The sequence below is a fragment of the Halomonas sp. NPDC076908 genome, from assembly GCF_050269715.1.
GTDB lineage: Bacteria > Pseudomonadota > Gammaproteobacteria > Pseudomonadales > Halomonadaceae > Vreelandella.
The window spans coordinates 1-57,671 of record NZ_JBNNIW010000017.1 but is presented as its reverse complement, the minus strand read 5'-3'; the positions used below and the strand labels follow the sequence as shown (position 1 = coordinate 57,671).

At 52.6% G+C, this 57,671-nt stretch carries 50 protein-coding genes and 1 riboswitch (1 of these 51 running past the window's edge); of the genes, 24 read left to right on the top strand and 26 right to left on the bottom strand.

Going from position 1 to position 57,671, the window contains the following annotated elements; genetic code table 11:
* The 4 genes from ACQKE4_RS11635 to lnt form a co-directional block, all read left to right on the top strand.
* Nucleotides 1-1,026 carry the 3' portion of a PhoH family protein gene (locus ACQKE4_RS11635; RefSeq protein ID WP_427388520.1) on the top strand. The gene continues 54 nt to the left of window position 1, outside the view, so the window shows 1,026 of its 1,080 coding nt (coding positions 55-1,080); its start codon lies off the left edge, out of view; its stop codon occupies nt 1,024-1,026.
* Nucleotides 1,023-1,514: an rRNA maturation RNase YbeY gene (gene ybeY, locus ACQKE4_RS11630; RefSeq protein ID WP_427388519.1), complete on the top strand. Its 492-nt coding sequence runs from the start codon at nt 1,023-1,025 to the stop codon at nt 1,512-1,514. Before ACQKE4_RS11635 ends, ybeY begins: the two co-directional genes overlap by 4 nt.
* Before the next feature lie 167 nt (nt 1,515-1,681).
* Nucleotides 1,682-2,581, top strand: coding sequence for an HlyC/CorC family transporter (locus ACQKE4_RS11625; RefSeq protein ID WP_427388518.1), 900 nt, complete (start codon nt 1,682-1,684; stop codon nt 2,579-2,581).
* Nucleotides 2,582-2,670: 89 nt separating this feature from the next.
* Nucleotides 2,671-4,155 carry an apolipoprotein N-acyltransferase gene (gene lnt / locus ACQKE4_RS11620; protein ID WP_427388517.1) on the top strand — a complete coding sequence of 495 codons (1,485 nt, stop codon included), beginning with the start codon at nt 2,671-2,673 and terminating at the stop codon, nt 4,153-4,155.
* 140 nt (nt 4,156-4,295) lie between these two features.
* Here lnt and ACQKE4_RS11615 read toward each other — a convergent pair whose 3' ends face one another.
* Nucleotides 4,296-5,357: an NAD(P)-dependent alcohol dehydrogenase gene (locus ACQKE4_RS11615; protein WP_427388516.1), complete on the bottom strand. Its 1,062-nt coding sequence runs from the start codon at nt 5,355-5,357 to the stop codon at nt 4,296-4,298.
* Between the two features lie 218 nt (nt 5,358-5,575).
* Here ACQKE4_RS11615 and ACQKE4_RS11610 point away from each other — a divergent pair, with 218 nt between their 5' ends.
* Nucleotides 5,576-6,469, top strand: coding sequence for an AraC family transcriptional regulator N-terminal domain-containing protein (locus ACQKE4_RS11610; RefSeq protein WP_427388542.1), 894 nt, complete (start codon nt 5,576-5,578; stop codon nt 6,467-6,469).
* 69 nt (nt 6,470-6,538) lie between these two features.
* Here the strand turns inward: ACQKE4_RS11610 and ACQKE4_RS11605 are convergent, their stop codons facing one another.
* Nucleotides 6,539-6,964 carry a VOC family protein gene (locus ACQKE4_RS11605; protein ID WP_427388515.1) on the bottom strand — a complete coding sequence of 142 codons (426 nt, stop codon included), beginning with the start codon at nt 6,962-6,964 and terminating at the stop codon, nt 6,539-6,541.
* 129 nt (nt 6,965-7,093) lie between these two features.
* Here ACQKE4_RS11605 and ACQKE4_RS11600 point away from each other — a divergent pair, with 129 nt between their 5' ends.
* Nucleotides 7,094-7,978, top strand: a complete 885-nt coding sequence (locus ACQKE4_RS11600) for a LysR family transcriptional regulator (RefSeq protein WP_427388514.1) — start codon at nt 7,094-7,096, stop codon at nt 7,976-7,978.
* A 99-nt stretch (nt 7,979-8,077) separates the two neighbouring features.
* Here ACQKE4_RS11600 and mqo read toward each other — a convergent pair whose 3' ends face one another.
* The gene (gene mqo, locus ACQKE4_RS11595) at nt 8,078-9,784 is read right to left on the bottom strand and encodes a malate dehydrogenase (quinone) (RefSeq protein WP_427388513.1); all 1,707 of its coding nucleotides are present in this window, start codon (nt 9,782-9,784) and stop codon (nt 8,078-8,080) included.
* A gap of 150 nt (nt 9,785-9,934) precedes the next feature.
* Between mqo and ACQKE4_RS11590 the strand changes: the two genes are divergently transcribed.
* The gene (locus tag ACQKE4_RS11590; RefSeq protein ID WP_427388512.1) at nt 9,935-10,168 is read left to right on the top strand and encodes a DUF3820 family protein; all 234 of its coding nucleotides are present in this window, start codon (nt 9,935-9,937) and stop codon (nt 10,166-10,168) included.
* On the opposite strand, the gene ACQKE4_RS11585 is transcribed toward ACQKE4_RS11590, so the two are convergent.
* Nucleotides 10,165-10,512 carry a hypothetical protein gene (locus ACQKE4_RS11585; protein WP_427388511.1) on the bottom strand — a complete coding sequence of 116 codons (348 nt, stop codon included), beginning with the start codon at nt 10,510-10,512 and terminating at the stop codon, nt 10,165-10,167. The two genes, ACQKE4_RS11590 and ACQKE4_RS11585, sit on opposite strands and share 4 nt — an antisense overlap.
* A gap of 112 nt (nt 10,513-10,624) precedes the next feature.
* Between ACQKE4_RS11585 and ACQKE4_RS11580 the strand changes: the two genes are divergently transcribed.
* Nucleotides 10,625-11,392, top strand: coding sequence for a DUF1499 domain-containing protein (locus tag ACQKE4_RS11580; RefSeq protein WP_427388510.1), 768 nt, complete (start codon nt 10,625-10,627; stop codon nt 11,390-11,392).
* Nucleotides 11,393-11,413: 21 nt separating this feature from the next.
* Here the strand turns inward: ACQKE4_RS11580 and ACQKE4_RS11575 are convergent, their stop codons facing one another.
* The 7 genes from ACQKE4_RS11575 to ACQKE4_RS11545 all read right to left on the bottom strand — a co-directional run bounded on the left by ACQKE4_RS11575 (nt 11,414) and on the right by ACQKE4_RS11545 (nt 19,565).
* Nucleotides 11,414-11,776 carry a ribbon-helix-helix domain-containing protein gene (locus ACQKE4_RS11575; protein WP_427388509.1) on the bottom strand — a complete coding sequence of 121 codons (363 nt, stop codon included), beginning with the start codon at nt 11,774-11,776 and terminating at the stop codon, nt 11,414-11,416.
* A 129-nt stretch (nt 11,777-11,905) separates the two neighbouring features.
* On the bottom strand, nt 11,906-12,475 hold the full coding sequence (locus ACQKE4_RS11570; RefSeq protein ID WP_427388508.1) for a DJ-1/PfpI family protein: 570 nt from the start codon (nt 12,473-12,475) through the stop codon (nt 11,906-11,908).
* Nucleotides 12,476-12,568: 93 nt separating this feature from the next.
* Nucleotides 12,569-14,668, bottom strand: a complete 2,100-nt coding sequence (locus ACQKE4_RS11565) for a methyl-accepting chemotaxis protein (RefSeq protein WP_427388507.1) — start codon at nt 14,666-14,668, stop codon at nt 12,569-12,571.
* A gap of 47 nt (nt 14,669-14,715) precedes the next feature.
* A complete protein-coding gene (locus tag ACQKE4_RS11560; protein WP_427388506.1) occupies nt 14,716-15,897 on the bottom strand; it encodes an ABC transporter substrate-binding protein in 1,182 nt (393 codons plus the stop codon).
* A gap of 254 nt (nt 15,898-16,151) precedes the next feature.
* Nucleotides 16,152-16,766 (bottom strand): flavin reductase family protein, encoded by a 615-nt coding sequence (locus tag ACQKE4_RS11555; protein WP_427388504.1) that lies wholly within the window; start codon nt 16,764-16,766, stop codon nt 16,152-16,154.
* Nucleotides 16,767-16,837: 71 nt separating this feature from the next.
* Nucleotides 16,838-18,817 carry an aconitate hydratase gene (locus tag ACQKE4_RS11550; protein WP_427388503.1) on the bottom strand — a complete coding sequence of 660 codons (1,980 nt, stop codon included), beginning with the start codon at nt 18,815-18,817 and terminating at the stop codon, nt 16,838-16,840.
* Nucleotides 18,818-18,872: 55 nt separating this feature from the next.
* Nucleotides 18,873-19,565, bottom strand: a complete 693-nt coding sequence (locus tag ACQKE4_RS11545) for a GntR family transcriptional regulator (protein ID WP_427388502.1) — start codon at nt 19,563-19,565, stop codon at nt 18,873-18,875.
* 217 nt (nt 19,566-19,782) lie between these two features.
* On the opposite strand from ACQKE4_RS11545, the gene ACQKE4_RS11540 reads away from it, so the two are divergent.
* The 6 genes from ACQKE4_RS11540 to ACQKE4_RS11515 all read left to right on the top strand — a co-directional run bounded on the left by ACQKE4_RS11540 (nt 19,783) and on the right by ACQKE4_RS11515 (nt 25,696).
* Entirely contained in the window at nt 19,783-20,733 is a 951-nt protein-coding gene (locus ACQKE4_RS11540) for a LysR family transcriptional regulator (protein ID WP_427388500.1), read from the top strand.
* A gap of 187 nt (nt 20,734-20,920) precedes the next feature.
* Nucleotides 20,921-21,907 (top strand): TAXI family TRAP transporter solute-binding subunit, encoded by a 987-nt coding sequence (locus ACQKE4_RS11535; RefSeq protein WP_427388499.1) that lies wholly within the window; start codon nt 20,921-20,923, stop codon nt 21,905-21,907.
* Nucleotides 21,908-22,032: 125 nt separating this feature from the next.
* A complete protein-coding gene (locus tag ACQKE4_RS11530) occupies nt 22,033-23,970 on the top strand; it encodes a TRAP transporter permease (protein WP_427388498.1) in 1,938 nt (645 codons plus the stop codon).
* Between the two features lie 10 nt (nt 23,971-23,980).
* Complete coding sequence (locus ACQKE4_RS11525; protein ID WP_427388497.1) at nt 23,981-24,928, top strand: D-2-hydroxyacid dehydrogenase family protein; 948 nt, start codon at nt 23,981-23,983, stop codon at nt 24,926-24,928.
* Nucleotides 24,929-25,039: 111 nt separating this feature from the next.
* The gene (gene arfB / locus ACQKE4_RS11520) at nt 25,040-25,456 is read left to right on the top strand and encodes an alternative ribosome rescue aminoacyl-tRNA hydrolase ArfB (RefSeq protein WP_427388496.1); all 417 of its coding nucleotides are present in this window, start codon (nt 25,040-25,042) and stop codon (nt 25,454-25,456) included.
* 30 nt (nt 25,457-25,486) lie between these two features.
* Nucleotides 25,487-25,696 (top strand): DUF1289 domain-containing protein, encoded by a 210-nt coding sequence (locus ACQKE4_RS11515; protein WP_427388495.1) that lies wholly within the window; start codon nt 25,487-25,489, stop codon nt 25,694-25,696.
* Here ACQKE4_RS11515 and ACQKE4_RS11510 read toward each other — a convergent pair.
* From ACQKE4_RS11510 to ACQKE4_RS11475, 8 genes are all read right to left on the bottom strand, one after another.
* On the bottom strand, nt 25,669-26,730 hold the full coding sequence (locus ACQKE4_RS11510; RefSeq protein WP_427388494.1) for a proline racemase family protein: 1,062 nt from the start codon (nt 26,728-26,730) through the stop codon (nt 25,669-25,671). The two genes, ACQKE4_RS11515 and ACQKE4_RS11510, sit on opposite strands and share 28 nt — an antisense overlap.
* A complete protein-coding gene (locus ACQKE4_RS11505; RefSeq protein ID WP_427388493.1) occupies nt 26,730-27,923 on the bottom strand; it encodes an alcohol dehydrogenase catalytic domain-containing protein in 1,194 nt (397 codons plus the stop codon). The genes ACQKE4_RS11510 and ACQKE4_RS11505 overlap by 1 nt, the downstream gene beginning before the upstream one ends.
* A gap of 162 nt (nt 27,924-28,085) precedes the next feature.
* Nucleotides 28,086-28,664 (bottom strand): NnrU family protein, encoded by a 579-nt coding sequence (locus tag ACQKE4_RS11500; RefSeq protein WP_427388492.1) that lies wholly within the window; start codon nt 28,662-28,664, stop codon nt 28,086-28,088.
* A gap of 126 nt (nt 28,665-28,790) precedes the next feature.
* Entirely contained in the window at nt 28,791-29,759 is a 969-nt protein-coding gene (gene corA / locus ACQKE4_RS11495) for a magnesium/cobalt transporter CorA (protein WP_427388491.1), read from the bottom strand.
* Entirely contained in the window at nt 29,725-30,531 is an 807-nt protein-coding gene (locus ACQKE4_RS11490) for a diguanylate cyclase domain-containing protein (RefSeq protein WP_427388490.1), read from the bottom strand. The genes corA and ACQKE4_RS11490 overlap by 35 nt, the downstream gene beginning before the upstream one ends.
* An 18-nt stretch (nt 30,532-30,549) precedes the next feature.
* Nucleotides 30,550-31,203 carry a GAF domain-containing protein gene (locus ACQKE4_RS11485; protein ID WP_427388489.1) on the bottom strand — a complete coding sequence of 218 codons (654 nt, stop codon included), beginning with the start codon at nt 31,201-31,203 and terminating at the stop codon, nt 30,550-30,552.
* A gap of 63 nt (nt 31,204-31,266) precedes the next feature.
* Nucleotides 31,267-32,646 (bottom strand): sodium:solute symporter, encoded by a 1,380-nt coding sequence (locus ACQKE4_RS11480; RefSeq protein WP_427388488.1) that lies wholly within the window; start codon nt 32,644-32,646, stop codon nt 31,267-31,269.
* Nucleotides 32,636-32,744, bottom strand: a riboswitch (TPP riboswitch). It overlaps the preceding gene by 11 nt.
* 79 nt (nt 32,745-32,823) lie before the next feature.
* Nucleotides 32,824-33,414, bottom strand: coding sequence for a peroxidase-related enzyme (locus tag ACQKE4_RS11475; protein ID WP_427388487.1), 591 nt, complete (start codon nt 33,412-33,414; stop codon nt 32,824-32,826).
* Between the two features lie 197 nt (nt 33,415-33,611).
* Between ACQKE4_RS11475 and ACQKE4_RS11470 the strand changes: the two genes are divergently transcribed.
* Nucleotides 33,612-34,304 carry a hypothetical protein gene (locus ACQKE4_RS11470; protein WP_427388486.1) on the top strand — a complete coding sequence of 231 codons (693 nt, stop codon included), beginning with the start codon at nt 33,612-33,614 and terminating at the stop codon, nt 34,302-34,304.
* Between the two features lie 85 nt (nt 34,305-34,389).
* On the opposite strand, the gene ACQKE4_RS11465 is transcribed toward ACQKE4_RS11470, so the two are convergent.
* Nucleotides 34,390-35,889 carry a CoA-acylating methylmalonate-semialdehyde dehydrogenase gene (locus ACQKE4_RS11465; protein ID WP_427388485.1) on the bottom strand — a complete coding sequence of 500 codons (1,500 nt, stop codon included), beginning with the start codon at nt 35,887-35,889 and terminating at the stop codon, nt 34,390-34,392.
* Between the two features lie 280 nt (nt 35,890-36,169).
* Between ACQKE4_RS11465 and ACQKE4_RS11460 the strand changes: the two genes are divergently transcribed.
* Nucleotides 36,170-37,225, top strand: coding sequence for a zinc-binding metallopeptidase family protein (locus tag ACQKE4_RS11460; RefSeq protein ID WP_427388484.1), 1,056 nt, complete (start codon nt 36,170-36,172; stop codon nt 37,223-37,225).
* Nucleotides 37,226-37,236: 11 nt separating this feature from the next.
* On the opposite strand, the gene ACQKE4_RS11455 is transcribed toward ACQKE4_RS11460, so the two are convergent.
* A complete protein-coding gene (locus tag ACQKE4_RS11455) occupies nt 37,237-38,247 on the bottom strand; it encodes an alpha-E domain-containing protein (RefSeq protein WP_427388483.1) in 1,011 nt (336 codons plus the stop codon).
* Between the two features lie 4 nt (nt 38,248-38,251).
* Nucleotides 38,252-39,733, bottom strand: coding sequence for a circularly permuted type 2 ATP-grasp protein (locus ACQKE4_RS11450; RefSeq protein ID WP_427388481.1), 1,482 nt, complete (start codon nt 39,731-39,733; stop codon nt 38,252-38,254).
* 364 nt (nt 39,734-40,097) lie between these two features.
* On the opposite strand from ACQKE4_RS11450, the gene ACQKE4_RS11445 reads away from it, so the two are divergent.
* The 4 genes from ACQKE4_RS11445 (at nt 40,098) to ACQKE4_RS11430 (ending at nt 49,086) form a co-directional block, all read left to right on the top strand.
* Nucleotides 40,098-43,448: a DUF2126 domain-containing protein gene (locus ACQKE4_RS11445; RefSeq protein ID WP_427388480.1), complete on the top strand. Its 3,351-nt coding sequence runs from the start codon at nt 40,098-40,100 to the stop codon at nt 43,446-43,448.
* 82 nt (nt 43,449-43,530) lie between these two features.
* Nucleotides 43,531-45,942, top strand: coding sequence for a circularly permuted type 2 ATP-grasp protein (locus ACQKE4_RS11440; RefSeq protein ID WP_427388478.1), 2,412 nt, complete (start codon nt 43,531-43,533; stop codon nt 45,940-45,942).
* Complete coding sequence (locus ACQKE4_RS11435) at nt 45,939-46,805, top strand: transglutaminase family protein (protein ID WP_427388477.1); 867 nt, start codon at nt 45,939-45,941, stop codon at nt 46,803-46,805. The genes ACQKE4_RS11440 and ACQKE4_RS11435 overlap by 4 nt, the downstream gene beginning before the upstream one ends.
* 568 nt (nt 46,806-47,373) lie before the next feature.
* Nucleotides 47,374-49,086 carry a potassium/proton antiporter gene (locus tag ACQKE4_RS11430; protein ID WP_427388476.1) on the top strand — a complete coding sequence of 571 codons (1,713 nt, stop codon included), beginning with the start codon at nt 47,374-47,376 and terminating at the stop codon, nt 49,084-49,086.
* Nucleotides 49,087-49,151: 65 nt separating this feature from the next.
* On the opposite strand, the gene ACQKE4_RS11425 is transcribed toward ACQKE4_RS11430, so the two are convergent.
* Nucleotides 49,152-49,865, bottom strand: coding sequence for a DUF3581 family protein (locus ACQKE4_RS11425; protein WP_427388475.1), 714 nt, complete (start codon nt 49,863-49,865; stop codon nt 49,152-49,154).
* A 109-nt stretch (nt 49,866-49,974) separates the two neighbouring features.
* On the opposite strand from ACQKE4_RS11425, the gene ACQKE4_RS11420 reads away from it, so the two are divergent.
* Nucleotides 49,975-52,917 (top strand): hypothetical protein, encoded by a 2,943-nt coding sequence (locus ACQKE4_RS11420; protein ID WP_427388473.1) that lies wholly within the window; start codon nt 49,975-49,977, stop codon nt 52,915-52,917.
* Nucleotides 52,918-52,924: 7 nt separating this feature from the next.
* On the opposite strand, the gene ACQKE4_RS11415 is transcribed toward ACQKE4_RS11420, so the two are convergent.
* Both ACQKE4_RS11415 and copM read right to left on the bottom strand, forming a co-directional pair.
* The gene (locus ACQKE4_RS11415; RefSeq protein WP_427388472.1) at nt 52,925-53,641 is read right to left on the bottom strand and encodes a trimeric intracellular cation channel family protein; all 717 of its coding nucleotides are present in this window, start codon (nt 53,639-53,641) and stop codon (nt 52,925-52,927) included.
* Between the two features lie 89 nt (nt 53,642-53,730).
* Nucleotides 53,731-54,177: a CopM family metallochaperone gene (copM, locus tag ACQKE4_RS11410; protein WP_290833943.1), complete on the bottom strand. Its 447-nt coding sequence runs from the start codon at nt 54,175-54,177 to the stop codon at nt 53,731-53,733.
* Nucleotides 54,178-54,299: 122 nt separating this feature from the next.
* On the opposite strand from copM, the gene ACQKE4_RS11405 reads away from it, so the two are divergent.
* From ACQKE4_RS11405 to ACQKE4_RS11395, 3 genes are all read left to right on the top strand, one after another.
* Complete coding sequence (locus ACQKE4_RS11405) at nt 54,300-54,794, top strand: nodulation efficiency, NfeD-like protein (RefSeq protein WP_427388471.1); 495 nt, start codon at nt 54,300-54,302, stop codon at nt 54,792-54,794.
* Between the two features lie 2 nt (nt 54,795-54,796).
* Nucleotides 54,797-55,846: an SPFH domain-containing protein gene (locus ACQKE4_RS11400; protein ID WP_427388469.1), complete on the top strand. Its 1,050-nt coding sequence runs from the start codon at nt 54,797-54,799 to the stop codon at nt 55,844-55,846.
* A 238-nt stretch (nt 55,847-56,084) separates the two neighbouring features.
* Nucleotides 56,085-56,990 carry a hypothetical protein gene (locus ACQKE4_RS11395; RefSeq protein WP_427388467.1) on the top strand — a complete coding sequence of 302 codons (906 nt, stop codon included), beginning with the start codon at nt 56,085-56,087 and terminating at the stop codon, nt 56,988-56,990.
* Nucleotides 56,991-57,095: 105 nt separating this feature from the next.
* On the opposite strand, the gene ACQKE4_RS11390 is transcribed toward ACQKE4_RS11395, so the two are convergent.
* Nucleotides 57,096-57,671 (bottom strand): transposase (locus tag ACQKE4_RS11390; RefSeq protein WP_427388466.1); only part of this gene is annotated, 576 nt, incomplete at its 5' end.

Sequence of the window (57,671 nt, the reverse complement as noted above, 5' to 3'; positions counted from 1 at the left end):
AATGAACCGCAGCGACTTGCCAGCCTTTGCGGCCAGCAGGACGAGCATTTGAAGCTGATTGAAAGCCGTCTGGATGTGACGCTGCGCAACCGGGGCAATGTGTTTCAACTGGCAGGCCCCGCTAATCGCATTAAGGCGGCAGCAAACGTGCTGGAACACCTTTATCGGGAAACCGCGTCTAGTGAGCTGGACGCAGACACCGTGCATCTCTTCCTACAGGAATCAGGACTTGAAGCAATAGAAGACGACGAGGATGGCGCGGAAAGCAGCGGTGAAGTGATCATGCGCACACCGCGCACCATGATCAAACCGCGCGGGCTTAATCAACAGCGCTATGTTTCCAGCATCCGTGAGCACGATATCAATTTCGGTGTTGGTCCTGCGGGTACTGGTAAAACCTACCTTGCTGTCGCCGCTGCGGTAGAAGCGCTTAATCAGCAGGAAGTACGCCGGATACTGCTGGTGCGCCCCGCCGTTGAAGCCGGTGAAAAGCTTGGCTTTCTACCGGGGGATCTAGCTCAGAAAATCGACCCCTACCTGCGCCCGCTTTACGACGCTCTCTATGAAATGATCGGTTTTGAGCAGGTCGCGAAGCTAATTGAGCGTCAGGTGATTGAAATTGCGCCGCTGGCGTATATGCGTGGCCGCACGCTTAACAACTCCTACATCATTCTTGATGAGAGCCAGAACACCACCCCGGAACAGATGAAAATGTTCCTGACCCGGATTGGCTTTGGCTCTACGGCGGTGATTACCGGCGACGTCACCCAGGTCGACCTGCCTAAAGGCCAACGTTCGGGGCTGATACAGGTGCTTGACGTGCTAAAAGACACCCCAGGGATTGGCGTTACTCACTTTGCTGCCAAGGACGTCGTACGCCATCCGTTGGTTCAACGCATTATCGAAGCCTACGATATGTTTGAATCTCAACAGGAAGTGGAAGAGCGTGCTCGTCGTGAGGTTCGCCAACAAGAGCGCGATGCGCGTATGCACGCACGTGAGGGCTCTTGGGATGCCTCACGATGAATGAACTCATCGTTGATCGGCAAGCGGCAATCAACGAACCCTTGCTTCCCACTCTTGCACAGCTCACCTACTGGGTGGGCTGTGTTTTTGCGCATCATCCCGATGACCCGCGCCGTGAAGTGACCATCCGATTTGTCGATGAAGCCGAAAGCCAGACCCTTAACCGTGATTACCGCGGCAAAGATAAAACGACGAACGTGCTGTCATTTCCTTTTGAGAGCCCGCCGGGGATTGACCTGCCCCTATTAGGCGATTTAGTTATTTGTCATGCCGTGGTAGCTCACGAAGCTCAGCAGCAAGGCAAATCGCTTGAGCACCACTACGCGCATATGGTTGTGCATGGCACCTTGCATTTAATGGGCTACGATCATATTGATGATCAGGAAGCTGAAGAGATGGAGCAGTTTGAGCGCGAATTGCTAGCCGAACTGAATATCCCCGACCCCTATTCAGTGGATATACATACCCCTGATGACGATAATCACTAAATGCTTAGCGTCTTTATCGTCTAATATCAGATGCGTTAAATCACCTAACAACTAATCTGGTACTATCCCCCGTTTCAGTGATAAAACAGCTATCTGGCGACGCAATTTACCTAACGACATCGCTAATGAGATAGCAACTGTCTGCCCGCAAACGAGAGAATTGACGCATGAGCGAAGACCGATCGAGCAACCCCAATCAAAAATCCTGGCTCGAAAAAATCTTTGGCGCCCTTTCCGGAGACAATGACGAACCCAGTTCACGCGATGAGCTGATGACGTTTTTACGCCATACCGCAGGTAAGTTAAAGCTGGATCAAGACGCCATCATGATTATTGAAGGTGCGCTTGAGATCAGCGATCAGCAGGTGCGCGAAGTACTGATTCCCCGCTCGCAGGTTTCCGCGATAGCGCTGGATCAGACCAGCGATGGCTACCTGCCGCTAATTCAGGAAACTGGCCACTCCCGCTACCCGGTGATTGGCGAAAATCTGGATGACGTAAAAGGCATCCTGTTGGTAAAAGACCTGTTACCGCTGCTCTCCCAGACTCAGGCTCAGCGTGATGCCTTCAAGCTAGAAGACATCCTGCGCCCGGCCATGTTTATCCCTGAATCAAAACGCCTTAACAGCCTGCTTAAGGAGTTCCGTGATACCCACAATCATATGGCAGTGGTGGTCGACGAGTATGGCGGCACCGCGGGTATTATTACTATCGAAGATATTCTTGAGCAGATCGTCGGTGATATCGAAGATGAACACGATACCGATGAAGAGGACGATATTCGCGAGATAGAGAATGGCCACTTTGCTATTCGTGCGCTGACGCCCATCGAAGACTTTAACGAACGCTTTAACGCCGAGTTCTCTGACGATGAGTTTGATACCGTTGGCGGCTTGGTGATGCAGCAGTTCGGTCATTTACCCCGTCGCGGTGAACACACCATTCTCGGCGGCTGGCGATTTGTCATTCTCAATGCCGACACTCGGCGCATTCGCCTACTCGAAGCCTACCGCGACAGCCGACGTGACGACGATGTAGACGAAGAAAAAGAGGACAAACTAGCCTAGCCAGGGCTGTTGTTTGTCGCTCCGCATTATCTTCGAACCTTATCCTTCGAACCTTTTCCTTCAAACCTTACCGACAAAAGGTTATCGCTATGGGCTTACCCCCCGCGTTTTTGTTACAGCTGCTTGCTGCCCTGGTAGCGGGCGGTTTTACCACGTTAACCGCTTCCCCCTTTGAGTTTTGGTGGTTAGGCCCCGTAGCGATTGGTTTGCTCTATGTTGGTCTACACAGCTTAACGCCTGCCCAGGCAGCGCTAAAAGGCTGGTTATATGGCGTGGCGCTATTTGCCAGCGGTACTTCCTGGGTATATGTCTCTATTCATGACTATGGCTATACCGGCGTACCGTTGGCAGTCTTCTTAACGGCGCTGTTCGTCACCATTTTGGCGCTATTTTTTGCCGGTACTTTTTGGCTATACCGGCGTTTTACCACTGCGCGACTGGCGTTTATCAGTTTTGCAGGCGCCTGGGTATTAGGCGAAGTACTGCGTACCTACCTGTTTACCGGCTTTCCCTGGCTGCTGCTTGGCTCTGGCTATGTAGACTCGCCATTGGCCGCCTGGGCGCCCGTTGGTGGGGTATATCTGCTTTCGCTACTGGTCGCACTTAGCGGCGCATTCGCCGCTGAGCTCCTGCTACGCCGCCAGTGGTGGACGCTCGCCCCCCTGGCGGCCATTTGGTTAATCCCACTGGTCTTGCCCCAGCAGTGGACCACGCCGGTAAGCGAGCCCACCCGCGTGGCACTCTTGCAAGGCAACCTACCGCAGCTATTAAAGTGGACGCCAGAAGGCCAGCGCGTGGCGGCCAACACCTACAGCGAGCTGACACGCCAAGTTGCCGATGAGGTCGACCTGATCATATGGCCTGAAACCGCTCTTCCCATGATGGAAACTCAGGCTCGGCCCGTGTTGGAACGAGTACAGGCTAACTTACCGCCTGACGTCGCTCTTCTCACCGGTATCGTTCAACGCGACGCACAGGAACGCTATTTCAATAGCGTGATTGGCGTGGGCAATGTAGAGGGCAGCTACCAAAAAGAGCACCTGGTGCCGTTTGGTGAATACCTACCGCTGGAAAGCGTGCTACGTGGTGCGATTAATTTTTTCGATTTGCCCATGTCGGCGTTTACCAAGGGCGCTGCCCAGCAAACACCAATGCAGGCCGCCGGGATTAATATTGGCAATGCGATCTGCTATGAAATTATTTACCCGCAGTTAGTCGCTCGCCGCGCCCAAGACAGCGGTGTAATCATGACGGTTTCAAATGACACCTGGTTTGGCGCTTCTATTGGCCCCCATCAGCATCTGCAGATGGCACGCCTACGAGCGCTTGAGAATGGCCGCTATGTGATTCGCGCCACCAGCAACGGCATTACCGCCATTATCGATGCCAATGGGCAAATTGTTGAGCGTGCACCGCAGTTCCAAACGGCATCGCTCACCGGTGAATTTTATGCCATGGAGGGCTTAACGCCGTTTACACGCACCGGCAGTTGGCCTGCTTGGCTACTGGCAGGACTACTGCTGTTACCCGGAGTGCTGGCTGCACGAAGCGGCCGCCAAACGCACCGCGGATAAAGCCACTTAGTCCAGAGTGGCTAACTGAAAAATGGCCCGGGTCCGTTAAAGGACGCGGGCCATTTCATTTAATTAAACGCGTATTACCAACAAAGCCATCTCCACCGAACGGGCAGCAAGCTTGGTAGGTGCGCTGTTATTTAGGCGGCGCTGTTTTTCAGCGTCGCCATATCAATCACAAAACGATAGCGTACGTCGCCTTTCTCCATCCGCTCAAAGCCTTCATTAATATTGTTGATATCGAGCATTTCGATATCACAAGTAATGCCTTTTTCAGCGCACAGTTTGAGTAACTCTTCGGTTTCGGCAATGCCACCTATCAGCGAACCGGCAACCACGCGACGCTTAAACACCAGGTTGAACGCTTCAATAGCTGGTTCAATGGGCTCCAACAGCCCAACGATAATGTGCGTGCCATCATACTTCAGCGACTTAAGGTACGGGTTGAGATCGTGCTGCACGGGCACGGTGTCTAGCATGAAGTCGAAGGTTTCAGCGACTGCGTCCATCTGCGCTTGATCGCTGGAAACGACGACGTGGTCAGCGCCATTACGCTTGGCTTCTTCAACTTTCGCGTCAGTACGCGTGAATACCGTCACTTCAGCACCCAGCGCTTTGGCCAGTTTAACGCCCATGTGGCCTAAACCACCCATACCGATCACGCCCACTTTGTGGCCTTTAGCGACGCCGTGATGCTTCAGGGGTGAATAGGTAGTAATCCCCGCGCAGAGAATCGGCGCTGCAGAAGCTAGATCAATACCATCAGGCATTTGCAGCACGAAGTGCTCGCTGACCACGATGGAGTCGGAGTAGCCGCCCTGAGTAATGGTGCCATCCTGGCGGTCTTCGCTACCGTAGGTCATGGTAAAGCCTTCCAGGCAGTACTGCTCGACGCCATCTTTGCAGGCAGAGCAAGATCGGCATGAATCGACCATGCAACCCACACCGACTAAGTCTCCGGCTTTGAAACGCGCGACTTTATCGCCCACAGACGTAACGCGGCCGACAATTTCATGGCCCGGCACAACAGGGTACTGGCTCATGCCCCAGTCGTTGCGCGCAAAGTGCAAATCACTATGGCAGACGCCACAGTAGAGAATTTCAATGGCGACATCATCGGCGCGCGGCTGGCGGCGATCAAAATTAAACGGTGCTAAGGGCTTATCAGCAGCAAATGCCGCATAGGATTTGGCTTGACTCATCAGTAAAACTCCATCGTGTCTTCATAACACTGCTTATCAATCAGCAGTAACGCTCGCGTGCGAGGCATGTAGACAGTATTCGCCTAATGAGCAGGGATAGCGATGATTGAAACTACGAGATTTTTACCAATTACTCCGACACAGCGTAATAAAATAACAAAAATAGTGGAAAAATAGCTATGATCATACAAAAGCCACTAAAAACGAGTGATGTAGTTATGGTCACCACTGCTCAGGCTGGCAATACGCTAGCCAACGTTATCTCCCCACTTGTTAAAAGCGATGGCATGACGGTGACTCCTCTGCCCGGCGTGTCGCTGCTTTACCTAAGCCGCCATCAAGTGCGCACGCCGCTCCTCTATGAGCCCAGCCTAACCATCATTGCCCAAGGGCGTAAAATAGGTTATCTGGGGGATCGCGAGATCCTCTACGACCCCGGTCAATACTTAGTGCAAACATTGCCTCTGCCGTTTGAGTGCGAAACCTATGGCTCTCCAAAAGCCCCTCTGCTGGGTATTTCAGTACGTTTGGACCCGGCGCTATTAAGTGAAATGGTAACCGCGATGGGTGATACGAGCGGTCATGTCCTGGCACCGCTGCCGATGGCCTCCGTGGCCATGACAGAGGGCATGCAAGACGCCGTGTTGCGCTTAACCCGCACGCTGCATGTGGAAATAGAGTGCCGCACCATGGGCACAGCGCGCATTCGCGACGTGGTTTTTGAAGCGCTGAAGGGGGAGCAAGGCGAAGCGCTAAGGGCGCTGGTATTAGGGCATGGTAACTACTCACGCATCGTGCAGGTGCTATCTAAGCTTCACAGCCATTTTGCTGATGACTTTAGCGTGGAGCAGTTGGCTTCTCAGGCCAACATGAGTACTTCGACGTTCCACCAGCACTTTAAGCAGATTACTCGCGCCTCACCAGCACAGTACTTAAAACGCCTGCGGTTGATCAAAGCGCAGCAGTTGCTGCTACAGGATAATCACAACGTTAATCAGGCCGCTGCGGCGGTTGGATACCGCAGCGTGCCTCAGTTTAGCCGCGACTATAAACGCTACTTTGGCGAGTCCCCGCTGCAGCATCGCCGCCAGGAGCAGTCCTTAAGAGCTTAGAACAGACATTCTGTGTTGGGATTATTTCGCGCACACTGTTTGGCGAACACCCTTTATTTGCAAAGCCAATTATTTAGCAAAGACTTGACTCATATCTTTAAACGCCTTGAACTCTAACGCATTACCGCATGGGTCGAGTAGAAACATCGTGGCCTGCTCACCCACTTCGCCTTTAAAGCGAATATAGGGCTCAATCACAAATTGCGTCTCACGCGCTTTCAAACGCTCGGCTAGGGCTTCCCATTCATCCCACCCTAAGATCACACCAAAGTGAGGCACCGGTACATCGTGCCCATCGACTGGATTAGAATGAGCGCTCTCTTGGCCAGGCGTTTTGGGCTGCTCATGGATCACTAGTTGGTGACCAAAGAAATTAAAGTCGACCCACTGTTCACTGGAACGCCCCTCTTCTAAGCCAAATACGTCATTATAAAATGCACGTGCCAGCGCTACATCGTATACAGGAATAGCCAAATGGAAGGGTGAAAGGCTCATCGTCGTCTCCAGCTTATTAGTTTTGGGGATGAGTGGCACTTTATGCTGCCACGCTGTATTCATCCTAGGACGATGCATGGGAAAATAAAATCAATATATATTTGGCTGGTTCACAAAAAGGATTTATCAATGATCCGCGAGCTAAAAACATTACTAGCGGTAGCCCAGGAAGGTACCTTTGCTGCAGCAGGCAACAAAATCGGCCTAACCCAAGCGGCGGTGAGCGCGCAAATGAAACGCCTGGAGGAGGAGCTGGGTATCGCGCTGTTCGAACGTAAAGGCCGAGCGGCCATACTGACCCAACGGGGACAGGAAACGCTGCAGCAAGCCCATGCCTTGTTAACCCTCTACAGCACGCTGGGCGGCTCCGGCACAGGCCAACCCACGACGCAACGTATCAATATTGGCGCCATTGCCTCGATACAGCGATCGCTTTTGCCTGGCGCCCTGGCACGCTTTCATCATACTTTTCGCGAGTGCCGCACGCGCGTAGTGCCTGGGCTCTCTATGGAACTGGTAAATCAGGTCGATGCAGGCGAACTGGATATGGCGGTGATCATTCGCCCACCCTTTTCGCTGCATAGTGATTTACGCTGGACACCACTTGCCCATGAGCCTTTTCGCCTCATCGCGCCCGCGCATATTAACGGCGACCAATGGCGTGAACTGCTAGCTACCCACCCATTCATACGCTATGACCGCGCCTCCTTTGGTGGTCGCCAGGTCGACCGTTTCCTACGCGACAACCACTGCAAGGTGCACGAGGTATGCGAGGTGGACGAGCTAGAGGCCATCGTTAAACTCGTCGCCAAAGGGGTAGGCGTTGCCTTAGTGCCTCAGGCAATAGCCCAGCAGCACTGGCCTGATGAAGTGCGTGCGATTGATTTAGGTGAGCGAACCTTTCACCGCGATATAGGATTGATTCACCCTACCAGCGGACATCTTAGCGACCCCGCCCGGGCACTTGCCCAACTCATTAGTGATACTGCCCAGCAACCGGAACACAATCGCTAAATAAAAGCAGATATAAAATAGCCATAAAAAAAACGCTACCCCCGATCAACGAGGATAGCGCCGTTCAACTTAGCGGTTAAATGCTATTTGAAGAGACCGTTACACTTCTGTTAACGCATCTTCCTGGGTTTCGCTTTCAGTGCCCTCGGTTGGTTCGTCCTCGCTTGATTCATCATCGACCGTCTCATCAGATGCGTTGTCTTCTGCAACTGACGGTTGATCGCTCACATCACTATTTGCAGCCAGATTTAATGGCTCATCTAAATTAAGCGTTTGCGCGGTATAAGCACGCACTTCGCTTAACAGCTCAGGATTTTCCGATAAGCGCTGGCCATAAGAAGGCACGATTTGGGTTAGCGTTTCCTGCCACCGCGCACTGGCGACCTGCTCAGGGAAAACGCGGTCAAGCAGGTTTAGCATGATGGAAGGTGCCGTTGAGGCTCCGGGGGATGCGCCTAACAAGGCGGCAATCGAACCATCTTCAGCACTGACAATCTCAGTGCCGAACTGCAATACCCCACCCTGCTCTTCATCATTTTTAACAATTTGCACACGCTGGCCAGCTGTCCACAGCTCCCAGTCATCCTGGTTGGCCTCAGGGTAGTACTCTTGCAGCGCTTCAAACCGGTCACCTTCAGACATCAGCACTTGGCCTACTAAATAGCGCACAAGGTTAAAGTTATCCAACCCGACTTCCATCATCGGCCAGGTATTATTAAAGGTCATGGAGCTAAACAGATCCGTCCATGAGCCCTCTTTTAGAAACTTGCTAGAGAAAGTAGCAAAGGGACCAAAAAACAGTGCGGGCTCGCCATCCAAATAGCGTAAATCAAGGTGAGGAACGGACATAGGCGGGGAGCCTTCGCCCGCTTTGCCATACACTTTCACAAGGTGCTGAGAGACCACATCAGGATTAGTGGTGTAAAGGAATTGCCCGCCCACTGGGAAGCCCGCATAGGCTTTTGCTTCAGGAATACCCGACGCCTGCAACAGCGGTAATGCAGCGCCACCAGCACCAATAAACACAAAGCGGGCATTAACGCTGGTTTCTTCACCGCTAGCCAGATTGGCAACGGTTACTTTCCAGGTATCGTCATCATTACGCTCTAAATCGCGCACTTCACTGCTAAGACCCAACGTAAAGTGGACGCTTTGCGCCAATGAATCAACCATCTGACGCGTTTGCGCACCGTAGTTCACTTCGGTGCCCATTTGCATACGCGTGGCGGCGACCGGCGTATCGTTGTCCTCACGGCCCGCCATAACAAGCGGCATCCACTCAGCAATCTCTTGGCGGTCTTCAGAGTACTCCATGCCCGCATAAAGAGGATTTTGTACCATAGTGGCATGGCGTTCGCGAAGAAACGCTACGTCATCCTCCCCCCACACAATGCTTGCGTGGGGCACCGTGCTAATGAATGATTCCGGCGCGTCAAGCATGCCGTTATCAACCTGATGCGACCAAAATTGACGAGACACTTCAAACTGCTCGGTCACATTCACCGCGCGCTGAATGTCGACACTGCCGTCTTCTTGCTCAGGGGTGTAATTCATTTCACAAAAAGCGGAATGACCGGTACCGGCATTATTCCAGGCGTTTGAACTCTCGTCGGCGACTTGATCCAAACGCTCATAAAGGTGGATATTCCACTCGGGCTCAAGCTCTTGTAGATAGGTACCTAAGGTTGCGCTCATAATGCCGCCGCCAATTAACACCACATCAACAGGCTCATCTGCGGCAAGCGGCATAATGGTTGCCAACGCGAGCAGCGGTGAGCAGAGTAAAAGGCTAAAACGTTTTTGCATGTCATGTCCCTGACGATACAGAAAGGACGCGCCGGAACGATAGGCGTCCGGCCTCGGAGGGGGTATTATTTGTCGACTAAAGTCTAACAAAAATACGCCATCTCGGGAACATGCAACCTTACTTAAATGAGAATGAATGGAATTTAAGCTATGAAACCAGAGGATTTGGAAAAGCTCGTCACTCGTACCATGCCGTTTGGAAAACATGCAGGCTGGATTATCGCCGACCTTCCCGGCCCTTATCTAAACTGGTTTGCCCGAGAGGGGTTTCCGTCCGGTGAGATTGGACAGTTACTGCATTTAATGCACGAGATTGATCACAATGGGCTTGGCCCTTTGTTAGACCCACTGCGCAAAACGCCCCATCAGCGTAGCGATAGTTAATGGGAAAGCTTTTCTCGCTCGCCAATAGCTCGCTCAAACTCAGTGCAGTAAGCCGCTTCGTGCAGCGCCTTATCGGTGGGAAAGCGCCCCAATTCAGTGGCTAACTCAAAAAAGCCCGCGCCAGGCAAACCATCGCCCCGACGGCTGACGACCAGCGCTGCAATAAAGGGCTTTTGCTGCGCAGCATCCTCGCGCATTAGTTGCTCAAGCGCCTGAGTCACCTGGGCAATAGTGCGCGGCGGCGTCAACGCTAGTGCGACGGCGACCTGTTGATAGGTCATTGGCAGTGCGTCACGCGGTACACTTAGCAGTAATTGACGTAGCGGGACTGCGTTATTAGACATAAACACCTTTTCGTCAGGTTTTATAAAGCTAAAAATATGACCACGCATTAGCCACATTTGTGCTAAGAATAGCTCAAATGTTTTACTGAATACGTTGTGGTATGGAGAAAACATGGCAACGCGACTAACAGCCCCACGCCCTCGCGGCGGTCGCTGGCCACGCGTACTGGCCGGCCTAGCCACGCTACTGCTAGTAGCGGCAGTAGTGTTGATGGCGGGGGCAGGCCCAGCTTATCGTGGCGAACTGATCACGTTAGGAGAGGCCTTTAACTTACTGCGCAACGGCGTTTACGCCGCTGGCGCAGCAGTAGCGGTGAGTATTATTGCGCTGCTGTTTAGTATGTTTGCACGCCGTTTTGCCCCCGCCTTGGTGGGAACGCTGGTCATAGTGGGGGCTGCAGCGCTGCTTTACGTGCCTTGGCAACACTGGCAACGCGCTCAAGACGTGCCTGCTATTCACGATATAACAACCGACATGCAGAACCCACCTACCTTTGAAGCATTGGTCGAGGCCCGTGAAGCAGCACCTAATGCGGTGGACTACCCCGGCGACGCCACTGCCCGCCAGCAGCAATCGGCCTATCCGATGGTTAAGCCGCTGGTCGTGAATGCCGCGCCGCAAATGGTATTAGCGGCAGCTCAATCAGAAGCCGAAGAGGCTGGCTGGCGCATCGCTCAGATCACCGATAGTCGTATAGAAGCCACCGCCACCACGCGCTGGTTTGGTTTTGAGGATGACATTGTTATCCGCTTAACGGAAATTGACAGCGGCGTTCAGGTGGATATGCGCTCAGCGTCAAGACTTGGCGCCAGTGATGTAGGCACCAATGCGGCGCGAATTGAAGAGTTTTTGAGCGCGCTAGCAGCTCGGCTCGAATAGAGCTTTTTTAGAGTAGCAAGTTTAGTGCAGCGAGCCTGCGTTACGGCTGCTTTCACGCGCTAAAATGTGCTCAGCATCCAGCGTCGCGATGGACACTTGATGTTGAATGGGAATATCGCCTGTTAATTGCAGTGCTTGATAACGCAGCGCACACACGCGTAAAAATGAGGTGAAATTACCTAGATCATGCCCAGCATCAATGGACTCATGATAAAGACGGGTAATCATTTGCGCGGTGTTCATCGCGTCCCGCTGGGCAATCTCTTCAAGAATGTGCCAAAAGTAATTCTCCATTCGCACACTGGTCACCATGCCATCAATACGCAACGAGTGCGTTGCGCTGCGCCATAGCTCAGGGTCTGCTTGAATAAAGAGTTTACACATGGGCGTTGTCTCTGCGCAGGTGAGTAATAAGCATCGTAATCTCCTACCCCACTATGAGCATAGCGGGCTATCGCTGAATGTGCCCAGCGGAGGCTGGGCACGAACGTCGTAATAGCTTATCTGGCATATTCACTTATTTAGCAGAACCATAAATTGCGCTAGCCAAGCTGGGTGAGCAGGCCAGGCGGGAGCAGTCACCAAGTTGCCATCGGTTACCGCGTCGGTCACATCGAGGTTGGCAAAATGACCGCCAGCAAGCTCTACTTCCGGTTGACAAGCCGGGTAAGCGGAGCACTGTTTTCCTTCGAGCACCTTGGCAGCAGCTAATAGCTGCGCGCCATGACAAATGGCGGCTACCGGTTTATGGGTTTCAAAAAAATGCTGAACCATCGTTAGCACTTCTTTGTTTAGGCGAAGATACTCCGGCGCGCGACCACCAGGGATCACCAGGGCATCGTAATCGGCGGGGTTAATGCTGGCGAAATCAGCATTGAGAGCAAACCTGTGGCCAGGCTTCTCAGAGTAGGTTTGATCGCCTTCGAAGTCATGAATGGCTGTTGCTACCGTATCGCCTGAGGCTTTGCCGGGGCACACCGCATCAACGCGATGGCCGACCGCCATCAATGCTTGAAACGGCACCATGGTTTCGTAGTCTTCGGTAAAGTCGCCGGTGATCATTAAAATGCGCTTGCTGCTCATCTCAGTCTCCTTATCGTTATTTATCGAGAGCACACGCCGAGCGTGTGAAATGAGACTAGCAAGCGCTTTTCACCATCGGGTAGTAATCGGTTACTACAGGGTAACTTCCTCATTTTGCGGCAGTGCAAGATGGCGCTGCCCTGCCCCTTGGCTTACACGAAAGCGCCCTACCAGGGTGTGCATGTCGCCAGCACGGTCATCCAGCGTATGGCTAGCGGTAGTAGCCTCTTGCACCAGGCGAGCATTTTGGTGGGTCACTTGATCCAATTGCGAAATCGCCTGATTGATCTGATCAATACCCGCAGATTGCTCGTGAGTTGCTCCTGCAATTTCGGTGACGTAGCGAGTTACCTCGCCAAGGCTATCAATAATGTCCTGTAGATGCTTGCTTGAAGCATTCACAAGCTGCTCACCCTCGCTAACTTTGGCAACACTATCATCAACCAAGTGGCGAATTTGCGCTGCTTCCTCTGCGCTACGCCCTGCAAGCTTCCGTACTTCCTGGGCGACCACGGCAAAGCCTCGCCCCTGCTCGCCTGCCCTTGCGGCTTCAACGGAGGCGTTTAGCGCCAATAGATTGGTTTGAAAGGCGATATCGTCAATAGCCTTAATGATTGAGGTGATCTTTTCACTCGCTTGGCGGATATCGCCCATCGCCTGAGTGGTGCGCTTAGCAACGTCGCCGGCTGAACGCGCGCGCTGATCAACGCTACCGCTCGCGTCTTTGGCTTGGTCAGCGTACTCGGCGGTTTGCTTAACGGTGGCCGTAATCTCTTCAAGACTTGAGGCTGTTTCAGCCAGCGATGCCGCCTGTTGATCAGTACGCTGGGAGAGGTTTTCATTACCCGCAGCAATTTGGCGGCTACTCGACGCGATGGCTTCAGCGCTTTCGCGAATTTGCGCCACCATGCCTTCAAAGGTATCCATCATGTTATTAAATGCTTGGGCAGTTTGGCCTACTTCATCGTTACGCTTCAGCTCAAGGCGCATGGAAAGATCGGCATTCTCCCCTGCCGCCCCGCTAATATCTTCCATTTGGCGACGCATGGCGACCAGCGGACCAAGCACGCGCACCAAGGTACGCCAGCCAAAGATCGCCAGCAGCACAATCACCACCAGGGTTACTATAATCAATAACGAACGGCCTGCATTGGCTAACGTCTCAGCTTCTGTCGCAGCACTATCTGCCTGCCCAACGGTATATGCTTCGACATCGCTCAGCGCCCCACGCATTTGCTCCATGGCTTGAGCAACGTTGATTAACGCTGCCTGCACCTGAGCGTGTAGCTCAAGCTGCTGTAAGCGCAGCGCGTAAACAGCGTTGTCATCTGACACCATCAGCCCTTCAAGCTCTACAATGACGCCATCCAAATCATTGATAAGCGAGCGCTGCTCCGCTTCCGTGCTAGGCGCCGCCGCAATGGCCGCCAATGACTGGCGAGCAAGACCCACCTGCTGGGAAATCTCGTTATGGCGCAAATTAACCAGCGCATCGGCACTGCCCATTTGCATCATCTGACGCCCAAGGTCCGATAACATCGCTAACGCCATGCGCGCATTACCGCTTAAGCGTCCAATATCAGCTTGAACCATAAACATATTATCGAGTAATTGTGTCGGCAGTGTGGTCATGCCGTCTTCACGCCACGCTTCCATTAACTCACGCTGATTCCTATCGCTACGAACCTGCGCCAATGCTGTGCGCCCGGCCATATCTTCGGCACTAAGCATCACTTGGGTAATTAACGCTTGCATAGCTTCTATACGTTCGGCCATCTGCGTTTGCAAACTCAGCTCTTCACGGCGTACTGCCTCCAGAGCCGCATCGCCACTTAGCAGCGCTTGATAATGGCTGTCTAAAGTATGCAAGCTTTCGGATTGATCAACCCCTTCAAGCCCTTGCCGTGCGCTACGAAAGCGTTCATCCAGTGCCGTTTGTGAGGTAATCTCATCAAGGCTTGTTGAACTTTCTGCAGCCAATAAATCCGCATGGCGTTGCCCAAATGCGCCCATGGTCAGCACCATGCCTCGGCTGGCATCCTGCAGCGGCAACACCTCACCGGTAATATAGCGCTGCGAGTCAATCAGTCGTTGATTGGTGGTCCAGCCCGTAGCCGCCAGTACCACTGCCCCTAGCACCGCCGCTAAAAACAGACTGATCAACATGGCTCGAATACTTAACGTCTTTTTCATTATCGAATTTCACTTGTGTCAGGGGTCATGCAGATAATGTGTAGGGGTTATGGCAACAGGCTCGCCCATTCCACCAACTCGAAACGGCCGTTTGTGATAATGGTGGACCACACAGCATCACTTGCTTGATGGTCATTACGCCCTAGGGTGAGGGGTTCTTCCAAGCCAATATCGATTGATCCCAGGCCGAGCAATCCATTCACAATAGCCTCACGATCGGGGTCTGCGCCTGCTGCTTTCACACCTTCGACGAAGAGCTTGGCAGCGAGATAACCTTCAAGTGAGATAAAGTCTGGCTCGCTGCCCGCCGCATGGGTTTCTAGCGCTTGGCGATAGGCTTCAACAGCAGGCAAATCGGCATCCAACGGTGGTACTACCTGAGTAATAATTACCCCTTCCGCCTGCTCTCCCAACTCATCCAGAAGCGCCTGGCTACCCACGAAAGAGACATTTAGGAATAGCGTATCGGGAAGGTCGACCTGGGCTTCGCGAATAAAATCAGCTGCAGGGCCATAAGTGCTCACGATGATAATGGCACGCGGTGTCACCGGCGCTTGAAGAATCAACGCTAGCCCTTGATGAATATTGCGGGTACCCCGGGTAAAACGCCCATGCGCTAAGGCAGCAATATTTCCAAAGCCGTGTGAAGCCAGTGCTTGAGTGGCGCCATTATACCCAGCATCGCCGAAGCTGTCGTTCTGGGTAAAGAAGGCAATTTCTTCCGGTAAAATACCGGCTTCCAGCAACCCATCCACCATCGCGGCGGTTTCTTGAAGGTAGCTGGCCCGGTAATTAATTACGTAGCGGTCAGGTGGTGCCTTACGCAATCCTCCTGCCCCCGTGAAGGCGCCGTAAAGTAACGTCTTATACTCGTTATGCAGCGGAATCGTGACGGTAGCTGTTGGGGTTCCCACATTACCTATGGCCGCCAACAGATCGTCTTCAATGAGTTGGCGGGTATGGCGTGCGGCTTGAAGCGGCTGATACTGATCATCCATTGCCACTAGTTTGAGGGAGTGGCCATTAATACCACCGGCCGCATTGACCTCAGCAAAGTAGCTTTCAATACCCTTTTGCATACCCAACCCCAGCGGCGCAGCACCGCCGCTGGAAGGGGCAACAATGCCAAAGGTAAGCTCAGCCTGGGACAGTGAGGATACTAGCGCTCCCACCAATAACGTGGCGTTTAACAATATTTTTTTAAAAGAGATAATACTCAATCGTCGCATTGATCTGCTCCCTGCTAGCTAGACCACTTCTCCACCACGTTAATGGCATATTAAGAGGCAGGCGATGAGAACCATCGCGCGCCCTACATTACCGATCTATTACCCATTACTATCGGCAGGAGAATATACGACTAAAGCTTAGTTATCGTTAATTTCTAAGTAATAATTATTACCCAATGTGTAACAAATTAATTACCTGCACTTGCAATTTCTTATTTTTCTTTACATAGCAATTAGTTAGTAGAGCTACTCATTTAAGCTGGCCGCTCAATCGCAAAGCGATCACTAATGCGGATATAATCACTGCCGGCCAAACGCCCCACGGGTTTGAGCAGATCCATACTGACATGGCGGCCATCCCATAGCGTGTCATCAATGTGGATAGATAACACTTGCGCCAGCACTAACGTACCTGCTAGCGGCTGGTCGCCAAACCTGATCATATCGTATAGCTTGCAGCCAAACGCAATGGGAGCATTGGCTATGCGTGGAACGCTAACGCCTACCATGTCAGCTTTATCCAACCCTGCCAGGGTAAATTCATCATCTTCTGGAGGCAGGCTAGCACTGGTGGCATTGAGTGCTTCAATCAATCCCTCACTACCCACATGCACAACGCATTCGGCTACTTCGTTTAAATTGCGCACCGTATCCTTGAGTTCGCCGCTGCCATTGAGTAGGGGCGAAAACGCCAGTACCGGAGGGTTCACACTGGCGACATTGAAGAAAGAAAACGGCGCTAAATTAGCGTTTCCCTGCTTATCCTGGGTGGACACCCAGGCAATGGGCCGGGGGCAAATAGCGCCGGATAATAATCGATAAATCACACCTGGGCTTAAGGGGGATTCATCTAGTAAGTAGTCACTCATTTTTGGCTCGCTCTTCCGTCGTAAAAAGCTGCTGTTCAATAGCTCTGACTGCTTCTTAATAATAGACGTGCTTAGGCTTGGCGCGCTTTAAGATGATTAATGACGCCGCCTACCCGTAAAAGCTCACGCTGGCGCTCACTCAACCCATGATGTAGCCGAACCATTCCTTTGCCGACAATTTCTGCTTCTAATGTAGGGCCACTGGCGATCTGGGCATGCACGTTTTCAATGACCACACTGTCACCTTGAGCTAATCGATCAGCATCGCCCTGATCGATAAACGTTAATGGCAGTGCGCCGAAACAGATTAAGTTTTGCCAGTGGATACGCGCAAAGCTTTTTGCCAACACAGCCTGTAAACCCAGATAACGGGGCACTAAGGCGGCATTCTCACGACTAGAGCCTTGTCCATAATTATGCCCACCCACAATGATATGACCACCTAAGTGACGAGTCGCTTCTGCACGCTGGGCATAGTCAGGGTCGACGGCTTCAAAGGTGAAAGGTGCCGAGGCGTAGATACTGCTCCAGTAAGGCATCACGCGCTGCCCCGCCGGCATAATGTCATCTGTTGAGATATTGTCGCCCGTCACCAGTAGCACAGGAAGCTCCAGACGATCAGGCAACGGCTGTAGTATCGGTAGTGCAGGCGTATTGTCGGTTTTTTGCAGCGGTTTTAAACGTGCCTGATCCAGCGGCAGCGGCGCTGTAAAGACATCCCGATTAACCACCATAATGTCAGGTTCATTAATACGCGGATAGTCCATTTGCATACTACGTGGGTCGCTAATGACCCCAGCCAACGCCGAAGCAGCGGCGGTTTCAGGGCTACACAGAAACACACTGTCTTCACGCGTGCCAGAACGGCCGGGGAAGTTGCGGGGTACCGTGCGCAGGCTATTACGCCCTACAGCAGGTGCTTGGCCCATTCCGATGCAGCCGTTACAGCCTGCTTGGTGTAAGCGCGCACCGCTAGCGACCAGTTCGCCTAAATAGCCTTCTTGAATCAACGTAGAAAGCACCTGGCGCGATGAAGGATTGATATCCAGCGATACTCCCTCTGCCACTGAGCGGCCTTTCACCATACTCGATACAACCGCGAAGTCTCGATAACCTGGATTTCCTGACGAGCCAATATACGCTTGGTGCAGCGGCTGACCGACGACCTCGCTCACCGGTACGACCTTATCGGGACTGGAGGGCAGCGCTATAAGCGGCACCAACTGCGATAAATCAATCACTTCTTCAACATCGTAGTGGCAGCCAGGGTCAGCTGCTAATGGCTGCCAGTCCGCTTCACGTCCCCTGGCAGTCAAAAAGCGTCGGGTACTTTCATCGCTGGGGAATACACTGGTAGTGGCGCCCATTTCGGTGCCCATATTGGCAATCACCAGCCGATCCATTGCCGAGAGGTCATTAAGCCCTGGGCCATAAAATTCAAGGATGCTGTTTTTACCCCCCGACACGCCATGACGACGGAGTAGCTCCAGAACAATATCTTTGGCCGACACCCAGTCGGGCAATCGCCCCTCCAAACGCACGCCCCAAATTTTCGGCATGGTGATGTACAGCGGCTCACCGGCCATGGCCATGGCGACTTCGATACCGCCAGCGCCGATGGCCAGCATGCCTAATGCGCCCGCCGAGGTAGTGTGGCTGTCGCAACCTACCAGCGACTGCCCAGGCACACCAAAATTCTCCATATGCACCGGGTGGCTAATGCCATTGCCAGGACCGGAGTACCACACGCCGAAGCGTTCGCAGGCACTCTTTAGAAACAAATAGGTCTCGGCATTCAGGTTATCGGCTTGCACAAGCCCATGGTCGATATACTGCACGCTGGGTTGGGTATGCACCCGATCCAGCCCTATGGCTTCAAGCTCCAGCATTACCAGCGTGCCCAGCACATCTTGTAACAGCGCTTGGTCTATACGCAGGGCAATTTCACTGTCAGGGATCATTTCACCACTGACCAAGTGATCACTAATCAGCTTTTGAGCTAAGTTCAAGGGTGTTGCAGTAGCGTCTTGCGGGGTCATTCGAGGAGGCATAAGAAAGATCCTAACGTTTTTATTATCATTAATAGAGAAAGGCGAATAACGCAGACTAACTAATAGACAGTGCGTTATTACGCTGATGCTCAACGTGAGCAGCAGCCGTCGTCTGTTTTTGGCGCATTTGAGCAGCTCGTGCCGCTAATATATGCGCACGCATAATAGCAGCGGCCCACTCAGCATCACGGTTTTGCAAAGCACGAATAATTTCCCGGTGGTGCTGCATACTGCACAGCAGCTCCTCACGGGTGTAATGGTGAAAGCTACGCCGAGAAACAGGCACTTGCACAATCGTTTCAAGCAAACGCTGAAGGCGCGGGCTATCCGCAGCTGTCACTAGTTCAGCGTGAAATTGGTTATTAAGTACGGCAATTTCATCAGTCGCCCGCACATCATCCTGCTGGCTAAGCCTTTCCATTTGGTCAGCAAGACTCCCCAACGTAATGAGTTGGGTTTCGCTGATGCGTTTAGCCGCACGCCTGACCACCTGAGGCTCTAGCAGCACCCTTAGCTCAAAGACTTCTTCCACATCATGCTGGGTCCAACCCACCACGCGTGCTCCGTGATGGGGTATGGCCTCAACCCAGCCATCGGATACCAAGCGACGTAAGGCCTCCCGTATAGGGGTTCGGCTATAATCAAGCTCTTCACCAATCGTCGCTTCCCGCACATAGCTACCCGCTGCATAGCCACCATTAAGTATGCGCTGCTTGATGATGTGATAAACCCGATCGGCGGCGGTCATAGCGTCACTCCTAAACGTTCCAAAGGCTTGCTGCAAAGCACTTTTTCAGGCTATCAAATCGTCACCCTAGACTAAGGTCGCAGATAAGATTGTGTACGACTTGTTGCACCGAAGGCCAATATAGGCCTACATTTGTCAAAAATCGAGCATAGTTGCATACAATAATAACAAAAAGCTCGTCGACATCGGTAGCCATGCCATCCACCAGGAGTTCAAAATGAAACTCGATCCCACCTCTTTACGGCTGTTTGTCCGGGTGGCAGAGATGGGCACTATCAGCGCTGCAGCTGATGCTGAGTTCATTGCAACTTCTGCGGTTAGCAAGCGTTTAAGTGAGCTTGAAGCGCATTTCAGTACGCCACTGTTACATCGCAATAACCGGGGCGTAGAGTTAACGCCAGCCGGGAATGCGCTGCTGCATCTCTCCCGTGGGGTGCTGCACAACCTGGAAGACTTAGATCTACAGATGCGTGACTACACCAGTGGTGAGCGCGGCATTATTCGTATTTTTGCCAATATGTCCGCTATTACTCAGTACTTGCCAGGAGAGACCCAGTCTTTTTTTGAGAAGCACCCAGATATTGGTGTGCAGCTCGAAGAGAAGGTCAGCCCTGTGATTACCCGGGAAATTATGGCGAATGGGGCCGATATTGGTATTTGTGCCAAACTCCCCCATGGCTATGACCTAGCGGAACTGCCTTACCACACCGATGAACTGGTACTTGTCACCCCCTTAAACCATCCGCTTGCCAGCCGGGAGGCTATCGATTTTCGCGATAGCCTTGATCATGCCTATGTTGGTCTGCACTCTTCCAGCGCGATTAACTTGCAGCTGTTGAAGGCCGCCAGCTTAGCCAATAGACCGCTACGGCTTCGGATCCAGGTCACTAGCTACGATGCGCTATGTTTAATGGTTCAGGCAGGGTTAGGCATAGGCGTCGTTCCAAGAGGCGCCATTCGCCAATACGTGGGCGGGCTACAGGTGCGTGTACTGCCTATTCGAGATGCCTGGGCCAAGCGCCCACTATGTATTTACGTTAATAACATTGATCGCATCTCGATGGCAGCCAGACTATTTGTCGACCATCTCATTGAATCTTCTGCTAATTCTAGAAAAAACCTGCCGTTAGCAACGGTTGCTGATGAAACCATTTCTTCTATGGTTTAGCGGCAATGGCGCGCCTGCCTTCTCAGTTCACGAAAGCAGGCTCATCAATCACTAATACCCAAACGCGCTGGCAACAGGTATCAATAGACTGGAGGTGGTTATGTAAAACACCCTAGAACCACAACAACAAACCGTCTAAGACATTAGACAAGACAATAAAAGCATCCCAATGCTTGAGGTAATAATAATGAAATCCTTTGCTCTTAAATCACGTCTACTTATCCCTGCCTCCCTGTTGGCACTCGGCACGCTTACCAGCGCCGGTCTACAAGCACAAGAGAGTGCTTTAAACATTGGTGCAGTGCCTACAGGTACCGGCTGGTTCTTTGGCATTTCAGAGGGCGCGCGGGTTATTAGTGCCAATACGCCTTATGAAATTACCGTCCGCGAGACGGGCGGAACCCGTGAAAACGCTATTCGCCTTGGTCGCAATGAACTGGACCTTGCCTTCACTGAAGCATTAGTGGGCTATGAGCAGTACAACGGTATTGGCCGCTTTGAAGACACCCCCAACGAAAACGTGCGCTTGGTCTACTGGATTGCCCCTTCCACGATGCACTGGGCGGTTCGTCAGGACGCCGATATCAACAGTTTTGAAGACCTGGATGGCCAACGCTTCAACCCCAGCAGCATTGGTGGTGGCGGTGAGTACATCACCGAACTAGTGTTTGACATCCTAGGTATTGAGCCAGACTTCCAGCGCATGCGCATTGACGATGCCGCCGAGGGTGTTATCGACGGACGTCTAATTGGCTTCAGCTATAATGGCATTCCCCCGATTCCAGCGTTCACCGAAGTTCACTCGTCTCGCCCCTTGCAGTTATTGTCGCTTTCAGAAGAGCAGGTTGCTGCAGTCACCGAAGAGCTGCCCTTCCTCGCGCCCTCGGTTATCCCAGCAGAGACTTATCGCGGTATGGATGAGGCAACATCGCTGGGCATCTATATGGGTGTATCCGCCAATAGCACCCTAGATGACGACATCGTCTATAACATTACGCAGGCCTATTGGGAAAACCATGAGCAGGTGGCGGCATCCTTTGCACCCGCCGATGGCATGACGCCGCAAGATGTGATTGATAATGCCACTTTCCCGATCCACGCGGGGGCGCTGCGCTATTACCAAGAGCTAGGTCTTGAGATTCCTGACGACGTCATTCCTCCCGAAGCACGCTGATACCGGTTGGCACTCGCAGGCGTTTAAACGCCTGCGGGTGTTTCAGTATTGTTATCCCTTAATCACCTCTTTTTTGACACGCCCGTATTCGTTGCCTTCCGGCATGAGAGCGTGGGAGCCATCCGATGGACACCCCTGACAGCAATAAAATTATCGAAAAATATTCGGAAGACTCGGGTAAGCGTCAGCTAACGGGCTTCTGGTTTTTAGTGATGCGGCTAACCGCGGTGGCGATGGCCGTTTTCCACCTTTATGCCGCAATGACGGGAGCCGTGAATACCCAAAACGCTATTCACCTGCTGTTTGCGCTTCCGTTGATTTTTTTGGGTTACTCCTGCCGTGCGAAAGATAACCAGCGCTTACCCTGGTTTGACGTTATTCCGGTGGTATTAGCGGTTGCTGTTAGCGGCTACTACATCATGCAGTTTGACCGCATTATTTATGGGCTCGGTTATCTTATGCCGACCACTTATGACCTGGTGTTTGGCCTATTGGCGATTCTGCTTCTGCTTGAAGCCTGCCGCCGCGCCATTGGTCTGGCGTTTCCTATTTTGGTGCTTATCGCCCTCTCCTATGCCTATTTTGGCAACCACTTGCCTGGCGTGTGGGGGCATGGTGGGTTTGGCTGGGCCGACCTTGTCGCCACCTTCTACATGAGCCCGACGGGTATTTACGGCAGCTTGATGCGCACCTCCTCGACGGTGATCGTGGTGTTCATTATGTTTGGCGCGCTGCTGGTAACTACCGGTGGTGGCGATACATTTATGCGTTTATCTAATTCCGTGACGGGTGGTATGGCGGGCGGTCCTGCTAAAGCAGCCACTCTCTGTAGCGCCCTGTTTGGCAGTATCAGTGGTAGCACCGCTGCTAACGTCGCCACCACCGGTGTGTTCACAATTCCGTTAATGAAGAAAAGTGGCTACAGCCCACGTTTTGCGGCAGCCACGGAAGCGTCTGCTTCCACCGGCGGACAAATTTTGCCGCCTATTATGGGCGCGGCCGCTTTTGTCATGGCCGACGTTATCTCCGTTAGCTATCTGGAGATTATCGGTGCCGCACTTATTCCCGCGCTGCTTTTCTATCTCGCGATCTGGATGAGCGTGCACTTCGAAGCTAAACGTCTAGGGCTAAATCCCATCCCTAAAGATCAGCGCCCGACGCTACGCGAGGGGCTGTTTAATATTGAAACGCTACTGCTACCGATTATTGTCCTTGTTACCATGCTGGTGTTGCGTTATACCCCGACCACCGCCGCCGTGGCCGCGTATTTTACCGCCCTGCTGATTTACCTGTTCTCCTGGCGTAGCCCAGGTAGCTTTATGGATCGTTTGAAGTCGATTCCCGCTGCCTTGGAAGCGGGTGCCATGACGGCTGCGATGATCGCCGTTATCATCGGTAGCGTTGCGATTATTGCCTCAGTGATAAGCCTGACCGGTCTGGGCCTGAAAGTCTCATCGGTAATTCTTGTGGTCAGTGGCGGCGATGTTTTAGTTACTCTGCTGCTGGCGATGGTGGTCGCGATCATTTTAGGCATGGGCCTACCGACGGTAGCGGCCTATATGCTGGCGGCGTCTGTGGTGGCCGCTGCGTTTATTGAAGCTGGCTTGCCTAGCCTCTCGGCGCACCTGTTTATCCTTTACTTTGCGATTCTTTCTGGGGTGACCCCGCCGGTGGCGTTAGCAGCTTATATTGGTGGCGCTATTGCTGGCTCGCACTGGTTTAAAACCGCCCTGACGGCGACGAAAATTTCCCTAGGCGGCTTCTTGATTCCCTTTATGTTCATCTACCACCCGCCCCTATTGGGTAATGGTACGCCGCTTGAAATTGCGCTCGCCGTGGGTTCGGGTGTGATAGGCATTGTGGCACTGGCGGCCTCCACCATCGGCTACTTTCTCCGCCCTTGCAGTTGGCTGGAGCGTGGCTTACTGCTCGCGGCGGCATTGATGCTGATTAACGGTCAGGCGATTACCGATGTAGTCGGCATTGCACTTATCTTAGGCCTGTTTGCATGGCAATATCGCTTGAATCGAAATGATAAAACAAGCGTGTCACTGCCCAGCTAAGGAATCCATTATGAAGATTGCTATTTCCGATGATTATCAGGACTGTGTACGCAGTCTAGATGCCTTCAAACAGCTAGAGGGCCACGATGTAACGATCTATCACGACACCCTTACCGACCTGGACGCGCTAAGTGCGCGTTTTCAGGACGCCGAGGCGTTAGTGCTGATTCGTGAACGCACGCCTATCACGGCTGCCCTACTGGAGCGCCTGCCCAACCTGAAGGTGATTAGCCAGACCGGAGGCGGTGCTGCCCATGTGGATATGGAGGCTTGCCGCCGGCACGGCGTTACCGTGATGGCGGGCACTGGCTCGCCCTATGCCGCGGCAGAATTAACCTGGGGGTTAGTGCTTTCGGCAATGCGGAACATACCAACTGAGGTAGAGAACCTGAAAGCGGGCCGTTGGCAGCGCACACTAGGCACCAGCCTTAAAGGGCGCACCCTGGGTATTTTCGGTTACGGAAAAATCGGCAGTTTAGTGGCCCGCTATGGTCAGGCATTTGAAATGAACGTATTGGTGTGGGGCCGTGAGGGTACTCGCCAGCGTGCTTTGGAGGCTGGTCTCGAAGTGGCCGAAAGCCAGGCCGATCTATTTCAGCGTTCAGATGTGCTAAGCCTGCACCTGCGCTTGAACGACGCTACCCGCGGCATTGTCAGCGCTGAATCACTCGCCCAAATGAAACCAACGTCGTTGCTGGTCAACACCAGCCGCTCCCAGTTAGTGGCACCAGGTGCATTGGAGCAAGCGCTTCAGGCTGGGCGCCCCGGTCAGGCAGCGGTAGATGTATTCGATGCAGAGCCAGTGTTTGAAAACGCACTGCTGGCATTGCCCAACTTCGTTGCTACACCACATCTTGGCTATGTGGAAAAAGATAGCTATGAGTTCTATTTTGGCGACGCGTTTAGCAACCTTTTAGCTTATATCGATGGTCAGCCAGTCAGTAATTTAGCGGGTTAATATATCGCTAAGGGCAAGTGTCCGTCGGCGAAAGAAGTAAAGCGGTAGAGAAAACGCCTCTGTGCCAATTGTGCTAGTCTTATAGGCTAACGAGTAACACAGAGGCTATTAATGCTCACCATTTCTAGTAATGTCACCTTGGCTGATTGGGAGATTGATATCAGTCAGATTCGCGCCCAAGGGGCGGGCGGACAAAACGTCAATAAAGTCTCCTCAGCGGTGCATTTGCGCTTCGATATTCCTAGCTCCACGCTACCTCCTCATTATAAAGAGCGCCTAATGGCGCGGTCTGATCAGCGCATCAGCAAAGAGGGTGTGGTGATTATTAAAGCGCAAAGCCATCGTAAGCTTGAACTGAATAAAGAGGATGCGTTGGCGCGTTTAAAAGAGCTGATACAAAGCGCCACCAGAGTGCAAAAAGTACGCCGAGCCACCAAGCCCACCAAAGGCTCGCAGCGCCGCCGCGTTGACCATAAAACTCGCAAAGGCAAAATTAAATCGCTGCGCGGCAAAGTGTCTGCTTCGTAAACTATTGCCCAGCTCTGAAGGCTCTCATTAATGACAAAAAGCCACCTAGCGCTTAAGGTACGCCCTGTTTCACCTTGCGTGCGAATCTGCCAAATTGAGCCATCAACATCGCTATGCCACGGCTGCGGGCGTACATTAGATGAAATCGCGGTTTGGGGCAGCATGACCGAGGCGGAAAAAGCCCCGGTATGGGAACGCCTGGAAGCCGAAGGTTATGTCGATGAAGGCTCCGTGCGATGATGACGATCACGCAATATATGGTGTAGCTCACCGCAAGCCACCATCGGATCATCACAGTTGATCACGATATCCGAATGCGCCAGCACATAGCTGCGGCCAGTAATGGTATTTTCCACCACTTGGTAAGCGCCCTCTTGATGGGTACCCGTGAAAGTGCCGATAAACCCCGTCTCACGTAACGAAACCGTTTCCAGCTTATCGCCTACCTTCAAACGTCCCTCATAGTTCATTAGCGCTAAACGCGCCGACGTACCCGTACCGGTGGTACTACGACAAATAACACCAGGATGAACGTACGTTGTCGAGCGTGAACGTACAAACCCCTCTGTCACCTGCTCTTCCGGTCCCATAAAGTGCAGAAACGGCAGCGGCCCTACATCGCCCAGGGTGTAGTGGGAAAACCCTCGCTGAGCTTTAATCGCTTCGACAATTTTATAGGCACACTCTGAGAGTGCGCGCTCCTCATGACGAACAAGCTTAAAGCCTAGCTCAGTGGCGTCGACCAAGGCGTAAAATCCCCCGCTGTAGGCTATGGAGTAGGTGACTTGGCCAATGCTTGGCACCTGGATCGACGCTTGGTAGGTATCAATATAGCTGGGCAGCCCCTCACAGGTGACTGACTCGACAACGCCGTTATGCACTTTCGCTTCGATTTGCACTAACCCAGCAGGCGCTTCCAGCTTAAAGCGTTGAATGCCCTCCTGCTTGGGCACAATGCCACTCTCCAGCACCGCAGTAGCGGTACATAGCGTGTTTGAACCGGAGTAGATGGGGTAGCCCATCACTTCCATAATAATGTAGCCCGCCACTGCTTCGGGGTGGCAGGCAGGCACCAATAAATCCACCGACATTTCCGGAATACCATAGGGCTCTTCAAGCAGCAGGCGGCGTAGGCCATCGGCGTCATCGCGCAGGTACTCCATCTGCTCGCGTACGGTAGTGCCTGGCAAACGATCAATACCACTGGTAACAATACGGCTAACATCGCCACCTGCATGAGTATCCATTAATTGAATAGTATGGATATTTTTCACTAGCGGTGCTCCTGAGCGGCAAGTGACGTTGGCTTATCAAGCGCAAAAGGCGCCCCATGGGTTGCCCACTGCGCATCCGGCACAATAACAATTTTACCCAGATAGTTGCTGCCTCGATTGACAAAATAGCGCTCCGCATCATGCAGTTCAGAAAGCTTAAAGGCCGCATGCAGCACAGGCTTTAACTCACCGCTACGAATCCACGCTACCAGCTGTTCGGCCTCTTCACGGGTACCGTGGGAAACCCCAAAGATCTGCACCTGATAAAGGTAAACCCGGGTCCACATCATTTCGCTAAGATTGCCACCGCTGGCACCGGCAATGGAAAGACGCGGATAGCTCGCTCGCCCCTGCATATCAACAATCATGGTGTCGATAAACAGGTTGGTCATTTCGCCACCCACCAAGTCCATCACTGCATCTATCGGTTTATCGTCAGTGGTGGCCAACACCCGTTCAACAAAAGTGGGTAAGTCACCACGATCAATCACCGCTTCCGCCCCTAACGCGATGAGCGCATCGGCTTTATCTAGCTGGCTTACTGCGTAAGGAATAGCGCCCACAATGCGGCAGAGCTGAAGTAGTGCAGTACCTACCCCGCCGCTGGCACCGCTTACCAGGATCCGCTCGCCGGCGCTAACGTTAGCGGCAGTCATCATATGGTAAGCGGTTTGATAGGAGCACATGCCCATAGATGCCAGCTCAGCATCGTGCAGCTCTGGGTTGGGCACATGATAAAACTGATCAGCGGGCACGGCGATATACTCTGCATAGCCGCCATCGGCACCATGGCCATAGTAATCCGGGGTAAGGTTTATATCGCGGCGCTCATCGGCGTAGATATTAAAATCGAGCAGCCCGCGCTGACCGATACGCCCGGCGTCTACGCCCTCGCCGACCGCTACGATATGACCTGCTACATCGGCACCTTGTATACGCGGGAAGGTGAATGTAGGGGTACCGCCCATGGCGAACGACGTAACATCACCTTTGTCCTTGGTGGGGTACAGCCCTTCGCGCGCTTTACGATCAGTATTGTTCTTTGCGGTGGCCGTCACCTGTACCAGCACTTCGCCCGCCTGGGGCTGCGGCGTGGCGACATCCTGATGATATTCCAGCTTTTCGATACCACCATGTCCCGTCAATAGCATGGCGGCCATCGTCGTCGGCACGGTAAGCGAAGCTTCAGACATGGGCTGGCTCCTTATTTGAGAAATGATTACTGAAATGACAATAACAAACTTTCACTCAGTCTCAAGTCGTATAAAAAAGAATGGCGGTAGCGCAGAGGTGCGCTACCGCCAAAAAAGTAAATCTACGCTAGGTGACTAGATCACCTAACGTCTAAAAAGCTATTAGCCAAAAACAGGCACACCAATCAGCACGGCGTGTAAATAGAAGGCAAATACCACATACGCCACTAAGCCTATTACCACGGTGGCAACAGTGGCCATTTTAGAGGTGCTTACTGGCGCAGGCGGCGTTAGACGGTCGCGCTTCTTGGCGGTTTTGAATGCCAAAATAGCCCAGATAAGAAACGCAGCAAAGAAGATAATATCGCCTAGCCGGCCATTGGCAAGCAGGTGGGCCAACGCCCAGATTTTGACCGCCAACATCATCGGGTGGCCAAGTTTGGCTTTAATGGCGTTGCCTGGCACATAGGCCGCCACCAGCATAATAAACGCAGGCAGCATGAGTAGTGCCACCGCATGGCGCATACCCATGGGTGGGAACCAGACATAAATGGGGTCAAGGCGCATCTGACCAAAGCCATAAATAGCAATCGCTAGACCCGCAATAGAGACGGCTGAGTAAGCTAATTTCCAGTTATTTTGGCCAAGTTTGGCAATCTGCTGCTGACGCCAGTTTTCAGCAAAAATACGTACAGAGTGGCTGCCTAAAAAGATCAGCAGTCCGATAATCATAATCGTCATGAAACAACTCCCAGTGGACACGCTAGTCGACGGCTTAATGCCTTATTAGTCTTGGTCGCTGCAGAGGATGCCACAGACAACCACCGACCACCTACGCATGCATCAACTTTTTATTCCACAGCAAGCCTAAAACCAGCGTTTGCGCTTAAACAGCCAAATCATGATACCGGCAATACCCAGCATGGCTCCCCAGACAAAAAAGTAACCGTGTTGATAACGCAATTCAGGCATGTTTTCGAAGTTCATGCCGTAAATACCGGCGATAAACGTGAGTGGCACAAAAATCGCGGTAATCACCGTGAGGACACGCATGGTGATATTAAGCTGATGTGATGAAATTGAGATATAACCGTCGATTAAGTCACCGCAAATGTCGTAGTACATTTGGGTCAAGGTGTAGAGACGCTCAAAGCGATCCGCCACGTCATTGATCGCGTGTAGCGTTTCGCTCTCTTCCCGGGGTAAATGTTCGTAGTCGTAGGCCGTCAGCTCTTGAGTAATCCCTTTGTGATAACTAAAGATTCGGCGCATTTTGACCAACCGAGATCGGTAAGTAATGATTTTGCGCATCAAAACATCATTACCGTTCTCTAAAAGTTCATCCTCTAGATCACTTAACTCAGTCTCAAATTCAAGCAGGCTGTCGATATAAAAGCCCGCCGATATGTACATTACGCGCAGTGCGACTTGCTCCGGGGAATGTGCTAAAAGCGCTCGGCCTTGCTCGTTGAAAAGCCGCTCAATGCTTAGCGCTTCCCCTGGATGGAGTGTGATCAGAAACTTCTCGCCCACAAAGAAGCAGACCTGCTGAGGCAAGTAATTGAGTTCAGCGTCAAAGGAGGAGATACCGCGATAAATAATCAGCGTGTGGTTTTCAAACTCTTCGATTTTAGGCGGGTGCCGCTCTTTGTGTGCATCCTGAATCGCCATGGGGTGAAAATCAAACGCTTCTAAAATAGTGCGCTCACTCTCCTGGGTCTCACCCTGCATATCAATCCAGATATGACCATCAGGCAAGGATTGCCACAGCGATAACAGGCTCTCATCGCCTTCGTGAACTTCACCTTCCGGGGTGGTAAGAATGGTCCGAATCATGCTCATCCTTGATTGGATTTAGAGAAATAGTATCAGCCGGTTTTGCAATACGTACTTGAGCTTTGCCAGAATGTTTGGCCTCATACATGGCGACGTCAGCACGTTTAAGCACTTCATGTGCGCTTTCTGTGGCATGGGGTAAATAAAGCGCCACACCAACACTGGTGCTTACCTGAAGAATTGCCTCTCCCATTGTCATCGGCTTTTCTGTAGCCTCAACCAACATTTGGGCAGTTGACTGGCTGGCATCAGGATTCATACCCTCTAACACAACTACGAACTCGTCTCCCGCCCAACGGGCCACATAATCCGTTTCTCGAATCGATGCTTTCAGGCGCTTTGCTATTTCGCGTAGGAGGTAATCGCCTACCGCATGTCCATGGCGATCATTAACCGCTTTAAAACCGTCTAAGTCCAAAAACAGTACGGCACAAGGTTTTTGCGAGCGACGCGCACGCGCCATCGCCTGAGGTAGATGTTCATTCAAAGCGCGTCGATTGGGAAGCTTTGTAAGTGCATCTTCACGCGCTTCTTTATCACGTAACCTTTCTAACTGCTGTCGATCAGTAATATCGTGAATAAACAAACTACTCCGCTGCTTTCCATCAATAACCAGCGTTTTGTTACGAATTTCCACAGGCAGTTCACTACCATCAGACCGCTTGGCATTACAGATTAATGGCACCTGGTCATCACTGCAGGGTAAGCCTTGAGGAAACATTAGTTGCGTGATCGGCCTGGCCAGCACTTCTTTACGCCGCCAACCAAACATAGCCTCTGCCGCACGATTTCAATCCAAAACCACGCCTTTTGCATCAATGCTGACATAGGCGTCATAGGCAGATTCTATGACCAAATTGAGTTCACGGGTACGCCGCTCAATTTGGCTTTCCATGGCTTGATGAAAAGCCTTAAGCGCTTGCTGAGATGCTTGCCTGCTTTTCCGTTCGCGTATCAGCCGCTCACGCAGATGAATTTCATCGGTGACGATCGCCGCCAGATCTTTCAAGGCAGCCAATTCATTCTCGCTAATCACGCGTGGTTTCGTGTCGATTGCGCAGAGTGAACCTAACGCTAAGCCTTGCAAAGACAACAGGGGAATACCCGCGTAGAAACGAATGCCGCCTGGGGCAGTCACAAGCGGGTTTTGCGCAAAGCGTGGCTCCTGACTGGCATCTTCAACGATTAATGGTTCAGACAAAGTGATGGTATGAGAACAGAAACCTACTTTGCGAGTTGTTTCACGGATTTCCATACCAACGCGTGACTTAAGCCATTGCCGTTCGGCATCAATCAAGGTCACTGTTGAGATAGGTACATTTAATATCTGGGCAACCAGGCGAGTAATTCGATCAAAAGCAGCTTCATCGGGTGTATCTAACAGTTCAAGTTCATAAAGGGCTGCTAAACGCAACTCTTCGTCAGGAGGTATTGGGTAGCTCATTTTTTTATACCCCACAGTAATACTGTTTAGCTACCAGCATACCGCGTTCCGCACTTCACTGCTTTATAAACACTGTTTTTTAGCCATAGTCGCTAGTAATACGCTTGTCACTATTGAGGCAGTCAGTGCGCCAAGAAACGGTCCTAAGGTTGGAATACTGCCAGGAAAACTCGCCGCGACGATACCGCCCATGAGGCTACCCTGGCTAACCCATCCCGGCAAAATTGCGCCTAACAGCCCTGCAATCCCTCCGCCTACTGCAGCCAAAGGGGTCATACGCTTCCAGAGACCTAGCAACACCGGCACCACAATAGCAGCACATAGTAAGTCGGCAATTAAAAACAGCCTCAGTACCGATAGACCTTGTAGCGCAATGACGACCACTGGAATCATCAAGGCGATGGTGACCCAGCGGGCAGCAGTCAGTGAAACGCCACGCTGCTCGCTACGCGTGGCTAATAAAGAGGCAATTCCGTTTTGTAATGTATCGACACTTGAGGCAACTAAGGTCACTGCTAACACTAATGCGGGTAGCGTTAGCCATGCTGGGGCATCCGTTAGCAGCGCAAAAAACGGCATAGGTGGCTCGCCTAACGCCACGCCACTCATCGCAGCCAACATACCCAAGCCGCCAATCAACATCACGACAACGACCGTCATGCCCCCACCAAGCCAAGCACCGCGCCCCAGGCTTTGGTTATCTTGGGCAGCCCATACGCGTTGCCAATACCCTTGATGAAATAGATTGGCGGCAGTGACGGCAATCACCAGTGTTAATGCAACGCTGAGTGCACTGGTAACAGGAATGGCGGGCAATTCAACTCCGCTAGGAATTTCAGGCAGTCGCCATAGTACAGCGCCGCCTACCACCAGCAGCAACACCAAGAGCAACCACGCTTGCCAACGGTCGGTGGCAAGGCTTGCACGCAGACCGCCCACCGCGGTGTAAACAAGTGTGGTAAGCGCTACACCGATAATCACCAGCGCAGGCGGCACATCTGACAACAACGCAGTGATCGCTCCAATGGCAGTTAGCTCGGCCGCTAAAAAACACGCCATATAGCCAATAGACACCAGTGTTACCCAACGCTTTACGCCAAGACCGTAGCACGCCTCGGCAAACTCGGCGATGCTACGCCCTTCAGGCAATGCACGGCGAATTTTAGGGCCATAAAGCCCCAGCACAATAAACGGCAGCGCAGAGCCTAACGCGTATCCAGCCAAGGCAAGTGGGCCAACAAAGGCGCCAATTTCAGGCGGTGCAAACAGAATCCACGCACCCATGCCGGATGCAAGAAAAGAGAGCCCCAGGGTAGAGGCCGCTTGCGAATTTCGGGCAGTCACATAGTCATCAAAGGGGCCATCTACCCAGCGGGCGCGCAGGCCCAAATAAGCAAAGCAGCACAACGCCGCGCCCAGCACGGCTGACGTCAGGTAAAGCATGTCGCACTTCCTCCGCCGGTACTAACCGGATCAGGTTCCAGGGTCTGCGCAGCGCGCATTCTCAGCCACTTTTTAGCAGGGCTCCCCTGGCGACAGTGAATGGATTGGCTATTCTACCTACGTTACGTTGTTCATGCTCACTGAAAAAGGTAGTTCAATTAAAGGTTACTTCGCGCCTTAAGTGGCAGCACGGGGAACACGTCCCATTAAATAAAACTCTTCATTAGGGGGCGTACCTGCCAGCGTAACCAATCGATTAGACAAGCCAAAAAACGCTGCGATGGCGCCAATATCCCAGCAATCATCCTGTGTAAAACCTACCGCCAATAGGCGCATAAGCCACTCATCGTTCATCTCACCTACGTCGATAGCGCAGTGCATGGCGAAATCGAGCATTACCCGGTGACGCTCGCTAATCGGTGCCACACGATGATTGATCGCGACTTGGTCAGCCAGCAGCGGGTCTTTGCTATAAATCCGTACCAATGCTCCGTGGGCCACGACGCAATAGAGGCAGCAATTGCGCGCACTGGTCGCAACCACAATCATCTCTTTCTCTGTCTTCGTCAGCGTATCAGACTCACGCTCCATCAAGGCATCATGATAGGCAAAGAAGGCACGAAACTCAGCGGGACGGTGGGCTAACATCAAGAAAACATTAGGCACGAAGCCTGCTTTCTCCTGTACAGCCAGAATCACAGCGCGAATATCCTCAGGCAAGTCATCAAGTGTTTCGGGTACATCAAAACGGCTTAGTGATGCAGACATAATTACCTCTTTATTGTTAAGTTTAACAATCCTGTTAAAACGACTTAGCTGACGTGTAACAAAAAGCTAAGTTAAGAGACTTTTAATCAGTAGCTACGCTCGCCATACTGCGTTATCGGTCTGTCATTAAAATCGCCACCTATTCTTATAAACATATAATCTGCTCCGATAAACAGTTCGTTCACAGGGAAACTGCCATGAGTCATAACGAAGCCAAGGAACATACGCCTGGTAGGCTAGATGAATTATTTGCCGACCCCTACCAAGCTTTCGAAAATGATACGGATGAGCGTCAGTTGCATATCCGCATCATGCTACATATGTTGCTTGCCCGCCCAATGACACGTGGCCAAATGACACTGCGCGTCATTCACGGCTGGGAGAATGGCGGTTTTGAACCTGACGATCTAAAGCATATTGATTACCCGCTTAACAGCGTGGCTGATTTCAAATATGCAGTGCAGGCGTTTGAAAAAGCGTCTAAGCACAATACGCCAATGCCTGCCGATGCAACCGCGATACTTTCCACCCCGCTTGCAGACGCCATTGCAGTTGCTGAAGCTGAAGGTCAAGAACTATCTAAGGACATTCAACAAACGCCAGTCCGCTGGCAAGCATTTGAAGGAGGTTTAGCGCTCTACACGCTGTTTAAAATGTATCACCGTCTTGTTTATGGTGAAGATGACACCTACCGCTGCTCCCAATGCATTACCCCTCTTGGGCTGCGCGAAATACATGAGTTTCACCTTGAAGAGGGGGAATTTGCACTGCTAGTGCCACCGGCTAGCGATGTCATGAGCGAGCCCTCGCTGTTGGTGCTGCATGAAAGCCAACTCAGACCTATTGAGCACTTGCTTGAACAAAGCCTCCCCTTATTTGATAACTTTTAAAATTAAGCCCTCCATGGCTGCTTGTTACTCGTAAATTGGCCCTGCATTGAGCAGGGCCAATGGTTAACAACGAGCGCCGCGTTGTTTAACCAAGTGAAATCGTACTGTTAATACCGCTTGAAACATTCTCCGGTTCAAACCAGCGCGCGGTAACGGTTTTTGTCTGCGTCCAAAATGCGATTGCTTGCTTGCCGTTAGGGCCTAAATCACCCAGCTTTGAAGCGCGAGACCCAGTGAAGCTGAAATAAGCCACGGGTACGGGGATGGGCACGTTGATACCGATCTGACCAACATCAATATCGGTCTCAAAGCGGCGTGCCACCCAGCCGGAATTGGTAAATATGGAAGTGCCATTGCCGTTAGGATTAGCATTGATGAAGGCAATCGCCTCATCCAGCGTTTCAACGCTGACCACGCATAATACCGGGCCAAAAATTTCTTCACGATAAATGGTCATGTCTGCCGTCACATCAGCAAACAGCGTTGGGCCTACAAAGTTGCCGTTAGGGTAACCCTCAACCTGAATATTGCGGCCATCTACCATCAGTCTGGCGCCCTCTTTCTCACCAGCATCAATCAAGCGCAATACACGTTCACGGGCTGCGGGCGATACCAGTGGCCCTAAATCCGCATCCAGCTGAGTACCCGGGCCTACTTTCATGGCTTGTGCGGCTTCGACAATATCGTTAAGCCATTCCCGCGCATCGCCCACCAATACTACAACCGAGTTTGCCATGCAGCGTTGACCGGCAGCGCCAAAGGCTGAGCCTAGTAGGTTATTAATCGCTTGGCTTCGGTTCGCATCGGGCATTACCACGCAGTGGTTTTTAGCCCCCATCATCGCCTGCATACGTTTACCTGCGGCCGCCGCACGATTGTAAAGCAGCGAGCCAACGTGGGTAGACCCAATGAACGAAAGCGCTTTGATATCCTGGTGATCAGCAATTTGATTGGCCACATCTGGCCCGCCGTGTACCACATTGAGCACGCCCGCCGGAATGCCCGCCTCGTGTGCCAGCGCTACTAAACGCATGGTGGAACTGGGGTCTTGCTCGGAAGGTTTGAGCACAAAGGTATTGCCGGTAGCTATCGCCAGCGGAAACATAAAGCACGGCAGCATGATGGGGAAGTTAAACGCAGTGATGCCCGCCCCTACGCCCAATGGCTGATGCATGGTGTATACATCCACCTCATTGGCGGCGTTTTCTGCCAGTTCACCCAGCTGTAAAGAGGTAATCGAACAGGCATGTTCAACGACTTCCAACCCACGACCTACTTCACCTTCCGCATCAGGTAAGGTTTTACCATGCTCTTCTGTAATCAGTGCAGCTAGCTCAGCGGTGTTGTCACGAATCAGCGCCTGCAGCTTAAGCATAATACGCATGCGCTTGCCCAACGGCACTTTGCGCCACTCTTTAAACGCTTCTTTAGCGCTGCTGATAGCACGCTCTACTTCATCAGCGGTACAAAACGGTACCCGGGCAACCACTTCCTGAGTGGCGGGATTAACCACGTCGCGCCACTCCTGACTTTGCGACTGGATTGGCTGGCCATCGATATACATGGGGATTTCGCGGACGGACATAGCGTTGCTCCTATTATGGTTATGATTGTTGTTCAAAAGCGCTTGTGAAAACCGCTGTTAGAAAAGTTGAGCTGCAAAGCAAGAGCATTGGGTATAGCAGCAAGTTGACGTTAACGTCAACCAAACATCATAAGAGTAAACAAAATCTACAGCGCAACGTCAATTAGCCTTTCCATAGTGGGGTTTTGCTGACTATGCTTCGCCCATCAGGAGTGCCGTGCCTGACGGGTTGCTCACGGCATATGCTAAGTATGATGTGTTTAAACACAGGAAAACTTATATGCAAACCTTTAGCTGTCGCTGTGGCACTCCATTGTTCTATGAGAATACTCACTGCCTAACCTGCCAGTCTGAAGTTGGCTGGTGCCCCGCTTGTAGCAATATTGTGGCGATTGAGGCACTAGAGAGCGGTGGCTACCGTTGCACTCACTCAGGCTGTGATGCAACGTTAATGAAATGCCACAACTACAACGTTGAGAATGTTTGTAACCGCATGGTGGTGATGGAACAAGGTCATGCCGATACGCTATGCGACTGCTGCCGTTATAACGATGTTATTCCCGACCTTAACATCGACGGAAATCGCGAGCGCTGGGCCGCGCTTGAGGCGGCAAAACGGCGGCTGTTTCACACCCTGGATTTACTTAAGCTGCCCCATGGCACAGAAGAAGAGGCTATTGCCGTACCGCTAAGCTTTTCGTTTATGGCCGATGCGCTACCCGACCAAGGGCTATGGCGCTCTACCGCTAAACAAGAGAAGGTGTATACCGGTCATGCGTCGGGCCATATCACTATTAACGTTAAAGAAGCCGATGATGTTGAGCGCGAGCGTTTGCGGGTCGATATGAATGAGTCCCATCGTACCTTGATTGGCCATTTTCGCCACGAAATCGGCCACTACTACTGGGATGTGCTGGTTAAAGAGCGCGATGAAGAAGCTTGCCGTGCAGTGTTTGGTAATCACCACCGCCCCAGCTATTCAGAAGCACTTGAGCAGTATTATCAGCAGGGGGCCCCCGCTGATTGGCCGTCCCGTTTTATCTCCGCTTACGCCACCATGCACCCTTGGGAAGATTTTGCCGAAACCTTCGCTTACTATTTAGATATGGTGGCAGTGTTAGATACGGCCCTGCATATGGGTATTACCCACGTTGAGTACGATGGCTCGCTTGATAGCATGCTGATTGCCTTCCATCAGGTAGGCATGGCAGTCAACGAACTTAACCGCGATATGGGCCTGCTTGATTTAGCCCCGGCGGTACTTGCACCACCGGTGCGTGAGAAGCTGGCGTACCTGCATAAAATCATTCAGGACGCCAACCCCGTAGAACGTTAGTCGCCGATGAGTTAGTCGTTATCGTTATCACCCGTGTGGCTTTGACTTTGGCTCTGACTTTGAGTTTGCGTCACGCGGGGCACACTATCGTCATTGACAAAATAGGTCGCACTTAGCGTATCGTGAATAGCAGCAAAGCCAATTTGAAGTTCGTCGATAAAGGCATGTAACTTACTGGGCGAGTGAGCTAGCGCTTGGATATCGGCATCCACTACGTCGGCTCGCACCAACGAAACCGTCGCTGCTGGCCGGTCCTGTCGTGGCAGTAACGTCAGTTCATGACCCAGCGTCTCTAAGCTACAGGCAATTGAACGTGGAAGGTTCGGATCTTGTAATAAGAAGCGCAGCACATCGGGTCCTCGTACGCGTAAGCGCACCTGCTGGCGGTACATTTGATAAGCGGTGAGTGATTTCAGGACGCTCATCCACTGCAGGTTTTCAAATGGCAGCAGCTCTTCAGGGTTTTGTGGCAGTAGGCTGGCTGAGCGTACATCCACGATGCGTGTGGTCATGTCCGCGCGCTCTAACTGACGCCCTAACTCAATAAAGGTGCGCGCCGGGCCATGACTCAAGGTACCTTCAATAAGACCTGTCAGCCCCTGGCAGCCGCGAATCACACTTTTAAGAAAACTGTCTCTGCGCCGAGGACTCACACCATTTTCAGCGTGATCGGCCACACTCAGATAGAGCTGATTGACCTCTTCCCAAATTTCACGAGGCACCACATCCCGGGTGGTTCTTAAGTTCTCGCGAGCACTCGCGAGCGCCGAGATAATCGAAATATCATTGTCGGCATCGGCGCATAAAAAGTGTACGACATTGCGCTCATCAAAGGTGGCGTGACGGGCTGTAAACGTTTCCAAACTGCCGGTCATTTCAATAAGCGGCGCCCAGCCCAACGGTAAGCGACCGGGCAAATCAAGCATAAGGTGGCTATTGACGCTCAGTAATCGTGCGGTATCTTCTGCACGCTCAATATAACGCGCCATCCAGTAGAGGTTCTCTGCAACGCGTGACAGCATGGCGTTAGGCTCCTTTCACCGCGGCCTCTGCCGCCTTTTCGTCAGTTTCCACAATCCAGGTATCTTTGCTACCACCGCCCTGGGAGGAGTTCACCACGAGAGAGCCCTCGATTAACGCCACCCGCGTAAGACCACCGGTAGTCACGTGAATCTCAGGACCTGAAAGAATAAAGGGCCGCAAATCAACATGGCGCGGCTGAGGCAAACCATTGGTTAACGTGGGTGTGGTGGAAAGATCGAGGGTGGGCTGGGCCATGTAGTTACGTGGATTGGCCTTGATCAACCGAGCAAACTCCTCCCGAGTCTCTTTGGTCGAGCGTGGACCAATCAGCATCCCATAGCCGCCTGACTCATTGGCGGGCTTCACGACCAGTTCATCCAAGTGATCAAGCACATAGCGGCGATCATCTTCAAACATGCACAGATAGCTCGGCACATTAGGCAACAGCGGCTCTTGGTCGAGGTAGTAGCGAATCAAAGCGGGCACAAAAGCATAGACAACTTTATCATCCGCCACCCCGGCACCTGGCGCATTGGCTAAGGCTACTTTTCCTGCCCGCCAAGAGCGCATTAGGCCCGCTACTCCTAGCATTGATTCAGGATTAAACGCTTCCGGATCTAAAAACTCATCGTCAACGCGACGGTAAATGACATCGACGCGACGGCGCCCTTCTACGGTGCGCATATAAACCACGTCATCGTCATCGACGACCAAGTCACTGCCTTGTACCAGCTCCACCCCCATTTGCTGAGCAAGATAGGCGTGTTCAAAGTAGGCGGAGTTATAAATACCAGGGGTTAGCACCACCACCTGCGGGTCATCCCCAGGGCGTGGCGACATCGCAGCCAGCATGTCGTAAAGATTGGCCACATAGTCATCGACCGGCAGGATTTTGCCTGAGGCAAACAGCTCCGGCAGAACGCGCTTTGTGACGTTGCGATTTTCCAGCATGTAGGAGACGCCGGAAGGAATGCGCAGATTATCTTCCAGCACATACAGGGTACCATCGCCACCGCGCACTAAGTCGGAGCCACAAACATGAGCCCAAACGCCATGGGGCGGGTTAATGCCAACACACTGAGGACGAAAATTAACCGACTGTGCCAGCACTTCAGCGGGCAATACCTTGTCCTTAATAACTTTTTGGTCGTGGTAAAGGTCATCAATAAATAAATTAAGTGCTTGAACGCGCTGCTTGAGACCCGCCTCTGTTTTACGCCATTCACTGGCGGGGATGATGCGCGGCACGATATCAAAGGGCCAGGCGCGGTCGATCATTGCGCCTTCCGAATAAACTGTGAAGGTAATTCCCATGGTACGTATAGCAATCTCTGCGGCGGTTTTCCGCTCGGCTAACTCTTCTGCGCTAAACTTTGCCAACATGTTGCACAATTCACCCGCTGACTCGCGTGGCTGACCGGGTGCAGCCATCAGCTCATCGTAATAGTCACGACACGCATAGTTATTCCAATTCACTTGGCTCATGGGCGCTCTCCTGGCGCTGGGGTGGAAGCGGCAACTTCCTTAATGCTCAGTGTAGGCCTGCCGCGCGCAAAACAATCAAACATTTAAGAGCAATATACGTACCATCTTTTGCGATATTTCAACGTTTGCTTACTCAAACGCTACTTGACAGGAAGTTTGACTGAAAACATTTGGTTAATTGCTTCATTTTAGTGCATTAAAACAGCCTCACTTTGGTGCATAGACTCTTTTCCACTTTACTTAAACGGCTTAATTAATATACCGGCTGCAAAAAAGTAAAAGTGGAACGATACTTGCCAAATATTTAGTTATTCCTTAGCTCAACCGACTTTCCGGTTGATAATGGCTCTTTTGAGGGTGGCCCATGACCATTCGCGTTGCCTTGTATCATCGTACGACTTACCACTTTGACCGCCCAGTGCGTCTTTCGCCCCACGTTATTCGGCTGCGTCCGGCGCCCCACTGCCGTACCCACATTGAGGCGTACTCGCTCAAAGTCTCCGGTGATGACCACTTTTTGAACTGGCAACAGGATCCTTTCGGCAACTTCAACGCACGGGTGGTTTTCCCCGAACCGCGTAAAGAGCTGACGATTGCGGTCGAGCTAATTGCCCCAATGACCGTCATTAACCCCTTTGATTTCTTCTTGGATGACATTGCACAGAAAATTCCTTTTACCTACCCAGATGCGTTACGCCAAGAATTAAGCCCGTATTTAGAGATTACTGAATCTGGGCCGCAGCTAATGGAGTGGCTTAAAGCCGTTCCTCGGGAACCCACTACCACGGTCGATTTTTTGGTCGCGCTAAACCAGCGCTTGCAGAACGATATTGGCTATCTTGTACGCCTAGAGCCCGGCGTGCAGAGCTGCGAAGAAACGTTAACGCTAGCCAGCGGTTCGTGTCGCGACAGCGCTTGGTTGTTAGTGCAAATTTTCCGCCACCTTGGTCTAGCCGCACGCTTTGTCTCGGGCTATCTCATTCAGCTCAAGTCGGATGTCAAAGCGCTGGATGGCCCCAGCGGCAGCGAGGTGGATTTTACTGACCTACACGCCTGGACCGAGGTATTCCTACCCGGCGCAGGCTGGGTGGGGCTGGACCCCACATCAGGCCTGTTTGCAGGTGAAGGCCATATACCGCTCGCCGCAACACCCACCACCGGCAGTGCGGCGGCCATCACCGGATTTTCGGATAAGTGCGAAGTTACTTTCGATGTGACCATGCAAGTGGAGCGTATCCACGAAGACCCGCGCGTTACCAAGCCCTACAGCGATGAGCAGTGGCAGCGTATCTGCGCCCTCGGCGACGAGGTGGATGCCGAACTGCTCCAGGAAGATGTACGCCTCACCATGGGCGGGGAGCCCACGTTTGTATCGATCGACGATATGGAGAGCCCACAGTGGAATACCGAAGCCTTGGGCGATCACAAGCGAGAGCGTGCGGAGGCACTGCTAACGCGCCTGCGAGCCGCCTATGCGCCTGGTAGTGCCATTCAGCAACAGCAAGGCAAGTGGTATCCCGGCGAACCGTTGCCGCGTTGGGCGCTGGCCTGCTACTGGCGTAAAGATGGCGTACCACTTTGGCGCGACCCAAAATGGCTGGCCTGCCTGGAAGGCGCCCCTGAGGTCAACGCTGACGATGCGATGGCTCAACGCTTTCTCAAGGCACTCAGTGAGCGCTTAGGCGTGGCCGAGCGCTACTGGATTCCAGCCTATGAAGACGCTTACTACTACCTTTGGAAAGAGCAGTCGCTGCCCGTTCAGGTTGACCCGCGCAAAACCAATCTCAAAGATGATGCTGAACGCCACCGTTTAGCGCGGCTATTGGAGCAAGGTTTAGACGAGGTTGTAGGCTATGCCTTACCCCTGCGCCACTCCATCAGCCAAGCTCACCGCTGGGAGAGTGGCCGCTGGCCGCTCAAGCGTGACCACCTTTTCCTGGTACCCGGCGACTCACCTATGGGCCTGCGTTTACCGCTTTCGGCACTGCCTTGGGCAGCCCCTGAAGAGCAAGCTCAGCCAGAATCGCTGTTTGCTCCACGCCCGGAGCTCGGTGATATTCACGGCGAAGTGGCCCGTCGTAACGCTGAACAGCTGCATATCAGCGATGCTGAACGCCTAGGTCGCTCTAGCCACCCAAGCCCATCACATCCTGAAGGCGAATCCGTTCAACAGCAGCCGCGGGCAGATGCCGACAGAGAAAGTGGCATTATTCACACCAGCTTGTGTGTTGAGCCGCGTGATGGCCGCCTGCATATTTTCCTGCCCCCGCTCACTAACCTAGAGCATTATCTTGATTTGCTCAGCACCGTTGAAGAGTGTGCTAAAGAGCTTGCATGCCCTGTGATGGTCGAGGGCTACTCTCCACCCCGGGACCCGCGCCTAGAAAACTTTATGATCACCCCCGACCCAGGCGTGATCGAAGTCAACATTATGCCCGCCGCCAGTTGGCAAACCTTAGTGGCACAAACTGAACGCCTCTATGCTGAGGCGCGGGAAACTCGCTTAGGTACCGAGAAATTTATGCTGGATGGGCGCCACACCGGTACCGGTGGCGGTAACCATGTGACCCTGGGCGGGATTACCCCGGAAGATTCGCCGTTTTTACGCCGACCCGATTTGCTGGCCAGCCTCGTCACCTTCTGGCAGCATCACCCAAGCCTCTCTTACCTTTTTTCAGGTTTGTTTATTGGCCCGACCAGTCAAGCGCCGCGGGTGGATGAAGCCCGCCATGAAGCGCTATACGAATTGGAAATCGCCCTGCAGCAAATGCCCGAAGGCGAGGTTGTGCAGCCTTGGCTGGTAGATCGTTTATTGCGCCACCTGCTGACTGACTTAACCGGCAACACACATCGAGCCGAATTCTGTATTGATAAGCTCTATTCGCCAGATAGCGATAGTGGTCGCTTAGGCCTACTGGAACTACGCGGCTTCGAGATGCCGCCCCATGCCCGCATGGGCTTAATGCAGATGTTGCTGATCCGCGCCCTCGTAGCACGCTGCTGGAAAACCCCCTACCGGGCCAAGCCAGTACGTTGGGGCAGTGCATTACAAGATCGCTGGATGCTCCCCCACTACCTATGGAGTGACCTTGACGATGTATTAGGGGACTTGCGTCAACACGGATTTGATTTTGATCTGGAGTGGTTTGCCCCGTTCCTAGAGTTCCGTTTTCCGCTACATGGCCGCTTACATACTCCCATGCTGGATATCGAACTGCGTCAAGCCATCGAGCCCTGGCATGTGCTTGGCGAAGAAGCCTCGGCGGGCGGCACTGCCCGCTACGTTGACTCATCGGTTGAGCGCCTCGAAGTTAAAGTGAGCGGCATGAGCGGTGACCGTTATGTGGTTACCTGCAATGGGCGTCGTGTTCCTCTTTCGGCCACCGGCAGAAATGGCGAAGCCGTCGCGGGCGTGCGCTATCGTGCTTGGCAGCCGCCCTCGGCGCTGCACCCGCAGATTCCGATTCACGCACCGCTGGTGTTTGATGTGATCGACACTTGGAATCAGCGCTCGGTAGCAGGCTGCACCTATTATGTGGTACATCCGACAGGGCGTAACTTCGACACCTTCCCTGTCAATGCGTTTGAGGCTGAAGCCCGTCGATTAGGCCGCTTTAGTGATAGCGGCCATCGCCATGGTCACCAAGTACCCAAGGTGGAAACACCCAGCCTGGAACTGCCGCTAACGCTCGATCTGCGCTGGTCGCCTAGTTAAAGATTTTTAACAACGCTAATGCTTTTCTCTTAGCAGCCAGTGCAGGATAATCCGCCCCCTACTTCTCAGGATTACAAGGATAATGACGGCCCCTGTCTCTCCCTCGCTTCTCGCGCCCGTAACTCAAGGGCTCGTTGAGGATTACTTGAATCAGCTAGGCAAGGGACAGCCCGGCACGTTTGACGCCATGCTCGATGGCCAAGGCCAGCTACGCCCTGGTTGGCAAAGCTTATTGGGCTCGTTGGAAGGACTTGGCCCGGAAGGCCGCTACCAGCAGCATGAAGAGATCCAACGCCTATTAGCTGAAAACGGCGTAATTTTTAATATGCACGATGAAACCCAGGGACGTTCGTGGCGGCTCGACCCACTACCCTGGGTAATTGAAGAAGCGCAGTGGCAAGTGCTGGAAGCGGGGCTTACCCAACGTAGCCGTCTGCTGACTGCTCTTTATGATGATATTTATGGGGCAAGAACACTCTTTGACGCTGGCTTATTGCCCACTCAGGAGCTGCTTGCCTCACCGCACTTTTTACTGCCCTGCCACCACTCGTTGCCCAGTGAGCGCGCACCCATCAACTTTCATGGTGTGGATGTCATTCAAGATACGCAAGGCAATTGGCGAGTCATGGCTGACCGGCTGCAGGCCCCCTCAGGCACCGGTTTTGCACTTGAAAACCGTATTTTGATGGCCCGCGCGCTGCCGGATATGTACCGTAATGCGCCCCTCAAGCGGTTAGCCGGATTTCTTGACCTGCACCACCGTACGCTCATCGCCATGGCCTACCAGCACCGCGATAACCCGACGCTTATCTTATTGACGCCTGGCCCCGCAAGCCCACGCTATTTTGAGCACGCTTATTTGGCCAACTATCTCAATATTGCGCTAGTGGAAGGGCAAGACCTAGTCATTCGCGATACGCAAGTATGGTTGCGCACCTTAGGCGGCTTACAGCCGGTGGATGTGATACTTCGCCACTGCGACGACGCTTACTGTGACCCGCTGGAGTTACGTGGCGATTCGCAGTTAGGGGTGCCCGGGCTATTGCAAGCGATGCGCGCGGGCGGTGTTGCATTATCCAATGCGTTGGGTGTCGGTGTTTTGGAATCGCCAGCGCTGGCCGACTACCTGCCTGCACTGTGTGAGCATTTACTGGGCGAACCATTACTGCTCGCCAATGCAGACGCCAACACTCAGTCTGCCACTGCGCCTGTTTTTGACAGCTACCTGCAGCGGCTAGAACCTTCGACGATTAATTTGCGCTGTTTTATTACTCGAACGCCGGTGAGTGCATCGACTAAGGCCAATTTAGCAGGCGAGTATCAGGTAATGCCTGGTGGTTTAGCCTGGGTAGGCGAACCGGGTTCCCCCTCAATGAGTAGCACGATAGTTAAGGATGTATGGGTAACGGCAGCAACGCCTCAGCCTCATGTCAGCCAGCTACGCCAAGCGCGTGGGCCGGTGGTCGCCACCCGTGATGGTACTGACTTACCCAGCCGAGTGGCCGAAGGCCTGTTTTGGTTAGGTCGCTATGGCGAGCGGCTAGACACCCGGGCACGCCTACTGCGTGAAGCGCTTCACCGGTTGATGGAGTACGATCAAGATGAGATCGCCGATCAACTGCTGGATGAGCTCCTGCTGGCACTGGATATCACCACGCTGAACGAAGATGACGAACACCGTCTACAAGCACCGCTAATTGGCTTTGAACTAAAGCGTACCGCCTTGCTGGCCCAGTTTGATGATGTAGACCCACAGGCGTTGCAGCCGCTGTTTTCTCAGTTAATGCGCAATGCCCGCAGTGTACGTGACCATTTGGGCGACGACTCCTGGCGCGTGGTGCATCAGCTACATCAGCGCATAGCTACCTTTAACCCAAGTCTAGGGGCCAGTGCTGCTAGACGTGCCTGCGAGGGTCTTTCTGCCCAGTTAGCCGCCTTCTTTGGTCTGTGTAATGAAACCATGCCCCACCACTTTGGCTGGCGGTTTATGGATATTGGCCGCTTTTTAGACCGCGTATTAGGACTACTTTCGCTGCTAAAACTGATCCTCAATGCACCTCATACTCCGGGGCTGGCGCTATGGGAAGTGGTACTTGCTACCACCGACAACTTCACTGCCTATCGGCGGCGTTACCGCAGCGAACTTCATCCTGCGGCGATTTTGGATCTGCTGCTGTTTGATGAGACGAATCCACGGTCGGTGGGCTATATGCTAAAACGTATCGAGCGGCAGATGGATCGCCTGCCGGGAAGTTCATCGCCCTACCGAAACGCTGAGCGAAGGCTGCTCATTCAAGCCAACGCTGCACTACACCTTGCCGACATTGATCGCTTGAGCCACTTAGCCGATACGCCAGCGGCGCAAGACGCCTTAGAGCAATTGCTAGACGCGCTCATTGAGCCATTGAGCGCGCTTTCTGAAGCGATTAGTCAAAGTCATTTCAGTCACGTAGAGCGGCCACGCCAGCTAGTTAGTATGGAGCCCGATGCATGAACTATACGCTGCGGCATACCACCCGCTACCACTACAGCGCTCCAGTGACGCTGTGCCATAGCGAAGCACGTGTGCTTCCCCGTAAAACACCACACCAGCAGTGTGGCGCTTCTGAGCTACTGATCACGCCTGCTCCCCAAGTGCAAATGGAGCGCCGCGACGTATTCGGCAACAGGGTCCTCTACTTTGCTATGGAAGAAGTACATCAAACGCTTGATGTGACGGTGGTTACGCCGCTGAACACGCAACCGTTAGCCGCCCTGCCAAGCAGCTCGCCAACGTGGGAGAGCGTTGCCCAAAAGCTCAGTCAGGATAATAGCTTTGACGTTCAGCTATACCGCTTGGATTCTCCGTTTATTCGCCGTAATGATGAGTTAGCCGCCTTCGCGCGCAGTTGCTTTACGCCAGGAAGGCCAATAGTCGAGGCTGCATTGGCGCTGAATGAGCTGATTTACAAAACGTTTGAGTATGACCCCAGCTTTACCACGCTCGCCACCCCATTAAGCGATGTGCTCGCCAACCGCCGTGGCGTATGCCAGGACTTTGCCCACTTAGCGATTGGCGCACTGCGCTCGGTAGGGCTCGCTGCCCGCTATGTCAGTGGCTATTTGGAGACCCAGCCGCCACCAGGACAACCGCGCCTGATTGGCGCCGATGCCTCCCATGCGTGGTTAGCGACCTGGGTGCCTGAATGGGGTTGGCTGGCGCTCGACCCGACTAACGGTACCGTAGCAGGAGAGCAGCATCCGGTACTCGCCTGGGGGCGTGACTACGCCGATGTGGCACCGCTAAAAGGCGTGATGAATGGTGGCGGCGAACACCGACTGGAAGTAGAAGTTGACGTAATGCCACTGGCAAGCTAATGCAAACTGCTCTCAGCTAAGGTATAAAAGCACAGCAACCGTTTACTCAAGGAAGATATGATGTGGCATGGGAGGAGGTTTAGAAACGCTAGATATACTCCTCAATGGGCTTCCCAGCGTCTACTCCTAGGCTGTCTTTTTATCCTACTCTTGGGTGCTGTTGAACAATTTCACAAACCCCATTTTGCGTCGCTGCATCAAGCCGATGAAAGCGTCCATAGCCATTCAACTCAGTACAGCATCGCCCCGCTTCCCGCGAAACTGCGGATCAGAAATGAAACGCTTAAGCGTCAGACGGCGGACGAGCTTTTAAAAGCACTTGAACTTTCTAGCAATGATATAGGGCTGCCTAGTGCTACATTAACGCTAGCCTCAGTACTTACTTACAAATCGGTTGTAAATGGCATCGTCTCCAACGACGCCTGCTCTTGCCATGCTGTTCTCCCCCCAAACCGAGCTCCTCCTAATTTCGCTGCAAGTTAGTTAACCATTATTTGACTGTTATTAGCATGGCGCAGGCTGTTTATCTGCGCGTGTTGAAAGTTCCGTTTAAAAGGGTTCTCACTTTATGTTTCCCGTTGATCATCTCATTTTACTTGCCGCTATTTTGATATTGGTAGGCATTGTATCGAGCAAGCTATCCGCTCGTTTGGGCTTACCTGTGTTAGTGCTGTTTTTGGTGATAGGCATGCTGGCTGGCGAAAGCGGTGTTGGCGGTATCGCCTTCGACAATCCCGTTGGCGCCCATGCCTTAGGTACACTGGCGTTGGCTATCATTCTCTTTGATGGTGGGCTTCAAACGCCCACTGCATCAATTAAAAAAGTATGGAAGCCTGCCTCGTTACTTGCCACGTTTGGGGTATTAATTACCGCTTTAATTACCGGCTTAGCCGCTGCCTATATTTTAGGTCTGCCGCTTTTAGATGGATTTTTGCTAGGCGCTATCGTCGGCTCGACCGACGCCGCAGCAGTCTTTTCACTACTGCGTAATGCTGGCATCCATATTAATAAAAAACTGAAATCGACGCTGGAGATTGAAAGCGCCTCAAACGATCCAATGGCCATTTTCTTAACCGTAGGCTTGCTGGAAGTGCTGGTTAATAATATGGAGCCAGGCGTGGGGCTACTTAAGCTGTTTGTGGTGCAAATGGGGGTAGGGGCTTTAGTCGGACTTGGAGTAGGTTGGGCGTCGGTTAAAATGATTAACCGTATCCACCTTGTCGCCTCAGGACTCTATCCCGTTATGGTGGCGGCATGTGGCTTTCTTTCCTTCGGTATCTCTGCCAACGTCGGCGGTAGTGGTTTCCTGGCTATTTTTCTAACGGGTGTCTTCATAGGCAACCACCGCATTGCTTTTCAGCGCAGCACATTTCTTTTCCATGATGGGCTCGCCTGGTTAAGCCAGATCGTCATGTTTGTGGTGCTAGGCTTATTGATTAACCCGCTTTCACTGCTGGATGTGTGGCTGGAAGGGCTACTGATTGCCGCGGTGCTTATTTTGGTGGCCCGCCCAATTGCCGTTATACCGATTATGAAACTGTTCGGTTTTAATGCTCGTGAAACCAGCTTGGTCGCCTGGGTCGGGTTACGTGGCTCGGTGCCGATTATCTTAGCCATTTTCCCGTTAATGTTTGGCCTGGAAGGGGCTGAGCTAATCTTTAACGTGGTGTTTTTCGTCGTGCTGATCTCGGCGACCATCCAGGGAACGACGCTGCCGATTGTGGCGCGTAAACTGGGCTTAACTGAAAAACCACCGGCGGTACCTGCGGCGAGCCTTGAAATTACCGCCCTGGAAGACGTAGATGCCGATATTGTCGAGTACACCTTGAGTGATCACCCGCGAGCGGCAGGTCGTCGACTTTCGCAAATGGCCCTGCCAGACACCACCGTGGTCGCTATGATTACCCGAGGTAAAGATGTAATACCACCGCGCGGCTCAACAAAGCTCATGGCCGGTGATCATCTATTTGTGGTACTGCGCCCCGAGACGCGCCCCTTTATAGACTGCGTCTTTTCAGATGCCATCGGCGTCGTTAGCGAAGAACTTCCCGACCAAGAACTTAAGTTAAAAGGCAGCACCAAGGTTGAAGATTTACGCCACTCTTATGGTTTATTTATCACACAAGAAGATGGGCAAATGACGTTGGATTCGTTACTGCGCAATACGTTGCTCCACCAACCCGATGTGGGTGCCTCAATACATCTTGAGGGGATCACGCTGGCAGTGCTGGAAACACTCGGCGGGCGTATTACGACAGTAGGATTAACGGTCAAAGCCTAGTCAAACAGGGAAGTGGACTGCTTAGCCTCACGGTGAAGCTAAGCAGTCATTGCCAAGGGTGTGACCTACGCTGAAGCCGTCTCATAAGCGGCCTTTAAGCGGTAAAACTCTTCAACAATAGCGGCCATTTCGTCGGCGTCATAGCGACACAAACCACTCACCACAAGTTTCTTGGAGCCTACTCCCACCGCGTCGCCGGCGGATTCAATTGAGAAATCAAGTAGCGCATCGGCGCGCTTACCCTGAACATCTAGCGACGACTGGTTCAGCGTCAAACCAGGTGAAAAGCCATCTAACCGCTCGAGTGAAAACCCCATACTATCGTAGATCACCAGGGGGCGTTTAGGGTTAAACATTACCCCATGCTGCTCCATTAGCGGCTTTAGGTAGTGAGGAAAATTTTTGCCTGAAAAGGCAACATAACAGCGCGCAAACGCTTCCACTGCGACAGTATCGTGGGTAATGTCGCCACTACGTACGACCTGTAAGTAGCATTTGCCACTCTCATCAAAGATGTGAATCGAGCCGTTATCTGCTTCGCTAAACTTAAGCGGCGTGTCTGCGCTCACCATGTTGGTGAAGCGAAACTCCATTTGCCGCGATAACCCAAATTTTGCGAGTACCAGTGCAAAGAGTAGATCGCCGGGAACACAAAAGCGGCGTGCATCCGGATTATGAATAGGGTTGTAATCACCAGCCACGCCTTTGGCGAAACGGCTGGCCTGCTCTGCAGAGATTACGACATACTCTCCGCGCTGCGTGTAAAAATCCTTGAACATGGCTTTTGTTGCCTGCCTAGCGTTGAAATCGAAAACCCGTCACTGCCCAACGTCACGCATAATGCCATAAAACACGCCCCAACAGGAGTTATCTGCTAGGGAAGCCACTATGTCCGACGCGAACACTCGTAAAAAACGCCTACCTCGCCTACTTCTTAAGGTGTTGATTGGCCTACTGTTTATCATCCTTATTTGGATGGCTGGCAGCTATTGGCTACTTAATAGTCAGTGGCTACCTGCGCGCATTTCCCAGTTCGATGGCATTGAAATTCGCTGGGATCAAGGCGTCAGTCGCCACCCAGGGAGATGGGAGGTAGAGGGGCTCTATTTAGCCCGTGAAGATCAAGCACTTCCCATCTCAGTGGAGGCCGAACGCGCCACCCTTTCGCTCTCGTTGCTGGGCTTACTGCGCGGAGAGCTGCATATCAAAACACTGGATACTGAAGGAATCCGTCGCTTAACCGTTGGTGATATCGCCTTAGAAGCCGCAGGCCAGCTACACGTAGTGAATACCACGTTGAGTCGCGATACCCTAGCAATTCCTCATTTCTCACTCGCCATTACTAATGGTCGTTTAGTTCGTCTGAGTGATCAAGTAATCTTAGTGCGCGATATCAATCTCAACGCTGATGCAACACTCAGCACCATTAATCCCGTTGATAATACCAGCGGAGAACTGAATCCAGATTTATTAGCGGCGCTTTCCACCCAGCTCCAGATTGATGCCCACGCGGATGCCTGGGATGTCTTTATGCCCTATCTAGATACCCTGCCTTGGCTAACCCTTGATGGACGCGGAGTGCTAATGGGCGCACTCGAGCTAAAAGCCGGGGAGTTACAGCCTGCTAGTGTATTAACGCTGGACGCCCCTGTGCTGCGCTTAGCAGTGGATGAACAGCGCCTACGCACACCCAGCGACTCGCCACGTTGGCTAATTGCTGATAGCCAACCACCACGTCATACCGCTACCGGCAAAGGCCAGGTTCGCTTGGCGGTTGAGAACGACCAACTGCATTTTTCGACGCAGCTTACTGATGTTGAGCTGGCCGATTCACACCCCTATGCAGATCACGCTGAGCTACACCTTGCCACACAGATACCCAATCAGCGCTTGGATCAACTTGATCTTCCCACGGCAGCTACGCTCTCTTTACAAGGCGATATCACACGTTTGGATATGCTTGACCGCTACCTTGAGGCTAGCTTTGAAGGCCAGGGCATTCACCTTTCTGGTCATGGCCAAATCGACGCTCAAGCGAGTATTCGCGAGTCGCGCCCTTATGATGGCAAGCTAACTATTCAGGCGAATGCGCTGATGGCGGATACGCTCGGCTTCGTCGTTCAGGGTAACGGCTCACTTATTGCCACGCTTGCGCCACAAGAGATTATTGAGGCGGCGCTTAATTTTACCGAGGCCACACTGCACCACCATGACCGTTTATTGCTTGAAGATGCTGATATTGAGGTAATCGCCACCAGTCCCATTGATCCAGAAAAAGCGCGTGAAGAAGCATCCGCGACGTTAAGCTGGCAAGACGCACGCCTGCCTGATATCAGCGTGCTACAAAGCTACCTGGGCGCCCTACTGCCTGACCCCGCCCCGATTCAAGTGCTTAGCGGACAAGCAGCCAGTCACGGATACCTTGTTATGGCGTCAGATCAGTTAAGTGGCGAGGCATATTTAGCCGGCGAAGGGCTCACCACACGCTGGCAACAGGGCGAAAACGCCAGAACCTTAACCAGCAATATGCAGCTTTCCCTGCCGCTACGTCAGGCAACGCTAGACGGCTCAGCGCTGAATATCAGCGGCACACGATTAAGCTGGCAAGTAGCCGATATTGACCAACCAACTGAGCAACTAGAAAGCATACTGATCTTAACCGACGGCCGTTTTCAAAGGCGTGACAATGTTCCAAGTGGTCAATTCGCACTTGAAGGAACTGTGCAGCAGCTTGGCTTTTTAAACGCTTTTTTACCTGACGCCCATGGTTTGACTATCACGGGCGAGGGGCAGCTATTTGCTCAGGGCGCTTTTCGAGATGACGATTTATTAGCCCCGACACGGCTGCGTATTAATGCTGATCAGCTTGAAGTGACTTTTTTAGACTACCTTGCCACTGGCCGAGGTGAGCTCACTGCCCAATTGGATAGCACCGAACATGCCCAACTATCACTCGGCATTCCGCGCTTTACGCTAGGCCGCCAAGAGGATGACAGCCCCCACCTGGAAGGGCGTCACTTTGCTCTCACCACGCAAACTGAGCGCTTTAGCGAGGTGCTTGAATCTCCCCGACCCGAGCACTTCACCACCCGCATTGCGATGCCGATTACCGATGTGCCCGATTTCACTCGCTACAACCGTTATTTGCCGGCAGGTGCAGGTATTACGCTATTAGGTGGGCAAGCTAGCCTGGAGAGTGAGTGGTTGCTGGAAGGTTTAAACGCCCAAGGTGAAATCACACTGCGGGCCTTTGGTGCAGATTTGGCGTTGCTGGAACAGCGGCTGCGCGGCGATTTACAGCTCTATTTACACTTGACCGATGGCGACCTCGAAACACGCCGCTTTACTGCCGATGACTCCTTTCTCCGCTTGGAAAACATCGCTCGATTGAGTAACAACAGCACAGCAGACACGGGGTGGTGGGTACAGCTCTCCATGCTTGATGCGCAGTTGGACTGGGCAGACCCTCCCCGCTTAGCAAGCCAACTTCGTCTTGAAATGCGCGATACCGGCCTGCTTGCTCGGCTATTTCTCGCCCGCGCGCGGGATAGCGACTGGCTTGGGCGCCTGTTAAACGTGCACAACATACGTGGCACTGCCCGGTTACTGGTCAACGGTAACCAAATAGGCTTGCACGATCTAACCTTAACCGGCGGGCCTTTGCTGCTGCTTTCAGATGTCACTCTGGCTGACGGCAGCGCAAACGGCGCGCTTTATGCACGCCTCGGCGCAGTTGGAGTAGCGGTAGAGCTTAACGACAGCGACCCCACCCTACGGGTTATTCAACCGAGACGCTGGTTTGACCGCTGGCGAGAAGCTAACAACATGTAATGATGGCCTAGCGCTTATTTCGCTCACGGCGAATCATCCTCACCCGCTCTTTGGCTTTTTGAGGTGTGGAGAGCGGTGTGGCAGCATCATCAGTTGGTTTCGGGGGCAGCGTTACCCAGGCAAATACCGGCAACGCTAAATGCCAATGAATGGCCGCTAAGCGTAGAGACAGAGTGACTAATAACGCCGCACCAATCGCTAGCATAAGGGGTGCACCTAGACTATGTAGCAGTACGTAAACCGTGCCGCCCGCGATGGCGGCTGTGGCGTAAACCTCCTCACGGAGCACCATCGGCACCCGCTGGGCGAGCACATCACGGATCATGCCGCCTGCCACACCGGTCATCATGCCCATCAGCACGGCCACTACACCCGATGTACCTAACATTAAAGCTTTATGCGTGCCAATCACGGTAAATAGCGCTAAACCAAAGGCATCAGCAACAGGTAAAAAACCGCGCGAGAGGCGGTGAATGTAGTGAAACCCTACCAACGACACCCCTACTGTCGCCATAATGACCCACAAGTAAGTTGGGTCGGTCACCCAAAATACCGGGCGCACTCCCAGCACCAGGTCGCGCAATGTTCCACCACCAATACCCGTTACCGCTGCCAACACCAGCATACCTATCGGGTCCATTCGTGACCGACACGCCAAGATAACGCCTGATAGCGCAAATACCATTACGCCCGCCATATCCAGCCAATAAATCACGCCCGTCACCCGCTTCCCCTTTATATCCTCATCGTTTAGGCAGGCAGAATAGCACTGTCGTGAGTGTTACTGGCATAGAGCTCTATCCAAAAAACGGCTTAATGCCTTTTTTCATCCAACCACTCCTTTAAGAAAGCGATTTCACTCTCTTGGGCGGCAATGATTTCTTCCGCTAGTTGGCGAATTTTTTCATCTTCCCCGTATTGCAGCACTATTTCAGCCATGGCAATAGCGCCTTCATGATGAGGAATCATGCCTTTTGCGAAATCTACATCGGGGTTGCCAGTAAACGACATTGCCATGTCTTCATGCATTTTATCGTTGGCTGCTTGATAAGCGGCTACTGCGGGGTCATTTGCATGCTGTTGACTTGCTTCCTCATGATGGTTATGCCCCTCGTGCTGCTCCTCAGCCTCATGGTGGTGGGCATAGCTGAAGGGAGCTATCAGCAATCCTGCCACTATAAATGGCGCACCCGACGTAAACCGCTTGCACGTTCTTGAGAAACGCTCATTGATGCCAGACACTTGTTTTGATAACCACATAACCACTCTCCTATGAATAAAAAGTTACACATTAAGTCTAGAACCTGTGGGCTGCCTGCAGGTCAAGAGGCCGTTAATGAGTTACCCTAGGGGTATGCCATTAATTGGTTTTAGGAGTGTTTATGGATTGGAATCCCGCCTATACATGGCTAGTGCTGGCGCTACTGCTTAGCTTGGGTGAATTAACATCGGGTGCCATGGTGCTACTGGCACTGGGTATTGCCGCAGCCCTCACAGCCGCCGTGACTGCGTTGGGATTAACGCTGCCCTGGCAGTTAATCAGCATGGCTATTTTTACCGGCTTGCTGGTACCGATATGCGTCATGGTCATTCGTCCGCGCTTTTCGCCACGTGGCGTCGCCTATGGAACGACAGGCACTGGCGTAGAGAAAGGCAATCACTACATCACACAACGACGCGACTTCGATGATGCCACCGGCATTAAGGTAAACGGCGATTTCTACCGTTTACGCGTACTTGAAAGCGGTGAAACGGAGTTACCCAATGGTACACCGGTCGTGTTCAGACGCTTTGAAGGCACCACTGCGCTGGTCACACTACATCAGCCCGCAGATATCGCCCCTCAAGATGACAATTCCCCACGCAAGGAGCCTTAACGATGGATTTACCTATTAGCCCAGGTTTACTAATAAGCCTTATTATTGTTTTGATCGCGGTAGTGATCATTTCTAAAGGTTTGATCATTATTCGCCAATCTGAAGTGATGGTGGTTGAACGCTTAGGTTCGTTCCACCGCGTGCTTGAGAGCGGTATTAACATCATTATTCCCTTCATCGAACAACCACGTGCTATCACCATGCTGCGCTATCGCAAAATGGGTGAGGACTACACCGCTATTACCACAGATGAAACCCGCATTGACCGTCGTGAAACGGTAATGGATTTCCCTGGCCAGCCGGTCGTCACCACAGATAACGTCACGGTGCGTATCAACGGTGCGCTCTACTATCAGATCATTGATCCAAAACGTGCTGTTTATGAAGTGGAAAATATGAGCCAGGCGGTAGAAGTATTGGCCAAAACCACGCTGCGTTCCGTCGTCGGCAAAATGGAACTGGATAAACTGTTTGAGTCCCGTGCAGAAGTAAACAACGAGATTCAAGCCGCCATGGAAGAGCCAGCTTCTAAGTGGGGAGTCAAAATCTCACGGGTCGAAGTGCAAGATATCGCCATGCCGGAAGAAGTGGAAACCGCCATGCGCCTGCAAATGGCCGCTGAGCGTAAGCGGCGTGCCACCGTCACCGAAGCGGAAGGTGAAAAATCAGCAGCGATTGCCATGGCCCAAGGTCAGCGTGAATCCTCGATCCTTAATGCTCAAGGTGATAAAGAGTCAGCGATTCTGCGCGCTCAAGGTGAGCAGGAGTCAATTAAGCTAGTACTCAATGCCATTGGTGATAGTGAAGAGAATAAACGTACCGTTGTCGGCTATCTGCTGGGTCAGAGCTATATCAAGGTGCTACCTAATATGGCCAAAAAAGGTGAGCGCGTGTTCGTACCTTACGAATCTTCGGCACTACTTGGCTCGATGGGCATGTTCCGAGAAATGGCAGGCTCGCCTGAAGATACCGTGGCAAATCATCTTAAAAACCGTACCAGTGACAACGATTTTCGTAGCGGGATTGTAGGTGGTGCGGCCAGCGGTCACTAAGATTTAATCAATTTGCACTTTAAGTATCATCAAGCCGGGCCATTAATGGCTCGGCTTTTTTATTATTTATGCTTTAACTAGCGTTGAAGAAAACATCAGCGCCTAAGCCAAGTTTTTAGCTAAACTGGTATTCATTGCTCAGAGGCATGAGCAACATGCAACATCAACCGCTTGATGTGTCTGCGGATGGTGCATTGATCAGCGGAATGCAAGTTTGCAAAAAATCAGGACGTTCACCATGCCATCCCGTGGGTTCGCCATACGCCACAGCCTTTTACTATGCCTAACACTTGCCATGTTAGCGGCATATTCTGGTGCTCTAATAGCGGACACTTCGCCTCAGTCTCTACAACATTGGGAGTATCGCTGGGGAGACTCTCCACGAAATACTAATGGGACACCTGCATGGCTGCATAGTGACGCCATTGATTGGCAAACCGCAGCCTCCCCTTCCAACCCACCTGGGCGCGAAAATCATCAGCATCTTTGGCTGAGAACAACGCTCCTTGAAGGCGATTGGAATGATCCTGTTCTCTACATAACCAGCATGAACCTCATTGGCCAAGCCTACCTTGGCGATGAACTGGTTTATCAATACGGGGAATTTGATGAGCAGGGCCGGGGAGACTTTGCGGGCTGGCCCTGGCACATGATTGATCTACCTGAAAATGCTGCGGGTCAAATCCTCACCTTCCGCCTCTACTCCTATTACACCAGCATCGGCTTATGGGGCGAAGTTCAGGTGATGGAGCGCATAGATGTTCTCAAACAAATTATCAAGGATTCTGCCCAAGATTTAGGCGTAAGCGCACTGGTATTGGTACTCGCGATTCTAGCCACTATCTTCGCTCTCATAGGCCCTGAACGTAAGGGGTTTGGAGCCATAGCCCTGTTTGCCTATGCGTCTGGCATGATGCTGCTTGCAGAGGCACCGGTTCGCCAACTGATCGCTGACAATGCATTAGCCTGGGATACGCTGCGAGCAGCTAGCTACTATATATTACCGGTCGCGCTGGGACTGCTGCTAAGCCATTGGTTCGAGGGGACTGCGAAGCGGTGGCTGACGCAGCTATGGAGACTGCACCTAGCCCGGATTTCTCATAGCACCTCAGCAAGTACTGCACCCAAGACGGAATGCCACTAAAAAACTGTTGGCACGGCTTAAATTGCCTACTTTTTAACCACTCCCCGTCGTTCAGACACACTTCCCCCTTTCCCCCATTGCGTCGGGCCGGGGGCGCCCGAGCATTCAGCTCGGCACCAACCGCCTGACGAGATCGGATAGTTCCGCTTTATAGGGGTAACTGTCACTCATCAACACACGGATGCGCCGCGTATTGCGGATGATGACCGCGCCCACCTTGATGAGCTTTAGCCGTAGGTTGCTTGGGCTCATGCGCTCAAAAGGGGTCTTCTTCAGGTAAGTGCGTAAGCGCTCGAACAGCGTATAGGCGAAGCCCGATAAGATCAGCCGCCACTGGTTGGCCCACCAGTGCGTGCTGGAGGTCCGGTCAGCAAACAGGCTCAGTTGTTGATCCTTGATTCGGTTTTCCATGTCGCCACGAGCACAGTACTGCTCGTAGTAAAGCTTGAAGCCGTCGTCGTAACGGGAGCTGATGATAAACCGGGGGTTGGAGCCCAACTCGCTTTCTTCCAGACGGGCCACCACCCAGCGTGGGTACTTCCAGGAGTGTGCTTGATACGGGAAGCGGAACGTCTCTGCTACTTTGCCTCCCACCTGCCATTGGGTCTTGCGCACCAGCATCATGGGCACGTCCACTTCCTTGAGCAGCCGACTGTTCTTGCCGATACCCACGATATAGTC

Bases quoted from the DNA above. Each gene is read 5' to 3' on its own strand.
- ACQKE4_RS11475 (WP_427388487.1), bottom strand. From the start codon at position 33,414: ATGTCTGCATCACTAAGCCGTTTTGATGTACCCGAAACACTTGATGAC.
- ACQKE4_RS11605 (WP_427388515.1), bottom strand. From the start codon at position 6,964: ATGAGCCTTTCACCCTTCCATTTGGCTATTCCTGTATACGATGTAGCG.
- ACQKE4_RS11515 (WP_427388495.1), top strand. From the start codon at position 25,487: ATGACAAAAAGCCACCTAGCGCTTAAGGTACGCCCTGTTTCACCTTGC.
- ACQKE4_RS11500 (WP_427388492.1), bottom strand. From the start codon at position 28,664: ATGACGATTATGATTATCGGACTGCTGATCTTTTTAGGCAGCCACTCT.
- ACQKE4_RS11440 (WP_427388478.1), top strand. From the start codon at position 43,531: ATGACGGCCCCTGTCTCTCCCTCGCTTCTCGCGCCCGTAACTCAAGGG.
- ACQKE4_RS11405 (WP_427388471.1), top strand. From the start codon at position 54,300: ATGGATTGGAATCCCGCCTATACATGGCTAGTGCTGGCGCTACTGCTT.
- ACQKE4_RS11600 (WP_427388514.1), top strand. From the start codon at position 7,094: ATGATCCGCGAGCTAAAAACATTACTAGCGGTAGCCCAGGAAGGTACC.
- ACQKE4_RS11485 (WP_427388489.1), bottom strand. From the start codon at position 31,203: ATGAGCTACCCAATACCTCCTGACGAAGAGTTGCGTTTAGCAGCCCTT.
- ACQKE4_RS11395 (WP_427388467.1), top strand. From the start codon at position 56,085: ATGCCATCCCGTGGGTTCGCCATACGCCACAGCCTTTTACTATGCCTA.
- ACQKE4_RS11540 (WP_427388500.1), top strand. From the start codon at position 19,783: ATGAAACTCGATCCCACCTCTTTACGGCTGTTTGTCCGGGTGGCAGAG.
- ACQKE4_RS11610 (WP_427388542.1), top strand. From the start codon at position 5,576: ATGGTCACCACTGCTCAGGCTGGCAATACGCTAGCCAACGTTATCTCC.
- ACQKE4_RS11565 (WP_427388507.1), bottom strand. From the start codon at position 14,668: ATGAAAAAGACGTTAAGTATTCGAGCCATGTTGATCAGTCTGTTTTTA.
- ACQKE4_RS11625 (WP_427388518.1), top strand. From the start codon at position 1,682: ATGAGCGAAGACCGATCGAGCAACCCCAATCAAAAATCCTGGCTCGAA.
- ACQKE4_RS11435 (WP_427388477.1), top strand. From the start codon at position 45,939: ATGAACTATACGCTGCGGCATACCACCCGCTACCACTACAGCGCTCCA.
- ACQKE4_RS11450 (WP_427388481.1), bottom strand. From the start codon at position 39,733: ATGAGCCAAGTGAATTGGAATAACTATGCGTGTCGTGACTATTACGAT.
- ACQKE4_RS11525 (WP_427388497.1), top strand. From the start codon at position 23,981: ATGAAGATTGCTATTTCCGATGATTATCAGGACTGTGTACGCAGTCTA.
- lnt (WP_427388517.1), top strand. From the start codon at position 2,671: ATGGGCTTACCCCCCGCGTTTTTGTTACAGCTGCTTGCTGCCCTGGTA.
- ACQKE4_RS11575 (WP_427388509.1), bottom strand. From the start codon at position 11,776: ATGTGTAAACTCTTTATTCAAGCAGACCCTGAGCTATGGCGCAGCGCA.
- ACQKE4_RS11570 (WP_427388508.1), bottom strand. From the start codon at position 12,475: ATGAGCAGCAAGCGCATTTTAATGATCACCGGCGACTTTACCGAAGAC.
- ACQKE4_RS11460 (WP_427388484.1), top strand. From the start codon at position 36,170: ATGCAAACCTTTAGCTGTCGCTGTGGCACTCCATTGTTCTATGAGAAT.
- ACQKE4_RS11590 (WP_427388512.1), top strand. From the start codon at position 9,935: ATGAAACCAGAGGATTTGGAAAAGCTCGTCACTCGTACCATGCCGTTT.
- ACQKE4_RS11455 (WP_427388483.1), bottom strand. From the start codon at position 38,247: ATGCTGTCACGCGTTGCAGAGAACCTCTACTGGATGGCGCGTTATATT.
- arfB (WP_427388496.1), top strand. From the start codon at position 25,040: ATGCTCACCATTTCTAGTAATGTCACCTTGGCTGATTGGGAGATTGAT.
- mqo (WP_427388513.1), bottom strand. From the start codon at position 9,784: ATGCAAAAACGTTTTAGCCTTTTACTCTGCTCACCGCTGCTCGCGTTG.
- ACQKE4_RS11555 (WP_427388504.1), bottom strand. From the start codon at position 16,766: ATGAGTGACTACTTACTAGATGAATCCCCCTTAAGCCCAGGTGTGATT.
- ACQKE4_RS11580 (WP_427388510.1), top strand. From the start codon at position 10,625: ATGGCAACGCGACTAACAGCCCCACGCCCTCGCGGCGGTCGCTGGCCA.
- ACQKE4_RS11530 (WP_427388498.1), top strand. From the start codon at position 22,033: ATGGACACCCCTGACAGCAATAAAATTATCGAAAAATATTCGGAAGAC.
- corA (WP_427388491.1), bottom strand. From the start codon at position 29,759: ATGATTCGGACCATTCTTACCACCCCGGAAGGTGAAGTTCACGAAGGC.
- copM (WP_290833943.1), bottom strand. From the start codon at position 54,177: ATGTGGTTATCAAAACAAGTGTCTGGCATCAATGAGCGTTTCTCAAGA.
- ACQKE4_RS11430 (WP_427388476.1), top strand. From the start codon at position 47,374: ATGTTTCCCGTTGATCATCTCATTTTACTTGCCGCTATTTTGATATTG.
- ACQKE4_RS11445 (WP_427388480.1), top strand. From the start codon at position 40,098: ATGACCATTCGCGTTGCCTTGTATCATCGTACGACTTACCACTTTGAC.
- ACQKE4_RS11420 (WP_427388473.1), top strand. From the start codon at position 49,975: ATGTCCGACGCGAACACTCGTAAAAAACGCCTACCTCGCCTACTTCTT.
- ACQKE4_RS11535 (WP_427388499.1), top strand. From the start codon at position 20,921: ATGAAATCCTTTGCTCTTAAATCACGTCTACTTATCCCTGCCTCCCTG.
- ACQKE4_RS11585 (WP_427388511.1), bottom strand. From the start codon at position 10,512: ATGTCTAATAACGCAGTCCCGCTACGTCAATTACTGCTAAGTGTACCG.
- ACQKE4_RS11490 (WP_427388490.1), bottom strand. From the start codon at position 30,531: ATGTTTGGTTGGCGGCGTAAAGAAGTGCTGGCCAGGCCGATCACGCAA.
- ACQKE4_RS11550 (WP_427388503.1), bottom strand. From the start codon at position 18,817: ATGCCTCCTCGAATGACCCCGCAAGACGCTACTGCAACACCCTTGAAC.
- ACQKE4_RS11560 (WP_427388506.1), bottom strand. From the start codon at position 15,897: ATGCGACGATTGAGTATTATCTCTTTTAAAAAAATATTGTTAAACGCC.
- ACQKE4_RS11470 (WP_427388486.1), top strand. From the start codon at position 33,612: ATGAGTCATAACGAAGCCAAGGAACATACGCCTGGTAGGCTAGATGAA.
- ACQKE4_RS11615 (WP_427388516.1), bottom strand. From the start codon at position 5,357: ATGAGTCAAGCCAAATCCTATGCGGCATTTGCTGCTGATAAGCCCTTA.
- ACQKE4_RS11480 (WP_427388488.1), bottom strand. From the start codon at position 32,646: ATGCTTTACCTGACGTCAGCCGTGCTGGGCGCGGCGTTGTGCTGCTTT.
- ACQKE4_RS11425 (WP_427388475.1), bottom strand. From the start codon at position 49,865: ATGTTCAAGGATTTTTACACGCAGCGCGGAGAGTATGTCGTAATCTCT.
- ACQKE4_RS11545 (WP_427388502.1), bottom strand. From the start codon at position 19,565: ATGACCGCCGCCGATCGGGTTTATCACATCATCAAGCAGCGCATACTT.
- ACQKE4_RS11505 (WP_427388493.1), bottom strand. From the start codon at position 27,923: ATGTCTGAAGCTTCGCTTACCGTGCCGACGACGATGGCCGCCATGCTA.
- ACQKE4_RS11465 (WP_427388485.1), bottom strand. From the start codon at position 35,889: ATGTCCGTCCGCGAAATCCCCATGTATATCGATGGCCAGCCAATCCAG.
- ybeY (WP_427388519.1), top strand. From the start codon at position 1,023: ATGAATGAACTCATCGTTGATCGGCAAGCGGCAATCAACGAACCCTTG.
- ACQKE4_RS11400 (WP_427388469.1), top strand. From the start codon at position 54,797: ATGGATTTACCTATTAGCCCAGGTTTACTAATAAGCCTTATTATTGTT.